The organism is Xanthomonas sp. LF02-5, assembly GCF_034105325.1.
In the GTDB taxonomy this organism is placed as follows: Bacteria; Pseudomonadota; Gammaproteobacteria; order Xanthomonadales; family Xanthomonadaceae; genus Xanthomonas_A; species Xanthomonas_A sontii.
Genome location: NZ_JAXGGF010000012.1, coordinates 1 through 49,540, shown reverse-complemented (window position 1 = coordinate 49,540; position 49,540 = coordinate 1). Strand labels below are relative to the sequence as shown.

Sequence of the window (49,540 nt, the reverse complement as noted above, 5' to 3'; positions counted from 1 at the left end):
TAGCCGCATCCGCGACACCGACTACGCCAAGGAAACCGCCGAGCTGACCCGCACGCAGATCCTGCAGCAGGCCGGCACCGCGATGCTGGCTCAGGCCAAGCAGGCGCCGCAGAGCGTGCTGAGCCTGCTCCAGGGCTAAGCGCGGCAAGACGCAACGCACCACCGGGCCCCTCCGCAAGGAGGGGCTTTTTTTTGACGCATGCGGAGCCGGCACAGGATTTGCATCACCACCGGAGCCGCACTGGCGCGCGGACGACGCTCAAGAAGCGTTCCCGCACGCCGATACTCCCCTCAGCCGCTGGCGCACCGCGTGCCGGCCACCTCAAGGATCGCCACCATGTCCACCACTGGAATCGGCTCAGGCCTGGACATTCCCAGCTTCGTCGCCAAACTGGTGGCGAAGGAACGCCAGCCGCAGGAAGACCGGATCAACCGCGACGGTACCGCTTCCAGCGCGCAACTGTCGTCCTTGAGCACGATCAAGAGCGCGCTGTCCAACCTGCAGACGGCGATGAGCACGGTGTCCGACAGCGCCGACAAGGGCGCCTACAAGGCGACCATCGACGACGGCGCCGGCTATACCGCCACCGTGACCTCCAGCGCCAACGCCGGCAAATACGGCATCGAGGTGGTGAAACTGGCGCAGTCGCAGAAACTGACCTCGTCGGCCTACGCCAGCGGCGCCGTCGTCGGTGGCGGCACCCTGACCATCGCCTACGGCAGCACCACGCTCAACATCAACGTCGATGCCGGCAGCAAGCTCAGCGACGTGGCCGCCTTCATCAACAAGGCCGCCAACGGTGCCGGCGTGACCGCCAGCGTGGTCACCGCCGACGATGGCGACCATCTGGTGCTCAACGCGGTCGACACCGGCACCAAGGGCGCCCTGACCATCACCACGTCCGGTGGCGACGGCGGCCTGGCCAAGCTCACCTACCCGCCCGGCAACAACGGCGGGCTGACCCAGACCATCGCCGCCGCCGACGCGGTGGTGAAGGTGGACGGCTTCCAGCGCACCTCCAGCAGCAACACCATCGCCGATCTGGTACCCGGCGTGGCGATCAATCTCACCAAGGCCGTGGCCGGCACCAGCTTCAATCTCAACATCACCAACGACAACACCCCGCTGAAGGCCAATCTGACTGCCCTGGTCAGCGCCTACAACTCCGCCAACAGCGTGCTCAAGTCGTCCAGCGCCTACGACCCCACCAACAAGAAGGCCTCGCCGATGACCGGCGATGCGATGGTGCGCGGCCTGCAGCAGTCGCTGCGCCGGCTGGTCAGCGACAACGTGAGCGGCCTGATGGCGATGGGCGTGACCATCGACAAGGACGGGGTGATGAGCTTCGACAGCGCCAAGTTCGACACCGCGGCGGCCGCCGATCCGTCGGCGGCCAAGACCCTGCTCGGCAACAACGGCAGTTTCGGTACCGGCATGAGCACGCTGCTGAAGAGCAACCTGGACAGCACCAGCGGCACCCTGACCCAGCGCACCAACTCGCTCAACAAGCACATCTCCGACCTGACCGACCAGCTCAGCGATCTCGACAAGCGCATGCAGACCCTGACCGATCAGTACACCGCACGCTTCACCGCAATGAACCAGTTGGTCACCCAGATGCAGGGCGTGAGCGACAGCCTGACCAAGCAGTTCAGCTGACGCGCGCGCGGCCGCGCGACTCAAGTCGAGACGCGTGGCGGCCGATAGAAAGAGTATCGACAGTCATTACGGATTGGCCGCAGCAACCGCAGCGTCGCCGCTCACCGGCGCGGCGCGGAGGCCAGCCGATCCACCCGAGGAGTTTTCCATGTACGGTTCCAGCCGCCAGTACGCCGAGCAATATCGCAAGATGGGCATTTCCACCAGCGTCACCGATGCCGATCCGCACAAGCTGGTCGCCATGCTGTTCGCCGGCGCCTGCCAGCGCATCCGTCAGGCCCAGGCCTGTCTCGCGCAGGGCGACCAGGCACGCAAGGGCAAGGCGATCGGCGAGGCCTGCGCCATCGTCGGCCATCTCAACGGCTCGCTCGACCACGAGGCCGGCGGCGAGATCGCCGGCAATCTGTCGGCGCTCTACGACTACGTGATGCACCGGCTGACCGAAGCCAACCTGCACAACGACGACGCCGCGCTGACCGAAGCGCTGGAACTGCTCAGCGAGATCGACGCGGCCTGGGCCGCCATTCCCGCGCAGCAGCGCGAACTGGCCACGGCGAACGCGTCGTGAACATCCAGCTCGCCGACCTGCACAACGACCTGCACGAGTTGCGCGAGGTCCTGCGTGGCGACGACTACGCGCTGGCCCAGGCCATGGTCGCCGACCACGAGCGGCACCTGCAGGCGTATCTGCAGCAGGACGGCGCCGACCGCTCGCGCGAGGCATTGAAGCCGTTGCTGGCCCTGCAGCAGGCGGTGACCGCGCAGATGCGCATGGAGCGCGACCATGCCGCGGCCTGGCTGCGCAGCAGCCGCCAGTCCAGCCACGCCGCGCGGCTCTACTCGCAGGCCGGACTGCTGGGATGAACACCGGCTCGGACGGCGCGGCGCAGCACCCGGCCGACGCCGAGCTGTTCCACGACACCCTCAGTTGCGAACTGGCGCTGCCGGCGGATTTCCGCCTGGGCAACGGCGCCGGCCGGCTCGCTGCCGGCGAAGCGCTGTTGCGCAGCCTGGCGCAGATCGAGGATCTGCGTGGCGAGGACGGCAGCGACGACCGCAGCGAGTCAACCGCGCAGACCCAGCGGATGGAGGCCAAGCTCGACCTGATGCTGGTGCTGCTGGGCCGGCTGGCCCGCCAGCACGAGGATGCCCTGCCGCTGCGGCCGCTGTGCTGGTCGCGCCGGGGCGTACGGCTGGAGTTGGGCGCGCGCTCGGGCGCCACGGCCGGCGCCGCCGGCCTACTGCGCCTGCAGCCCTCGGACTGGCTCCCGGACCACCTAGAACTGCCGGTGCGGGTGCTGGCCGAGGCCGCCACCGCGGGCGTCGTGCAACTTTGGCTACGGTTCGAGACACAGCCGCCAGGCCTGGAAGAGGCCGTGGAACGCCACCTGTTCCGGCTGCACCGCCGGCAGATCGCCGACAGCCGGCGCGCGCGCTGAGCCGGCACACCGCCCCCCGGACCGTCGCGGCGAGGTTGGCGGCGGCGGGCGGCTCGGCTAATGTGCGGCTCTGAATAGAAGGACCTGCACCGTGCGAGTCATCATCGTCGACGATCACACCCTGGTACGCGCCGGCCTGAGCCGGCTGCTGCAGACGTTTGCGGACGTCGACGTGGTCGCCGAGGCCAGCAACGCGCAACAGGCCGTGGACCTGGCCACCCTGCACCGCCCCGACCTGGTGCTGATGGACCTGTCCCTGCCGGGGCGCAGCGGCCTGGACGCGCTCACCGACGTGCTGCACAGCTCGCCCAAGACCCGGGTGGTGATGATGTCGATGCACGACGACCCGGTGCATGTGCGCGATGCGCTGGACCGCGGCGCCACCGGCTTCGTGGTCAAGGACGCCGCCCCGCTGGAGCTGGAGCTGGCGTTGCGCGCGGCCAGCGCCAACCAGGTGTTCCTGAGCCCGCAGATCTCCTCCAAGATGATCGCGCCGATGCTCGGCCGCGAGCGCCCGGTCGGCATCGCCGCACTGTCGCCGCGACAGCGCGAGATCCTGCGCCAGATCGGCCGCGGCCAGAGCAACAAGGAAATCGCCTCGGACCTGGGCATCAGCGTCAAGACCGTCGAGACCCACCGCGCGCGGATGATGGAATCGCTGGGCTGCCGCCGCGCCAACGATCTGGTCCTGCTGGCCGCACGCCATCAGGGCGAGCTGAGCTGAACTGGGGACGGCATCCCGACACGGGACATTGGCATGGCGCTTGCCTTAATCGGTCAGCAGGCGTGACGCTTCCGCCGGACCCCGTTGCATCGGGCATTTCGCCGTCGACTGTCCGGCGCCCACGCGCCGCACGTCGGGAAATCCCTGACACCCTGTCGGGAATTTGACTACCCTACTCAGGAACCCCCCGATTCTGTTACCGTCGGGCGACAAGCACTATGCGTTCCACGGGCGCCAGAGGGTTGGCGCCGAACCGAGGAAGTCCGCATGAAGCCGACCGTTTCCGCCCAACTGGGCCAGCAACTGCATCTGACCCCGCAACTGCTGCAGTCGATCCGGCTGCTGCAGCTCGATGGCATGCAACTGGAACTGGAAATCCGCCGCGCGCTGGAGACCAATCCGCTGCTCGAGCTGGAAGAGCCCGAGGGCGTGATCGAGCCGGTGGTCAAGCATGAGGACGCCGCGCTGGAAACCGCGGCATTCGACGAACTGCCCGAATCCTCGATGTGGGACATCCCGGCCGCCGGCTGGAACGACGGCGAAGACGACCGCATGCAGCGCATCGCCGCGGGCGAGTCCACCGATCCGCACCTGCGCGTGCTGCAGCGACTGGCCCTGGAACTGCCGGCGGCGGAACTGGCGGCGGCCGCGTTCTGGCTGGAACACTGCGACGATGCCGGCTACCTGGACGGCCCGCTCGACACCCTGCAGCAACTGGCCAGCGCCCGGCTGGGCCTGTCAGTGGCGCAGGCCGAAGCCGTCCGCCAGCGCCTGCTGCATGGCGACCCGGGTGGCCTCGGCGCCTGCGACCTGCGTGAGTGCCTGCAGGCGCAGCTGAGCGACCTGCCCGGCCGCGTGCCCGGCCGCCACCTGGCCGGGCGCATCCTCGCCGGCGACCTCGACCTGCTCGCCAGCCACGACTACGCCCTGCTCGGTCGCCAGCTCGACGCCGAGACCGAAGACGTGCGCGAGGCGGTGCGGCTGATCCTGTCACTGCAGCCGCGCCCCGGCGACAGCCTGCAGCCGCAGGATCTGGGCCATGTCCTGCCGGACGTGGTCGCGTGGCACGCCGACGGCACCTGGCGTGTCGCGCTGAACCCGGCCACCACCCACCGCGTCACCGTCAACCCGATGCACGAGCGCGCCCTGGCCGAGGCCGGCGACGCCGCGCAACCGCTGCGCGAGATGCTGCAGGAAGCGCGCTGGCTGACCCGCGGCCTGTCGATGCGCTACGAGACCCTGCTGCGCACCACCCGCGCCATCGTCGAGCGCCAGTCGGCGTTCCTGGTCAAGGGCGAGGAAGCGATGGCGCCGCTGACTCTCAAGGAAGTGGCCGAGGCGATCGGCATGCACGAGTCGACCATTTCCCGCATCACCACCGGCAAATACCTGCAGACCCCGCGCGGCACCTTCGAGCTGAAGCACTTCTTCGCCGTGCGCCTGGAAGGCGCGGCGGTGTCCGGCCAGGCGGTGCGCGCCATGGTCCGGCGCCTGATCGAATCCGAGCCGGCGGGGCGGCCGCTGGCCGACGAGGCCATCGCCGGGCTGCTGTCGCGACAGGGCGTGAACGTGGCAAGGCGCACTGTCGCCAAGTATCGTGAACAATTGGACATCGCTCCCGCACGCGAACGCCGCCGCGGCAGCAAACCGCTGCTGGCCCGTGCGGGCTAAGGAAAAACGACGCATATGAACAAACTGTCCGTGCTTCTGGTCGACGACCACGAAGGTTTCATCAACGCCGCCATGCGCCACTTCCGCAAGCTCGACTGGATGGAAGTGATCGGCAGCGCCGCCAATGGCCTGGAGGCCATCGAGCGGTCCGAGTCGTTGCGCCCGCAGGTGGTGCTGATGGACCTGGCCATGCCCGAGATGGGCGGTCTGCAGGCCACGCGCCTGATCAAGACCCAGGATCAGGCGCCCTACATCGTGATCGCCAGCCATTTCGACGATGCCGAGCACCGCGAGCATGCCATGCGTGCCGGTGCCGACAACTTCGTCAGCAAGCTGTCCTACATCCAGGAAGTGATGCCGATCCTGGAGGGGCTTCGGACCGAAGGAGTGCCGGCATGAGCGAATCGCGGATCCTGGTGATCGATGACGACGCGGTGCGCGCCGAGCGGACCGTCAGCCTGCTCGAATTCATGGACCTCAACCCGCGTTGGGTCACCGACGTGGCCGACGTCCAGCCCGGCCGGCATCGGCAGACCGAGTGGATGGCGATTCTGGTCGGCGGGCTCGACGACCAGGACCAGGCCGATGCCTTCTTCGGCTGGGTGGCGCGCAGTTCGCTGCCGCCGCCGGTGCTGCTGCTCAACGGCGATGCGCAGGCCTTCGCGCAGCGCCATGGCCTGCACGAAGCCAACGTGTGGCAGCTGGAAGCGCCGCTGCGCCACGCGCAGTTGGAAACCCTGCTGCGCCGCGCCAGCCTCAAGCGCCTGGACGCCGAGCACCAGGCCGGTGCCGCGCAGGACAACGGCCCGACCGGTACCAGCGCGGCGGTGACCCGCCTGCGCCGGCTGATCGACCAGGTCGCCGCCTTCGACACCACCGTGCTGGTATTGGGCGAGTCCGGCACCGGCAAGGAAGTGGTGGCGCGGGCGATCCATCAGCAGTCGCCGCGCCGCGACGGTCCGTTCGTGGCGATCAACTGCGGCGCAATTCCGCCGGATCTGCTGGAAAGCGAACTGTTCGGCCACGAAAAGGGATCGTTCACCGGCGCGCTGAGCGCGCGCAAGGGCCGTTTCGAGATGGCCGAGGGGGGCACCCTGCTGCTCGACGAGATCGGCGACATGAGCCTGCCGATGCAGGTCAAGTTGTTGCGCGTCCTGCAGGAGCGCAGCTTCGAGCGGGTCGGCGGCAACGTCACCATCCGCTGCAACGTGCGGGTGATCGCCGCGACCCACCGCAACCTTGAAGAACGCATCGCCGGCAACCAGTTCCGCGAGGACCTGTTCTACCGGCTCAACGTGTTCCCGATCGAGATGCCGGCGCTGCGCGAACGCAGCGACGACCTGCCGGCGCTGGTGCACACCATCGCCGCGCAACTGGCGCGGACCGGGCGCGGCGAAGTGCGCTTCTCCGAAGAGGCCTTGCAGGCGCTGCGCAGCTACGAGTGGCCGGGCAACGTGCGCGAGCTGACCAATCTGGTCGAGCGCCTGGCGGTGCTGCACCCGGGCGGCCTGGTGCGGGTGCAGGACCTGCCTGCACGCTACCGCGGCGACTTCGCCTCGTCCATCGACGTCTCGGCCCCGCCGGCGCCGATCGCAACGGATCCGCGGCGGGTGCCCAACGTGGTCGACCTGCACGTCGGCGGCAAGCCGGGGACGGACGCGGATGCGCCGGCCCAGGCCGCGGCGACGCTGCCGGAAAGCGGCCTGGACCTGCGCGGGCACATGGCCAACATCGAGCTGGCGCTGATCAACGAGGCGCTGGAGCGCACCCAGGGCGTGGTTGCGCATGCGGCGCAGCTGCTGGGCCTGCGGCGCACCACCCTGGTCGAGAAGCTGCGCAAGTACGGCATCGACCGCGACCAGACCGAACTGGCGAGCTGAGCCGGCGCACGGTGTCGGGTGCGGCCGCACCCGACGCGCCCCTTGTCCCTCGGAACGCCACGCCCTCTTCCCTTTCCTCGCCACCTACCGGCCCGACGCGGGCGCTGTCGCAGCGCGCGCTCGCGGCAAGCCAGGTTTCGCCTGCACCACATCCCGATCGGCACCGCCGACAGTGGACAGGCACCTTTGGCATGTGGCTTGCTTCACGTTTCCACAGCACCGGGCGGCACGTTCCGCACCGGGGACTTCCACCCGTCGCCAGGCAGGTCCCATGTCCATCCCCGTCACCAGTCCGCTGCTGCCGCCCCTGGAGGCTTTCGTCCCCTACCTGGAGCAGATCTGGCGCAGCCGCATCCTGACCAACGGCGGCGACATGCACCGCGCACTGGAAAAGGCGCTGGCCGAATATCTGGGGGTCAACCACCTGGCGCTGCTGACCAACGGCACCCTGGCGCTGCTGACCGCGCTGCAGGCGCTGCGCATCACCGGCGAGGTGATCACCACGCCATACTCGTTCGTCGCCACTGCGCATTCGCTGCTGTGGCGCGGCATCAAGCCGGTGTTCGTGGACATCGATCCGCAGACCATGAACCTGGATCCGCTCAAGATCGAGGCGGCGATCACCCCGCACACCACCGCGATCATGCCGGTGCACTGCTACGGCACGCCTTGCGACACCACCGCGATCGAGCGCATCGCCGATACCTACAACCTCAAGGTCATCTACGACGCCGCGCATGCGTTCGGGGTCAAGGACGCCGGCGGCTCGATCCTGCGCCACGGCGACCTCAGCGTGCTCAGCTTCCACGCCACCAAGGTGTTCAACACCTTCGAGGGCGGCGCCATCGTCTGCCCGGACGCCAAGACCTACCAGCGCATCAGCCGCCTGAAGAACTTCGGCTTCGTCGACGAGACCACGGTGGTGGCCACCGGCATCAACGGCAAGATGAGCGAGATCAACGCCGCCTTCGGGCTGCTGCAACTGCAGCACATCGACGACGCACTGGCGCAGCGCGGGGCGATCGACGCGCAGTACCGTCGGCGCCTGGCGCAGGTGCCGGGGATCCGCTGCCTGGCGCCGCGGGAACCGGGACTGTCCAACTACGCCTCGTTCCCGATCCTGGTCGAGGACGCCTTCCCGCTGGTGCGCGATGAACTGCACCGGCTGCTGCGCGGCCACGACATTCTGGTGCGCCGCTATTTCTATCCATTGATCAGCGACTTCCCGATGTACCGCGGCCTGCCCTCCTCCGCGCCGGCCGGCCTGCCGGTGGCCCGGCAGATGGCCGAGCGCGTGCTGTGCCTGCCGATCTTTCCCGGACTGGCGGTCGAGCAGGTGGACGCCATCGTCGACCTGATCGCCGCGGCGGGCGGCGTCATGCCCGCGTCCGATTCCCGTCGCACCCTGGTCCCTCCCTCCTTCGCCCAACCCGTGGAACCCGCAGCATGAGCCAAGAGACGTTTATCGAGAATTTCCTGTCGGCCACGGATTTCCAGAATCCGGTCGAGGTGACCATGGACACGGTGTTGCGCGAGCTGCCCGAATGGGATTCGCTGGCCGCGCTGGGCGTGATCGTGATGTTCGACATGGAGTACGGCAAGACCATCACCGGCGAGCACCTGGCCGCCGTGGTCACCCTGGGCGATCTCTATCAGCTGACCGAGGCATAGCATGCCGACCTCCACGTTGCACAACGTGCGCTTCGCCGGCATGGCGACCTGCGTGCCCAGGCGCGTCGTCTCCAACCTCACCGATTGCCGGCCGCAGATCCGCTCCGAGCGCGAGCGGCTGGTGCGCAACATCGGCATCCACACCCGGCGCATGGCCGCGGACTGGCAGTGCTTTTCCGATCTGGCCTTCGACGCGGCGCAGGTGCTGCTGGAGCGCCTGCAGTGGCAGCGCGAGGAGGTCGATGCGCTGATCGTGGTCACCCAGTCGCCGGACTATCCGATCCCGGCCACGGCGATCATCCTGCAGGACCGCCTGGGCCTGTCGCACGCCACGGTGGCGTTCGACGTCAACCTGGGCTGCTCGGCCTACCCGTTCGGCATCAACCTGCTCGGCTCGATGATCGCCGCCGGCGGGGTCAAGAAAGGCCTGCTGCTGGTGGGCGACCGCAGCGCCACCTTCGACGATCCGATCTTCTCCGATTCCGGCACCGCCACCGCGCTGGAGTTCAGTGCCGACGCGGCGCCGATGCATTTCGACCTCAACAGCGACGGCAGCGGCTATCGCGCGATCATCCTGCCGGTCGGCGGCCATCGCGAGCCGGTCGGGGTGCAGCACCTGATCCCGTATCGCGCCGACGAGAACGACCACTGGCACCGTGGCGTGGACCTGCAGCTGGACGGCGTGGCGGTGCTGAGCTTCTCCACCCAGCGGGTGCCGCCGGCGGTGCAGAAGCTGCTCGACTACAGCGGCGTGTCCAAGGACGAGATCGACTACTTCGTGTTCCACCAGGCCAACCGGATGATCAACGAGACCATCCGCAAGAAGCTCGGCCTGCCGCCGGAAAAGGTGCCCTCCACCCTGCACGATTTCGGCAACACCAGCGGCGCCTCGCTGCCGGTGACCATGACCGCGCGGATCAACAAGCAACTGGAAGAGAGCCGCAAGCGCGTGCTGCTGTGCGGCTTCGGCATCGGCCTGTCCTGGGGCACCTGTCTGGTCGATATCGACGGCGCGGTGTTCCCCGACCTGATCGAGTCCTGACGATGGCGCCTGTTGCAACGACCGATGCCTTCGGGCTGCAGGGCAAGACCATCCTGGTGACCGGTGCCTCTTCTGGCATCGGCGCCGCCGTGGCCGCGCTGTGCGCGCAGTTGGGCGCGACGCTGGTGGTGACCGGACGCAATGCCGAGCGTCTACAGGCGCTCGCGGACACGCTCCACGGCGCCGGGCATGTGCAGGTCGCTGGCGATCTAACCGATGCGCACGTGCGGCAATCCCTACTGGACGCGGCAGGCGGCTACGACGGGCTGGCTTCGTGCGCCGGCGCCACGGCGATGGTGCCATTCCGGATGGCGACCGAGAAGCACCTGCAACAGATGCTGGCGATCAATTACCTGGCGCCGATCACGCTGACCCAGCAACTACTGTACAAGCGGCGCCTGCGTGAACATGCCTCACTTGTGTTCGTGTCCGCCCTGGCCTCGCGCGCGGCGCCGCAGGCGGCAACAGGCTACTCCGCCGCGAAAGCCGCGCTGGAAGCAGCAGTGCGTACACTTGCATTGGAACATGGGCGACAAGGCATCCGTGCCAACTGCATCGCACCGGGCTATGTTGAAACGCCGATGCTCGACGGATTGCGCCAGACAGCGAACATCGACAACAACATTGGTCTGACACCACTGGGAACTGTCGCTGCGGGGGATATCGCACAAGCCGCCGTGTACCTACTGTCCTCAGCCAGCCGCTGGGTTACGCGCAGCGCCCTCACCATCGATGGCGGGATTTCCCTGATGATGCGCCTATGACAATCGAGACCAACGCTTCCTCTGCCGGCACTTCTGCGCTGCTGCAACAAATGTTCGGGTTGAACGGGAAAACCATCTTGGTGACCGGTGCATCAAACGGCATCGGCATGGCCGTTGCTCAGACCTGCGCGGCGTCCGGCGCCCAAGTCATCGTCACTGGCCGCAACGCCGCGCGCCTTGCCGCCACGCTGGAGTCGCTGCAGGGCGACGGGCATCGCCAGTTCATCGGCGATCTCTTGCAAACAGAAACAGTGCAGAAACTGGCTGCTGAGTGCGGCCCGGTCGACGGCCTGGTCCACAGCGCAGGCGTTCGTGGTCTGGCACCGATGAAGCTGGTGAGCGAATCCTTCCTAAAGGAAGTGATGGAGATTAACTACATCGCCCCTGTGATGCTGACCCGGCACCTGCTCGCACGTCAGGCCATCCGGCCCGGTGGTTCGGTAGTCTTTCTCTCGTCCATTGCAGCGTTCACCGGCACCGTTGGCGTCGGCCCCTATTCCGGCTCCAAAGCGGCGCTGATCGGGACAATGCGTCCGCTGGCCCTGGAGCTGGCACGGCGCAAGATCCGGGTGAATGCGCTCTGTCCCGGACTGGTCGAAACCTCGCTCATCACCGAAGACAAAGCATGGTTCGAGGAGATGGCCAAGCGCTATCCACTGGGAATCGGCCAGCCACAGGACATCGCGCTGGCCTGCCTGTACTTCCTTTCCGAGGCCAGCGGCAAAATCACCGGCCAGGCGGTACACATGGACGGAGGCATCGAGTTCGTGTGAGCAGTTCCATGAAAACGCCACGCCGACATGTCTTGATCGTCGGTGCCGGCGGCTTCGGCCGCGGCGTCGCGGCGATGGCGTACAACGACGATCCGGGCTACGGCCAGGCCTGGGACATCAAGGGTTTCCTGGACAGCCGCAGCGCGCTCGGCGCAGACCTGCGCTGGCCGCTGCTGGGCGACCCCGACACCTACCAGCCGGTGCCCGGCGACCTGTTCGTCTGCGCGCTCGGCGATCCGGCCGCGCGCCGCCGCTACAGCCAGCCGCTGCTGGAACGCGGCGCCGACTTCATGGTGCTGCGGCCACGCCTGCGCGAGGCCTCGGAGACGCCGATCGGGCGCGGCAGCCTGTTCGAGGTCGGCGTGTCGATCGGCGCCGACAGCCGCATCGGCGAATTCGTCACCATTCTCGCCACCACCATCGTCGGCCACGACGTGGTGATCGGCGACTATGTGCAGATCGGCAACTTCGTGTTCGTCGGCGGCGGCGCGCGCATCGGCCACGATGTGGTCATCCACCCGCATGCCACCATCCTGCCCGGCATCGCGATCGGCGACGGCGCGGTGATCGGCGCCGGCAGCGTGGTGGTCAAGGACGTGCCGCCCAACGTCACCGTCGCCGGAAATCCGGCACGGACCATCTTCAGCCGTTGACCCCGCACCCAGGACGCCGTTCCGCATGACCCGCCACGCCCTCGACGCCGAGCACTACATCAGCCCGCACAGCCTGCGCCTGGAACAACAGCGCCTGTTCGGCACACTGTGGATCTTCGCCGGCTTCGCCTCGATGGTGCGCGAGCGCAATCAGTTCTTCGCCAGGCAGATTGCCGGGGTGCCGGTGCTGGTGCAGCGCACCGAGGCCGGCATCCGCGCCTTCCTCAACCAGTGTCCGCACCGGCAATCGGCAATCCAGACCGAATCGCACGGCAAGCGCCCGCTGGTGTGCCCGTACCACGCCTGGTCGTTCGGCGCCGAGGGCGAGCTGCGCGGGCTGCCCAACTCCGGTCTGTACCAGTTCACTGCCGAGGAGAAGGCCGGCATCTGCCTGACCAGGCTGCATCTGCAGCAGGTCGGCGAACTGCTGTTCGTGAACATGGCCGAGCAGCCGCTGCCGCTGGAGGAGCAATTTGCACCGGCGTTCCTGGAGACGATCGCGACAGCCTCCTCGCATCTGGACTCGCAGATCGCCTATAGCTGCCACCGGGTGCGCTACAACTGGAAGCTCAACATGGAGAATGTGAAGGACTACAACCATGTTCCTTTCGTCCATCCGAAGACGTTCGGCCCGCTGATGACGGAGGCGGAAAGAACCCCCGCCAACATCGAACGCGCTGCCGATGTTCCTTCCAATGTCGAGCAACTCCTGAGTACCCAGGCGCCTCCGCACTTGCATCGCTTGAGCTTTCCAGCCAAAGGAGCGCTTGTGCCCCAGGACAACTGGTTCCGGAGCCATTGCGAGCGTTATGGCGAGGAATCGGCCTACTACAACTGGTTCATCTATCCGAATGTGAATTTCTGCTGCGTGCGCGGGGACCACTTCCTGTTGCAGCAGTACGATCCTGTAGCCCCAGGAGAAACCGACTATCACTTGTGGGTCATGACCGCCCGCCGCAAGGACGCACGTACCGACTTCACTGCGTTGCTGAGCAGCTTGATCAAGGCCGAGCGTCTGGTGATCGCGGAAGACACGGCCCTGCTGGAGCGCATGCAGGCCGGGATCGGTCCGCACTCGCCGCCGTTCACGCACGGCGACTACGAGACCGAACTGGTGCGCCAGCACCTCTGGTATCGGGCCAACGTGCTAGAGCAACCAGCATGAAAACGTTGGTGCTGATCGGCCAGGGCCATGCGCTGGAGCAGGCACAACGCACCGCGCAGGCCTGCGGCCTGGCGCACGTGGGCATCGCCCTGGAATCGCCCGATCGCTACAACTTCGACCTGAACGCGCTGCAGGCAAGCTATCCGCCTGCGGCGACCGACGTGTTCGTCGCCATGGACGAACGCGCGGTCAACCAGTCGCGACACAAGCTGCTGGCCGACGTGCGCCTGGCCGGCTACGGCAGCGTCGATCTGGTGTGGCCGCAGGCGCACATCGATGAGGGCGTGCGCCTGCTCGGCAACGTGCATGTCGGCCCCGGCTGCAACCTGGCGGCCGGCAGCAGCATCGGACCTGGTGCCTGGCTGGAACGGCAGGTGATCGTCGAACAGGACGTGCGCGTCGGCGCCTGCGTCACGCTGCATGCCGGCGTGCACCTTGGCCGCGACACCCAGATTGGTCAGGGCAGCACCCTGGGCGGCGGCAGCATGACGCGCAGCGGCGCCAGGATCGGTCGGCATTGCGAATGGCTGCTGCCCGGCACGGTGCCGGACGTGCTGCCGGACCGCTGTTTCTACGATGCACTGATGCCAGACGGCGCCCGCATCCTGCGTTGAACATAGCGCCGCGCAAGCGGCGCGGCACTTCCCACGATCACACTTTCTGGTGCATCGCACAAGCGGTGTGCCAGCGTCCTGCCCTGTCCGATTCAGTGCGTGGGGGGCAGCTGTGTTCCACGGTGCAATGCTGGGATACATGCACGGTGCGCGCATCGCGCGCTCCGCTAGGATCAGGCCGCTGCAGTGATCGCCGCGCGCCCCACCGCGCTACCAAGCGACGCGCAGATCCACCCTAAGTTTTCCAGCATCGCGCGCCTGCAAGGCGCGCCCTTTTGAGTGAACCCATGACCGACCCTGTGGCCGCGCTTCAGCGCGAAGCGAAACTGATCGATGCGTGCACGCGCGCTGGCGGCGCGATCTTCCTCGCTCCCAGTTCCACGCTCGGCGGCCTCTACGCAGCCCGGGCTGCAACCTTGCTGTCCGAGCGTGTCCCTGGCATCCGCATCGTCGCGCTGGACGATCTATTTCACGAACGCCGCATCGCCGATACCGGCTTCGACGATGTGCGCCCGACGGCGACCTTCCTGCTCGACTCGGACCTGGCCGGGTTGCCCACGATCAACTGTGCATTCATGCCGACCGCATGGCTGCATTTCGATCAACTTCAGCGCTTGGGTAGCGGTCTTCGCATCGATCTGCCGCAGTTGATGTACGCATTGGACATGCACCTGGTCTATCAGACCGGGACCGCGACACGGGAGCAGACGCTCGCGCACGCTGCAGAGTTCGACGCCCTACGCGGCCGATTCGCCGATACATTGAGTCTGCGCACCATGGACGCAGTGCTGCAAATGCGCATGGATGGCGACCGACGGCCGCTGCTGGATGTCCTTTGTCCGATGGAACAGGAGTATTACTCGGTGTATTCGGCTCTAGAGCATCCGCTACGGATCGGTGCAGGCGAACACTACGTGGATATCGGCGCCTATCGCGGCGACACGGTCAAGAAGTTCCGCGCGGCATCGCGCCACGACTATGCCGCCATCCATGCCTTCGAACCGGATCCAGCGAACTTCGCGGCCCTGCAGCATGGTCTGGCGGAGGACGGCGGACGCACCACCCTGTACAACGCGGCGGTGGCCGATGTCGCCGGGACCCTGGCGTTCGATGCCCAGGGCACCATGGGCAGCCGGCTCGATGGCAATGGCTCAGCACGCGTGGATTGCCTGCGGCTGGACGATGTGGTCGAGCACGTCACTTTGCTGAAGATGGACGTGGAGGGGGCCGAGCCAAAAGTGCTGCGTGGCGCCACCGAGCTGATTCGGCGCTGCCGTCCACGCATGGCGATCACCTGCTACCACCACGCGCTCGACCTGCTGGACATCGTTGCCGAGTTGGATCGCATCCTGCCGGATGCCAAGCTGCGCCTGCGCCATTACGCCATGTACTTCTTTGATAGCGTGCTTTATGTGGAGTAGCCCGCGGATGTCTTGTCTTTAAAGGCGTCCGACGTCTTCGTGCTGGCAATGTCGCGATGCCACCATACGATCTGCCGGAGCTAGCGCTGCCTACCCGTGCATCAGCAAAGCGCGGCGGCGAATACGTCGAGTTCGCCGCCGCGCCACTAGCGCAAAAGAAATCAATTCGATTGGTCCAGAAAATCAAAATGGCCAACTCAAACTACGACATGCCCATCAATTCACATACCAGCGCATCGCATAGACATACTTCGATTTCGCAATGACCTCGCCGCTACCGAGCCGCATGTCGGCCTCGGCGTACTCCCCGGACGTGTTGATGAGGAAATGCGCCGAGAACGGTGGATTGCTGGGTTCGCCGAACTGGCTGCCCATGCCGATATTCATCGCATAATCGTCATGACCGACGCACACCAATGCCTGCGAAGAGTCGAGTTTCATGGAGGTATTCGTGCAAAGAACGCCCCAGGTGTGCTGGGTATTCTGATTCGGCGCCGTCACCAGCACTTTGAGATCCGCGCCATTGTCCACGGCGGTGCGCAGCGACTGGAGAGAGCCAGCCGAGACGTTTCCGTTGGCATCCGTGGCGTAGACCAATGTCCAAGCCTGTGAGGACCCCGCTGCCATAGCGAGCGCACTGAAAACCAAAACTTTAAGCTTGATCATAGTTCCCCTGTGAGTTGAGATGACGCGCATTCACGCTATCACCAAGGCGTGACGTTAGGATTTCCGCCCGCCGCCTCGCATCACTCGGTGCCCTGGCCGCAGGCAAGACGGATGCGAACAGGCAACAACGGAACGCGCATTATGATCTTCCTGCCGACATGGCGAATGACACGTCTGGGCAAAGCCGCTGACCCGCTTCAGCGGTGTCGAAAGTGCGGTACAGCCAGGCAGGCCGCGACCCGCCCTTCATCGGCGACCAAGACCATGTCAATTTCAGCCAGCGCGTGCCGCCATGGGCTGCTACCGCGGCGACCTTGATGTCTGCAAGCTCAGGGTAGCGCCGTGGCCGGCGACCCGAGCATGCCGGTGGATATCGCGCGCGTCTGCGTGCAGCTTGCTTTACGCGATTCGCAGGCGCAGCGCACGGTCACGCCTGCGCAACGCGACCTGCTCAACATGCCTTTACTATCCCAATGAGCATCACGCTCAGCAAGGCCATGTACGGCCTTCACTACTTCCCCAGCCGCTTATCAACCAGGAGAAGGTCATATAAATAATCACTAAAACCAAAACCACATTCAAGATAAAACCCATCATCGCATGCATGATCATCTAACGAGGCGGTCCTAATGGAAATATCCGGAAAAGGAAGCATTGCCCCCATAGGAGCTAAATTCGCGAACATTGGAATTGCGGCGAATATAGTCACACAAGTTGTAGCACCTGCTGATAACCAATACGGCCTCGTAGTTCGCACTTGCAGTTTGAGCGGCGCATCGAGTGTGATAGGGCTGGCTGTCTATGCAGATACGTCGGCGCCTTCGGGCTATGGGGATGGAACCAAGAAAGTGATATTTTTAGGCGTTGCCCCACCATCAGACCACTTCCCTTATCAAGTCTATATTCCACCAGGCAATGGGATATGGCTCGTCACAAACGGAAACGGAAGTATAAATATCACTTATGATCTTCTGGACCGCTTGCCTACAGGCGTGTAGTTCATCCTGGCATGCTGCTCATTAACGAGCAGCATGCTTATTATCGACAGAGTGTCGCCTCGAAAGCACGTCCAATGGACGTCCGTCGCCCACCTAGTCGACGTACCATTGCATGGCAAAAACATAGGCAGAGCGTGAAACAAGTGTGCCGCCTCCCATGTCGATATTGGCCTGAACGTATTGGCCAGAAGTATTCAGCAAGAAATGCACAGATTGAGGCGGATTGCTCACGCCGCCAAATTGGCTCCCCATCGAAATGTTCATGCCGAGCCCCTGATTACTCACGCAGACGACTGCTTGAGACGCATCCAGTTTGACTGAGGTATTCGTACATGGCACGGCCCAAACGTGGTCGTTGGGAGCGGTAACGAGAACTTTCACGTTCGCGCCGCTATTCAGCGCTGTACGAAGTGTCTGGAGAGAGCCAGACACTACACTTCCATTAGCGTCGGTTGCATAGACGAGTGTCGATGCTTGCGAATTGAATGAAAGGATCCCAAGAGCCACGGCCGCGAAAACATTTTTTAAGATCATTTTTCACCTATCCGGGTCGGTCATGTGCCAGCCAGAAGTACCACGCTTCTGGGTCAGATGCCAATAAAGACCCCGCCTCAATGTAACCTGCTATGCGACGCTGTCGCACGCCGCTGGTTTGCTGCCGAGGCCACGCGGCTGCGCGAGGCGACATTCATCGAATGCATCGCCTATGAATCGGATTTCTTCGACAGAAAAAGACACTTTCCGTTCCTTTCGGCGCTTCAGGGGAGTGTTCGCTACGCCGCCCTCCACGCATTCGTGGCTCGTCACCGAGCTCAGGACAGCCAGCGACCGGACTCCGGCGCTGCGCCCTTCCGCACCCTGCGGGACTGGTCGGCGAGGATGCCCGACAGTGTACGGAGCTGATTGCGGCGCGACATATCGCGCCATATCGCAGGATCGACAAGCACCAGACAGCGGCCTTTACACAGGCGCTGAACCGTACTGATGCAGCGCGCGAACGGCGGCGGCGACCGCCGGCATGCTTGTTGCATGCACAATGGAGATCTAGCGCCTGCCGGCGCTCCGCTCCTTTCCTAAACGGTCCATCGTTCATGCCCCACCCGCACCTGGTCAGCGTGGTCATGCCGGCCTACAAGCTCCGCTACTTCGAGCAGGCGCTCGACAGCGTGCTGGCCCAGACCTATCCGGCGCTGGAACTGGTCATCTGCGACGACAACCCCGACGGCACGATCGCCGTGGTGGTGGAGCGAAAGCGTGGCTTGGCGCGGTTCCCGATCCGCTACGAACGCAACCCCAGCCGCCTGGGCGAACTCGGCAGCACCGCGCGCGGCATCGCCCTGGCCCAGGGCGAGTACGTGAAGTTCCTGCACGACGACGACGTGCTGGCGCCGGACTGCGTCGCCGCGCTGGTCGCGGCGATGCAGAGTGCACCGGACGTCCTGCTGGCGTCCTCGCGCCGCCAGCGCATCGACAGCCACGGCGCGCCGCTGGAGGACATCCCGGCCACCGCCTTCCCGTTCGCCGGCGACGTGCTGCTGGACGGGCCGGAGCTGCTGTCGTTCCTGGCCGACCACACCATCAACTTCGTCGGCGAGCCCAGCTGCGTGCTGTGCCGGCGCAGCGACCTGCTGGAGATCGGCGACGAGCTGATGACGCTGGCCGGCAAGGTCATCAACTGGGTCGGCGATCTGGCGCTGTACGCCAAGCTGCTGCACCGCGGCCACCTGGCGCTGCTGGCAAAGCCCTTGACCCGGTTCCGGGTATCGGAAGAGCAATACAGCCAGGCAGGCCGCGACCAGCCTGGCATCGGCGACCAGGGGCATGCCAACTTCCGCCAGGGCGTGCGCGCCATGGGCTGGTACCGCGGCGATGGCGACGTCCGCCAGGTCACGGTGACGCCGCTGGGCGGCGGCCCCGGCACGCCGGTGGACCTGCTGCAGGCGATCCAGGACGCCTACGCGCGGGTCTGCGTACAGGCGACGCTGCGCGACTGGCAGGCGCGGCGGACGGTGACGCCAGCGCAACGCGACCTCCTCGACGCGCGCCTGGACGCCCTCGGCGGCGCGCCGCGGCTCGCCGTGCTGGTCGACGCACGCGGCGCCGACCGTGCCGCGCTGGACGCCACGCTGGACAGCCTGCTGCTGGAGGGCACGCCGTTCGCGCAGGTGCAGGCGCTGGTGCTGGGCGATGCCCCCCTTCCCGCGTGGCCCGACCCGCGGGTCCGGATCCTGCCAGCGCTGCCGGCCGCGGCCGATGCGGCGGCGCTGTCCGCCGCACTGGATGCCTCTCCGGGCAGCGACTGGTGCCTGCGCGTGGTCGCGGGCACCCGGTTCTACGCCGGCGGCCTGCTGCGGCTGCAGCTGGAACTGGCACAGCAACCGCAGTGCAACGCACTGTATGCGGACGAATGGCTGGCCGTGGACGCGGACACCCTGGCGCCGCTGCTGCGACCCGACCCGGACCTGGACCTGCTGCTGGGCAATCCGCTGGCCACGGCCGGGCACTGGGTGTTCCGCCGCACGGCGGTGCAGGCGCTGGGCGGTTTCGATCCTGCCCACGACGGCGCCAGCGAACTGGACCTGATCCTGCGCCTGTTCCTGCGCGACGGCGGCGACGGCATCGCACACCTGCCCGAGCCGCTGCTGGTCGCCACGCCGGCCAGCGCCGAGGCCGGCGGCCCGGCGCGCCAGCGCGCGATCGCCGCGCACCTGCAGGCCCGCGGCTATCCGCAGGCCACGGTCGAACCGCTGCCGGGCGGCCTGTTCCGCATCGACTACGGCCATGCCGCGCAGCCACCGGTCTCGATCGTGCTGTTGGCGCAGGACAATCTGCCGGCGCTGCAGCGCGCGGTGGTCAGCCTGCTCGAACAGACCGCCTACCCCGCCTACGAACTGCTGCTGGTGGACAACGCCAGCCACGCCCCGGAGATCACCGCGTGGATGCAGGCCGTGGCCGAGCTGGGCAACGGCCGCATCCGCGTGTTCGCGCTGGAACAGCGGGTCTGCCAGGCCGAGGCGCACAACCTCGCCGCCACCCAGGCGCAGGGCGAGTACCTGCTGTTCCTCGACGCCGACAGCGCCGCGGTGCAGGACGGCTGGCTGCATGCGCTGATGAACCACGCGCAGCGGCCCGAAGTCGGCATCGTCGGCGCCAAGGGCGTGTCCGCCGACGGCCGCATCACCCATGCCGGCCTACTGCCGGGCCTGCTGGCCGGCGCCGGCCACGCCTTCGCCGGCGAGGCGATGGCGCAGCCGGGCTACATGGGCCGGCTGCAGGTGGCACACCGCTACAGCGCGGTGTCGGCGCATTGCCTGCTGGTGCGGCGGGCGCTGTTCGAACACCTGTCCGGCTTCGACGCGGCCGGCTTCGCCGCCGGCGGCGCCGACGTGGACCTGTGCCTGCGCGCCGCGGCGACGGGCGCCTGGACCGTGTGGACGCCGCAGGCGCTGCTGCTGCAACCAGCCTCGGCCACGCGCAGCGAGGTGGCCGACGAGGCGCTGCTGCAGCGCTGGCTGCCGGCGCTGGCGCTGGCGCAGGATCCGGCGTATTCGCCCAGCCTGGGCCTGGACCAGCCCGGCGGTTTCCAGTTGACCGAGTCCGAATTCTCCTGGCAGCCGCTGGCCTGGAAACCGCTGCCGCGGGTGCTGGCCCATCCCGGCGACACCTTCGGCAGCGGCCAGTACCGGGTGATCCAGCCATTCCAGGCGCTGGCCGCGGCCGCGCAGATCGACGGCCTGTACTACGCGCGCCTGCTCGATCCGGTGGAGCTGCAGCGCATCGGCGCCGACGTGGTGGTGCTGCAGCGCCGGGTCGGCGACGCGGAACTGGCGCGGATGGAGCGCATGCGCCGGTTCGGCACTGCCTTCATGGTCTACGAGTTGGACGACTACCTGCCGAACCTGCCGTTGAAGAGCGCGCATCGCGAGCACATGCCCAAGGACGTGCTGCGTTCGCTGCGGCGCGCCGCCACGCTGGTGGACCGGGTCACCGTCTCCACGCCGGACCTGGCCGAGGCGCTGGCCGGCCTGCACGGCGACATCCGCGTGGTGCGCAACCGGCTGGAGCCGCAGCTGTGGGGCGCGCTGGCGCCGCCGGCGGCATCCGCCTCGGCCAAGCCACGGGTCGGCTGGGCCGGTGGGCTCAGCCACACCGGCGACCTGGAACTGATCGCCGACGTGGTGCAGGCGCTGGCCGGCGAGGTGCACTGGGTGTTCATGGGCCTGTGCCCGGAGCGGCTGCGCCGGCATGTGCACGAGGTGCACGCGGGCGTGGACTTCGCCCGCTATCCGCAGGCGCTGGCCGCACTGGACCTGGACCTGGCGCTGGCGCCGCTGGAAGACAACCTGTTCAACCGCTGCAAGAGCAACCTGCGCCTGCTCGAGTACGGCGCCTGCGGCTATCCGGTGGTGGCCAGCGACCTGCCGCCCTACCGCGACGGCGGGTTGCCGGTCAGCCTGGTCAAGAACCGCTTTCGCGACTGGGTCAATGCGATCCGCGCGCACCTGGCCGATGCCGACGCGCGGGCCGCGGCCGGCACTGCCCTGCGCGCGACGGTGCAGCGCGACTGGTTGCTGCAGGGCGCCAATCTGCAGGAGTGGCGGGCGGCCTGGCTGCCGGACTGAGTCGGTCCCCTCGCCGGCCTTGAGGTCGCCGCGCGGCGCCCGCGTCCGACCGTGACGCGGCGCACGGCGTCAACCTGCCGACACCTTGTCGGCGCGCGGTCCGTGCCGGCCGTGCCGCCGGCGCCAGGAACCCGTCACCGGGTGCCGGCCTTCCCCGCGCACGCCTGTCCGGAGGCTGCGCAACACGTGAGTGCCGTTTCGGCACACCGCTTGCATTGCATACGGGCAAGCCGTCTCCCGGCAGGGACTTCACCGTATGAGCGACTCCATCAGCTCCATTCTTTCGCAGATCCGCAGCTACCAGGGCCAGGTCGGCCAGGCGGCGCAGACGCGGGTGGGCGATGTCGGCCGCAGCAATGCGATCGAAGGCCTGGGCGGCAGCCAGGGCGTGCAGGGCCCGAGCTTCACCGAGACCCTGCGCAACGCGATCGGCGGCGTGAACGAGGCCCAGCAGAAGTCCGGCGACCTCGCCAAGGCCTTCGAACTGGGCGACCCCAGCGCCGACCTGGCCAAGGTGATGCTGGCCGCGCAACAGTCCCAGGTGGCGTTTCGCGCTACCGTGGAAGTCCGCAACCGACTCGTCCAGGCGTACCAGGACGTGATGAACATGCCGCTGTAAGGGTAGAAGACGATGGCGCTTGCGATCAGCAAAGACACATTCAACAGCGAAAAGGCCGGGGCCTGGTTCGACCGCCTGCAGAGCCTGCAGCTCACCCGGCGCATCGGCCTGATGGCGATGATCGCGGTGGCCGTGGCCGCCGGCCTGTTCGTGTTCTTCTGGTCGCAGAAGCCGGCCTACACTCCCCTGTACACCGGCCTGGACGAGAAGGGCACGGCCGAGGCCACCGACCTGCTGCGCACCGCGCAGATCCCGTTCAAGCTCGACCAGGCCACCGGTGCGATCACCGTGCCGGAGGACAAGCTGTACGACGCGCGGCTGAAGCTGGCCGGCGCCGGCCTGACCGACAACGGCAACATGGGCTTCGAAGTGATGGAAAAGGATCCCGGCTTCGGGGTCAGCCAGTTCGTGGAGAACGCGCGCTACCAGCACGCCCTGGAAACCGAACTGGCGCGCACCATCGCCAGCCTGCGCCCGGTGCGCGAGGCGCGGGTGCATCTGGCCATCCCCAAGCCGAGCGCGTTCACTCGCCAGCGCGAGGCCGCCAGCGCCTCGGTGGTGCTGGAACTGCGCGGCGGCACCACCCTGGAACGCAACCAGGTCGATGCGATCGTCAACATGGTCGCCTCCAGCATCCCCGACCTGGCGCCGGACCGCGTTACCGTGGTCGACCAGAGCGGGCGCATGCTGACCATCGCCGACCCCAACAGCGACGCCGCGCTCAACGCCGCCCAGTTCGATCAGGTGCGCCGCCAGGAAAGCGCCTACAACCAGCGCATCCGCGAACTGCTGGAGCCGATGACCGGCCCGGGCCGGGTCAACCCGGAAGTGAACGTGGACATGGACTTCTCGGTGGTCGAGGAAGCGCGCGAGCTGTACAACGGCGACCCGCCGAAGCTGCGCAGCGAGCAGGTCAGCGACAGCAGCACCAGCACCAGCGGCCCGCAGGGCGCGCCCGGCGCGACCAGCAACTCGCCGGGCAGCGCGCCGGGCCAGCCGGGCGCCACCGGTGCCCCGCCCGTCGCCGGCACCGGCACCCAGCAGGCCGCCGCCGCGCCCCCGACCGAAAGCTCCAAGAGCGCCACCCGCAACTACGAGCTGGACCGCACCCTGCAGCACACCCGGCAGCCGGCCGGACGCATCAAGCGCGTCTCGGTGGCGGTGCTGGTGGACCACGTGATGCGGCCGGGCGCCAAGGGCAAGATGACCGAGCAGGCGCTCAGCGCCGCCGAGCTGACCCGCATCGAAGGCCTGGTCAAGCAGGCGGTGGGCTTCAACGCCGAACGCGGCGACACCGTCTCGGTGATGAACGCCCCGTTCGTCCGCCAGGCCCCGGAAGCGGCCGACAAGCCCGGTTGGTGGGAAGATCCGCGGGTGATGAACGTCGCGCGCCTGGTGCTGGGTGCGGCGGTGGTGCTGGCGCTGCTGTTCGGCGTGCTGCGCCCGGCGCTGCGCCAGATCGCCGGTCCCGCGCCGGCCGCGTCGGTGGGCCACGACCGCGACGGCAACGAGCCGCGCGACGCCAAGCTGTCGATGCTCGACGACGACAACCCGCTGCTGCCGTCGCTGGGCGAGGACACCGCCAGCCTCAGCGGCGGCGCTGGCGGCAACCCCGCCATCGCCCTGCCCGACGCCTACGAGGAACGGTTGCGTCAGGCCCGCGAAGCGGTCAAACAGGATTCCAAGCGCGTGGCGCAGGTCGTGAAGGGATGGGTCGCCAGTGAAGCCTGATGCGAACGCAATGAATGGCACCCAGCGCGCCGCCGTGCTGCTGCTGTCGCTCGGCGAGGCCGACGCGGCCGAGGTGCTCAAGCACATGGACCCCAAGGAGGTGCAGAAGATCGGCATCGCCATGGCGACGCTGAGCGGCATCTCGCGCGACCAGGTCGAGAAGGTCATGGAGGAGTTCAACGCCGAGCTGGGCAGCAAGACCTCGCTGGGCGTGGGCGCCGACGACTACATCCGCAACGTGCTGGTGCAGGCGCTGGGCGCCGACAAGGCCGGCAGCCTGATCGACCGCATCCTGCTGGGCCGCAACACCACCGGCCTGGACACCCTGAAGTGGATGGACCCGCGCTCCATCGCCGACCTGGTGCGCAACGAGCATCCGCAGATCATCGCCATCGTGATGGCGCACCTGGACAGCGACCAGGCCGCCGAGGCGCTGAAGCTGCTGCCCGAGCGCACCCGCGCCGACGTGCTGATGCGCATCGCCACCCTCGACGGCATCCCGCCGCACGCGCTCAACGAGCTCAACGAGATCATGGAGCGGCAGTTCTCCGGCAACCAGAACCTGAAGTCGTCCAACGTGGGCGGGGTCAAGGTCGCCGCCAACATCCTCAACTTCCTGGACAGCGGCTCGGACCAGGGCGTGCTGTCGGCGATCAGCAAGATCGACGCCGACCTGGGCAGCCGCATCCAGGACCTGATGTTCGTGTTCGACAACCTGGTGGAGCTGGACGACCGCGGCCTGCAGACCATGCTGCGCGAAGTCAGCGGCGACCGTCTCGGCCTGGCCCTGCGCGGCGCCGACATCAAGGTGCGCGACAAGATCACCAAGAACATGTCCCAGCGCGCCGCCGAGATCCTGCTGGAAGACATGGAAGCGCGCGGCCCGGTGCGCCTGGCCGACGTGGAGGCCGCGCAGAAGGAGATCCTGGCGATCGTGCGGCGCCTGGCCGACGAGGGCGTGATCAGCCTGGGCGGTAGCGGTGCGGAGGCCATGGTATGAACGGCAACGTGGTGCGCTGGCTGGCGCCGGAACTCGATGCCCCGCCCGCGCTGGCGGCGCTGCCCTACGAAGACGCGCTGCCGGACGAGCCGGTGCTGCGTCCGCCGAGCCTGGAGGAGATCCAGGCGATCGAGGCCGCGGCACAGCATGAAGGCTTCGAACGCGGCCACGCCGAGGGCCTGGCCCAGGGCCAGGCCGAGATCCGCCGCCTCACCGCACAGATCGAAGGCATCCTGGACAACTTCTCGCGGCCGCTGGCGCGGCTGGAGAACGAGGTGGTCGGCGCGCTCGGCGAGCTGGCCGTGCGCATCGCCGGCAGCCTGGTCGGCCGCGCCTACCAGGCCGACCCGGTGCTGCTGTCGGAACTGGTCGCCGAGGCGCTGGACGCGGTCGGCGGCGCGCGCCGCGACGTCGAGGTGCGCCTGCACCCGGACGACATCGCCGCGCTGACCCCGCTGCTGACGCTGATGGATCAGGGCATCCGGCTGGTGCCGGACCTGAGCCTGAGCCGCGGCGACCTGCGCGTGCATGCCGAATCGGTGCGCATCGACGGCACCCTCGAGGCGCGCCTGCGCGCGGCCCTGGAAACGGTGATGCGCAAGTCCGGAGCGGGCCTGTGAGCGCGCTGTCCGGCACCCACCCCGCCGACTGGCTGGATGCGCGCAACCTGCGCCTGGCCGGCCGCCTCGGCAAGCTCGATCTGGACGTGGCCGCCGGCCGCGGCCTGATCCGCGAAGGCATCCTGCGCCGCGCGGTCGGCCTGACCCTGGAAGCGGTCGGTTGCGAGGCGCCGATGGGCGCCACCTGCAAGGTCGAGGTCGACGGCGGCTGGGTCGACGCGGAAGTGGTCGGCTTCTCCGGCGACCGCACCTCGCTGATGCCCAGCGCCGAAACCCACGGCCTGCTACCCAACGCGCGGGTGGTGCCGCTGCACCGCCGCGGCGGCGTCGAAGTGGGCGAAGGCCTGCTCGGCCGGGTGATCGACTCGGACGGCGTGCCGCTGGACGGCAAGGGCCCGATCCGCGCCGAAGGCTCGGTGGGCATGGCCGGCGTGTCGATCAACCCGCTGGCGCGCGAACCGATCACCACCCCGCTGGACGTGGGCGTGCGCGCGATCAACGCGCTGCTGCCGATCGGCCGCGGCCAGCGCGTGGGCCTGTTCGCCGGCTCCGGCGTCGGCAAGTCCACCCTGCTGGGCATGATGACCCGCTACACCGCCGCCGACGTGATCGTGGTCGGGCTGATCGGCGAACGCGGCCGCGAAGTGCGCGATTTCGTCGAGACCACCCTGGGCGAGGAAGGCCTGCGCCGCGCCGTGGTGGTCGCCGCCCCGGCCGACCGCCCGCCACTGGCGCGCCTGCACGGCGCCTACCGCGCCACCGCCATCGCCGAGTGGTTCCGCGACCAGGGCCTGAACGTGCTGCTGCTGATGGACTCGCTGACCCGCTTCGCCCAGGCCCAGCGCGAGATCGGCCTGTCGGTGGGCGAGCCGCCGACCACCCGCGGCTATCCGCCGTCGGTGTTCGCCAAGCTGCCGGCGCTGGTCGAACGCGCCGGCAACGGCGCCAAGGGCCGCGGCTCGATCACCGCCTTCTACACCGTGCTCACCGAAGGCGACGATCCGCAGGACCCGATCGCCGATGCCGCGCGCGCCATCCTCGACGGCCACATCCTGCTGTCGCGGCGCGTCGCCGACAGCGGCCTGTACCCGGCCATCGACGTCGAGTCCTCGGTCAGCCGCGTGGTCCAGGACATCGCCGACGAGCCGTGGCGCCTGCGCATCCGCTCGCTGAAGCGGCTGGTGTCGGCGTACTCGGCCAACCGCGACCTGATCACCATCGGCGCCTATCAGCGCGGCAACGATCCGGCCGTGGACGAAGCGCTGGAGCGCTGGCCGGAGATCATGGAATTCCTCGGACAGGACGTCGCCAAAGCCGCAGATCTGCCCCACAGCCAGGCCGCCCTCAAGCGCCTGGTCGACCGCGAGAACTAAGCCATGATGCAATCGCAACGTCTCGATCCCCTGCTCCGCCGCGCCCAGCAGCACGAAGACGAGGTCGCGCGCGATCTCGCCGAGCGCCAGCGCGCCCTGGCCACCCACGAGTCGCGGCTGGAGGAACTGCGCCGCTACGCCGAGGAGTACGCCAACAGCCAGATGGCCGCGACCAGCCTGGCGCAACTGGCCAACCGCCGCGCCTTCCTGGACCGGCTGGAGAGCGCGGTGCAGCAGCAGTGCCAGACCGTGGACCGCAACCGCGAAAAGGTGGAGATGGAGCGCAGCCGGCTGCTGCTGGCCAGCCGCGACAAGCAGGTGCTGGAACAGCTCGCGGCCAGCTACCGCGCGCAGGAACGCAAGGTCGACGACCGCCGCAGCCAGCGCGAGATGGACGACCTGGGCGCGCGCCGCGCGCGCCTGGCGGCCACCGCCGACGAACACGATGACGGAGACGGACGATGAACAACGCGCTTTCCGCGCTGGGCGGCAGTGGCCGCGCCAGCCAGATCGGCGGCGGCAACGACACGCAGGGCACCGACCGCGCCGGCGGCAAGGACAAGGACTTCGCCAAGCTGCTCGGCGGCGGCGGCTCGGCGCGTACCACCGCGCCCAAGCCCGCCGCCCGCGAGACGCCCAAGCCGGCGCAGAACGCCGGCAAGGACCAGGCGGACAAGCGTCCGGCCGCCGCGGACGACACCGCCAGCGACCCCGCGCGCACCGCGCAGGCCGGCGACAAGGTCGCCCAGGACGCCGAGAAGAGCAGCACCGAGACCAAGGCCTCGGGCAGCGACAAGAGCAAGGCCAAGACCGAAGACAAGCACGAGGACGCCAAGTCCGACGACAGCGCCTGGCCGCCGGCCGGGCTGGCCGGCATCGGCCTGGGCCTGCTGCCGGCGATCGGCGCGGCAGTGCTGCCGGCGGCCACCGCGACCCCGCTGGGCGCAGCGGCCGGGCTGGCGGTCGGCGTCGCCGGCGCCGTGGCCAACGGCGTGGGCGCCCTGCTCGGCGGCGACGCCGCGGCCCAGACCGCGGCCGGCGCCACCGATCCGACTGCCGCAACGGCCAGCACCGCCCCGGCCTCTGCGGCCGGCGGCTTCGGCGCGATGCTGTTGGCGCAGGCCGGGTCCGCCGACAAGGCGAGCGGCGCCGACACCGCGGCGCCGTTGGCGGCGCTGGCCGCCATCGCCGCCGCGGCCGGCGGCAAGAGTGGCGAGAGCGGCGACGCCGCGCCCGCCGCCGATCCCAGCGCGATCGTGCCGACCGCGGCGGCGGCCCCGCTGCACGCCACGGCGCGGCTGGCCGATCCGCAGCCGTTCACCGGCTCGCCCACGCCGACCCCGAACCTGCACGGCAACCAGTTCGACGAGGAACTGGGCGCGCGCATCAGCTGGCTGGCCGACCAGAAGATCGGCCACGCCCACATCAAGCTCAATCCGGCCGAGCTCGGCCCGGTCGAAGTGCGCCTGCACATGACCGGCGACCAGGTCAACGCCAGCTTCAGCAGCAACCAGGCCGACGTGCGCCAGGCCCTCGAGAACAGCCTGCCGCGCCTGCGCGACATGCTCGGCCAGCACGGCTTCCAGCTCGGCCAGGCCGACGTCGGCCAGCAGCAGCCGCAGCAACAGCAGGCCAATGCGCAGGGCACGCCGCAGGGCGGCGGCCGCAGCGGCGGCGAGCTCGCCGACGACCTGTCCGGCAGCGTCGGGATTCCGGCAGTGGTGTTGCGCCAGCGCGGTCTGCTCGACGCCTACGCCTGACGATCCGGGGCGCGCCGCCGCCCCTTCACGGCGATCGAGGGAGTGGGACGGGTCTCGGCCTCGACGTTCGTCGGAAGGATACGTCGGGGTTGAGGCCCCTCCGCTGGGCCCGACCCCCTCTCCCACAACGGTCTCGGCCCGCGCCGGCATGGCGCGCGGCGGCGCCGTCAAACACCCGGCGCGCCAGGCGCCCGGTTTCGGCACGGCGATTGCATCCTCAGGGGCAGACCCCCCTCAGGAGCCCGCTCAGTGTCAGCCGCCGACAAATCCAAGAAAGACGCCAAGGACGCCCCGGAAGGCGGCAAGTCGAAGAAGAAGCTGCTGATCATCGTCGTCGCGGCGGTACTGGTGCTGGGCGGCGGCGGTGCCGGCGCGTTCTTCTTCCTGAAGAAGCCCGAGGGCGGCCACGCCAAGGCCGAGGAAAAGACCGCCGAGATCCCCAAGCCGGCGCAGTACTTCGCGATGGACCCGGCGTTCGTGGTCAATCTCAACGGCGGCGCGGAAGACGGCCCGCATTACCTGCAGCTGGAAGTGCAGTTGATGACCCGCGACCCGGAAGAACTGAAGCTGATCACCGAGAACGCCCCGGCGATCCGTGCGCACCTGCTGATGCTGTTCTCGCAGGTGCAGGCGCAGGACATCGCCAACATCGATGGGCGCAAGAAGCTGCAGGCCGCGGCGCTGGCCGACGCGCAGAAGCTGATGACCGCCGAGACCGGCAAGAAGTGCGTGGAAGAACTCCTGTTCACCAGCTTCGTCACCCAGTAAAGGCGCTGCCGCGATGACCGACCTGCTCTCCCAAGACGAGATCGATGCCCTGCTGCACGGCGTCGACGCGGGCGTGGTGGACACCGAGCCGGCGCCGGCCGAGCCGGGCGAGGCGCGCAACTACGACTTCTCCAGCCAGGACCGGATCATCCGTGGGCGCATGCCGACCCTGGAGATGGTCAACGAGCGCTTCGCGCGCCTGTGGCGGATCGGCCTGTTCAACCTGATCCGGCGCTCGGCCGACCTGTCGGTGCGCGGCATCGACCTGATCAAGTTCAACGACTACATGCACTCGCTGTACGTGCCGAGCAACCTGAACCTGATCAAGTTCAAGCCGCTGCGCGGCACCGGCCTGATCGTGTTCGAGCCGACCCTGGTGTTCACCGTGGTCGACAACTTCTTCGGCGGCGACGGCCGTTACCCCACCCGCATCGAGGGCCGCGAGTTCACCCCCACCGAGATGCGGGTGATCCAGCTGATGCTCAAGCAGACCTTCGCCGACCTGGCCGAAGCCTGGGCGCCGGTGATGGAAGTGGAGTTCGAGTACCTCAATTCCGAGGTCAACCCGCACTTCGCCAACATCGTCACCCCGCGCGAGTACGTGGTGGTCAGCCGCTTCCACGTGGAGCTGGAAGGCGGCGGCGGCGAGATCCACGTGACCCTGCCGTACTCGATGCTGGAGCCGATCCGCGAACTGCTCGACGCCGGCATCCAGAGCGACCGCGTGGACCGCGACGAGAGCTGGAACATCATGCTGCGCGAGCAGCTGTTCGGCTCGGAGGTCACCATCTCCAGCGTGCTGGCGCAGAAGCAGATGAGCCTGCGCGAGTTGACCCGCTTGAAGATCGGCGACGTGCTGCCGATCGACCTGCCCAAGCAGGTGCCGCTGTGCGTGGAGAACATCCCGGTGTTCACCGGCGAGTTCGGCATCTCGCACGGCCAGAACGCGGTGAAGATCACCGCCACCCATCCCCCCGGCGCGCTGCGCCGCCGCCCCGCTCCCCAGGAAGACCTGCCATGACCCAGACCGATCCCACCCAGCCGGCGCCGGCCCAGTTCGACAGCCTGCAGCCGGACGCCATGGCCGAGTCCAACGACCTGAACCTGGACGTGATCCTGGACGTGCCGGTGACGCTGTCGCTGGAAGTCGGCCGCAGCCGCATTCCGATCCGCAACCTGCTGCAGCTCAACCAGGGTTCGGTGGTGGAACTGGAGCGCGGCGCCGGCGAACCGCTGGACGTCTACGTCAACGGCACCCTGATCGCGCACGGCGAGGTGGTGACCATCAACGACCGCTTCGGCGTGCGCCTGACCGACGTGGTCAGCCCCAGCGAGCGCATCCGGAGACTGCGGTGAGCCTGCTGCTCGCCGTCGCCACGCAGACCGCCAAGCACGGCTCGGGCGTCGGCAACGCGGCACCGTCGGCGCCCAGCCTGCTCGGCGCGGTGTTCGCGCTGCTGCTGGTGCTGGGCCTGATCCTGGCCATGGCCTGGGTGCTCAAGCGCCTGCCCGGCAGCGGCTTCCGCCCGGCGCAAGGCCTGCGCGTGGTCGCCAGCCTGGCGGTCGGCGCCAAGGAGCGGGTGGTGGTGGTCGAGGTCAACGGCGAACAGCTGCTGCTCGGCGTCTCGCCCGGCGGGGTACGCACCTTGCATCAGCTGCCCGAGCCGCTGCCGCAGGCGCCCGCGCCGACCCTGCCCTCGATCAAGCCGTTCAAGCAGCTTCCCGATTTCGCCCAGCTTCTGGCGCAGAAGCTGCGCAAGGACAAATGACCATGCCGTTTTTCTGGAACCGCAACGCCCGCCGGCTGCGCCTGCTGCTGATCCTGCTGACGCTGAGCCTGCTGCCCGCCTTTGCCTGGGCGCAGGCCGCGCAGGCGCCCGCCGCCACGCCGACCGCGCAGAATCCGCAGAACGCCGCGCCCACCCTGCCCTCGCTGCCGGAGGTCAACGTCGGCAAGATCGGCGCGCAGCCGGTGAGCCTGCCGCTGCAGACGCTGCTGCTGATGACGGCCATCACCCTGCTGCCGTCGCTGCTGCTGGTGCTGACCGCCTTCACCCGCATCACCATCGTGCTCGGCCTGCTGCGGCAGGCGCTGGGCACCGGGCAGACGCCGTCCAACCAGGTGCTGATGGGCCTGGCGCTGTTCCTGACCGCGTTGGTGATGATGCCGGTGTGGGAAAAGGCCTGGGGCCAGGGCATGAGCCCGTATCTCAACGGCCAGATCGATTTCCAGACGGCGTGGACGCTGACCACGCAGCCGCTGCGCGCGTTCATGCTGGCACAGGTGCGCGAGACCGACCTGATGACCTTCGCCGGCATGGCCGGCAACGGCACCTACAGCGGCCCGGATGCGGTGCCGTTCCAGGTGCTGGTGGCCTCGTTCGTGACCAGCGAGCTGAAGACGGCGTTCGAGATCGGCTTTCTGATCTTCATCCCGTTCGTGATCATCGATCTGGTGGTGGCCAGCGTGCTGATGTCGATGGGCATGATGATGATGTCGCCGATGCTGATCTCGGCGCCGTTCAAGATTCTGCTGTTCGTGCTGGTCGATGGCTGGGTGCTGACGGTCGGCACGCTGGCCGCCAGTTTCAACGGGGTCTGAGGCCATGAGTCCGGAACTGGCGCTGACGGAGTTGCGTGGCGGGTTGATCACGGTGTTGTGGGTGGCGGGGCCGTTGTTGCTGGCGATGTTGGCGGTAGGTGTGGTGATCGGTGTGTTCCAGGCGGCGACGCAGCTCAATGAGCCGACCATTGCGTTCATCGCGAAGGTGGTGGCGTTGACGGCGATGTTGTTTGCGACGGGGAGTATGTTGCTGGCGCATCTGGTGGAGTACACGACGATGCTGTTTCAGCGTATTCCGCATTTGATTGGGTAGCGGGGATGGCTGCGCCTGCTGCCCTGATCGCTCCCTGTGTAGTGGATGCCTCTTCTGCTCGCTTTTCTAGGTTTGGAGAGCAACAGCAAGAGCTTTCGCCTGGCGGCGAGTCACTTTTCTTTGCTTGTGCAAAGAAAAGTAACCAAAAGAAAGCACACCCCGCCGCAGCGCCCGCTGCGCGGGTCCGCTCCGCTAACGGGATTTTCGGACGGGGCATCCTGCCCCGGCCGAAAACGGCGCACATCCTTGTGCGCCGCCCCCCTTCGGGGGGTTTTGCCCGCCAGCTCCGCCGCTGCGGAGGGGACCCGGTGGATCAAGAGCAAAGCAGCAGCAAAAACAACAGCAACGGCAACGGCAACGGCAAAAGCTATAGCTGTGGCCATGGGAGCGTTGTCTTGTGTGCCCGTACTGTTTCCGTTGTTGTTCGCGAATGCGCTCGTCCGTCTTTGGCTGCAGACCGCTCGCGTTGCGCGGTCGGGGCTGGCCGTTCCTTCCTGCTGTCTGCCGGGGTCTCGGGCTGATGGATGCCGCCACGCAAATGGTCGTCGATGGGTCGCGGGCGTTCGCGATGATCGGGGCGGTGCTGTGGACGATGCTGCGGATCGGGGCGATGTTGACGGTGATGCCGATGGTCGGGAGCAAGGCGGTGCCGGGGCGGGTGCGGGTGATCCTGGCCGGGACGCTGGCGATTGCGCTGGCGCCGATCCTGCCGCCGGTGCCGGACTGGGACGGGTTCAATGCCGCGGTGGTGCTCAGCGTGGCGCGGGAGCTGGCGGTGGGGGCCAGCATGGGCTTCATGCTGCGGATGATCTTCGAGGCCGGGGCGATGGCCGGGGAACTGGTCTCGCAGAGCACCGGCCTGGGCTTCGCGCAGATGGCCGATCCGCTGCGCGGGGTCAACTCGCCGGTGATCGGCCAGTGGTTCTACCTGGCCTTCGGCATGATGTTCTTCACCGCCAACGGGCATCTGGCGGTGATGTCGCTGCTGGTGGACAGCTACAAGGCGCTGCCGATCGGTACCGCGCTGCCCGATGCGCAGGCCATGGCCTCGGTGGCGCCGAACTTCTTCATGAGCATCATGCGCGGGGCGGTGACCCTGGCGCTGCCGGTCATGGTGGCGATGATGGCGGTGAACCTGGCCTTCGGCGCGCTGGCCAAGGCGGCCCCATCGCTGAACCCGATCCAGCTCGGCCTGCCGGTGGCGGTGGTGCTGGGCCTGGCGCTGCTGGCGGTGCTGGTCGGCGAGATGGGGGCGCCGGTGCAGCGGCTGTTCGATGCCGCCTTCAACGCCGCGCGCGCGCTGACCGCCTAGCCGGCGCTCAAGCTGCGCCGCGACGCGGCCGATACCGACGGCAGGCTACCGTTGGCGGGCCAGGATGGGCGGCGGCAGCGCCGACCGTCCCGGATCCCGTCGATCGCCGCGGTCCGTCCTTCCTTCCATCGCTCGCCGTACGCCATGCCCTATCGCCCGCCAGAGCCCGCTCGTGCCTGCCATCGCCGTGTCCCACGGCGGTGCAGCGGCGGCTGAGCGCGCATGCGCACGGTCATGGGTCGACGCCTGTGGGGGCCGCTGTGGCTGCTGCTGTCGGCACTGACATGCACCGGGGCGACACAGGCCCAGGTGATCCCGTTGCGGCACTATGCGCAGGACCAGGGCCTGCTCGGCCTGGCCGGCACCTGTCTGCTGCAGCGTCGCGACGGCAGCCTGCTGGTCTGCAGCGAAAGCGGCCTGTATGCCTTCGACGGCGACCAGTTCCAGCAAGTGAAGCTGCAGGGCCACGGCGGCCATTACATCTCCGATGCCGCCGAGGACGCCCAGCGGCGGCTGTGGGTAGCCACCTTCGATGCGATCTACGTGGACGACGGCGCGCCGGCACGGTGGCTCCCGCTGGACCACAACAGCCTGCCGTCGCATCGCCAGCTGAACCGCCCGCGCCTGGCCGCACCGGCCTGGGGCACGGTGGTGCTGGACGACCACCGCCTGCTGCGCGCGGTGCGCAAGGCCGATGCGAAGGGATGGGAACTGCAGCCCCTGTTCGATGCGGCGACGCTGGCGCGGCAACCGGAGCTGGCCGACATCCACGACCTGTTCGTCGTCGACGACACACTGTGGCTGGGCTGCGCCAAGGCCTTGTGCCGGATCGATGCCGACGGTCGCGCCACCCGCTACGACCAGACCCAGGGCCTGCCCGCCGAATTCTGGCGCAATGCGGTGCGCGACCGCGACGGGAACCTGTGGGTCGTCGGCAGCCGCAAGGTGATGCGGCTGCAGGCCGGCGCGACGCGCTTCCAGGAGCAGACACCCCCCGGGCTGGACGGACCGGCCCTGGTGACCTGGCGCACGCCGATCCTGCTGGACCCGCAGCACCGGGTGCTGGTGCGGACCAACCAGGGCCTGGCGCGCTGGGAACAGGGGCGCTGGCGCAGTTTCGACCGTCGCAACGGCCTGCCCGAGGGCAGCATCGTCGCCATGCACTTCGACCAGGCCGGCGACCTGTGGCTGAGCATGGATGGCGAAGGCGTGCTGCGCTGGAACGGCTACGGCTGGATCGAGAACTGGGATGTGTCGCAGGGCATCAGTCGGGCGCCGACCTGGAGCATCCAGCGCACCCAGCGCGGCGACCTGCTGGTCGGTAACGAGGGCGGCGTCGACCGCCTGCGCGAGGATGGCCGCTTCCAGCGCTGGCCCAGCGACCACGGCACGCAGATGATCGGCCTGCAACGCGCCGCGGACGGCACGCTGTGGAGCATCGGCTCGGTCGGTGCGCTGCGCCGATACGACGCGCAGGGCCGGCTGCTGCGCGCCTACCCGCCGCTGAACGGCATCGCCAAACAGCTGTTCGTGGATGCGAGCGGCCGGGTGTGGATCCTCAGCAACCGCGGGGTGTATCTGCTGGCGGCGGCCGACGCCGACGCGGTGCCGCAGAAGGTGCAGGCGCTGCCCGGTGGCGAGTATTCGGACATCCAGCAGCGTGGCGACGGCAGCGTGCTGGCGGTGGGCATGACCGGCGTGTTCCGACTGCGTGGCGAGACCTGGACGCCGATCCGGCTGGTCGTGGATGGTGCGCCGGCGCAACCCGTGCTCAGCAAACTGCTGGTCCTGGACGATGGCCAGGCCTGGGCCAGCCTGTATGGCCCCGGTGCCTGGCAAGGGCGGCTCGACGGCGACACCCTGTACCTGCAGCCGGCCGATGCGCAGTTGAGCGGCCTGCAGTTGTACAGCCTGCGCCGCACCCGCAACGGATGGATCTGGATCAGCCACAACCAGGGCGTGGACGTCTACGACGGACGCGCCTGGTCGCGGCTGACGCAGGCACAGGGGCTGCTCTGGAACGACATGTCCGAATCGGCCTTCCTGGAAGACCACGACGGCTCGGTATGGCTGGGCAGCAGCCGTGGCGTCACCCATCTGCTGGATCCGGCGCGGCTGTTCCCGGCGCAGGCGCCAAGGCTGGCGCTCAAGGAGTTCAGCCGTGCCGGCGCAGCCATCGCCGCGGGCGCGCGCCTGCACTGGAGCGAGGATCCGCTGCATATCGCGGTCGGCTCGCCGGACCTGTACGACGAGCGCAACCGCATCAGCTTCCGCTATCGCTTCGAGGGCGCACACACCCGCTGGCTGCACACGCCCAACTTCGAGTTCGAGCAACCGCCGCTGGCGCCGGGTCACTACGTGCTGGAGGTGCAGTTGCTGGACGCCTACCGGCGCAGCGCCTCGGCGCCGCTGCGGGTGGCGTTCTCGGTGGCGCCGGTGTGGTGGCGCAGCCAGCCGATGATCGCGCTGTACCTGGTGCTCGGCGGCGGCCTGGCGGTGGCCCTGCTGCACTGGCGCGAACGCCGCCTGCACCAGCGCCAGCGCGAACTGGCCGAGCTGGTGGCGCGGCGCACCGAGGAGCTGGAACACGACAAGCGCGAACTGGAGATCGCCCGCGCCGCACTGGCGGTGAAGGCCTCGCACGACGCCCTCACCGGCCTGCTCAACCGCGCCGGCATCCTCGAGGCGCTGGCGGCGCAGATGCGCCGCAGCGACGCCGAGCAGACCCCGCTGGCAGTGGCGATGATCGACCTCGACCACTTCAAGCGGATCAACGACGAACACGGCCACCTGGTGGGCGACGCGGTGCTGATCGAGGTGGCGCGGCGCCTGGGCGCCAACCTGCGCGACGCCGACCTGGTCGGCCGCTACGGCGGCGAGGAACTGCTGGCCGTGCTGCCCGGCTTGCCGCCGAGCTGCGGCGAGCGGCTGCAGGCCCTGCGCGCCACCATCGCCGGGCAGCCGCTGCGCATCGGCGAGCGGCAGTTGGCGATCACCGCCTCGATCGGCGTGGCCTGGTATCGACCGGGCGAACCGCTGCAGCACCTGCTGGCGCGCGCCGACGCGGCGCTGTACCAGGCCAAGCGGCTGGGCCGCGACCGGGTCGAGCTGCAACTCGCCTAGCCACCGCCGCGGCCGAGAGGCGCGGCGGCAGCGCCCGGAATCCGGGCCAGGGACCGGCACGGTCCTTGCAGTGCGCAGGGTCGATCCTGGCCGAGCGCACCCCCGATGTCCGAGAGCGAAGAAGGCGCAGAGCGCACAGAACAGCCAACAGACAAACGTCTGCGCGAAGCCCGCGAACAGGGCAATATCCCGCATTCGCGCGAACTGGCGACCGCCGCGGTGTTCAGCGCCGGCGTCTTCGCCCTGATGGGCCTGTCCACCTCCATGGCCGCCGGTGCGGTGGCCTGGCTGAAACAGGCGCTGCGCCCGGACCTGTCGCTGCGCGAGCATCCGCAGGCGATGTTCGGCCATTTCGGCGACTTGCTGCTGAACCTGCTCTGGGTGGTGCTGCCGCTGGTCGGCATCTGCCTGGCGGCCAGCTTCGCCGCGCCGGTGCTGATGGGCACCCTGCGCTTCTCCGGCCAGGCGCTGATCCCCAAGTTCGACCGGCTCAACCCGATGAATGGGCTGAGCCGCATGTACGGCGCCGAGACCATCGTCGAACTGCTCAAGTCGATCCTGCGCATGGGCTTCGTCGGCGGCGCCGCGATGCTGTGCCTGTGGGGCAGCACCGACTTCCTGCGTGGCCTGCTGCTGCAGCCGCTGGAGCAGGCCATCGGCCACGGCCTGGGCTTCACGCTGAAGCTGCTGCTGTACACCGCCGGCGCGCTGGCGCTGCTGGCGGCGATCGACGCGCCCTATCAGAAGTGGAATTACATCCGCAAATTGAAGATGACCCGCGAGGAAGTGCGCCGGGAAATGAAGGAAAGCGACGGCAGCCCCGAGGTGAAGGGCCGCATCCGCCAGATGCAGATGCAGATGTCGCAGCGGCGGATGATGGAAGCCGTGCCCAAGGCCGACGTGGTGGTGGTCAACCCCACCCACTATGCGGTGGCGCTGAAGTACGAAAGCGGGCGCATGCGCGCCCCCACCGTGGTCGCCAAGGGCGTGGACGAGATCGCCTTCCGCATCCGCGAGGTCGGCGAGCAGCACCGCGTGGCGGTGATCTCGGCGCCGCCTTTGGCACGCGCCTTGTATAGGGAAGGCCAACTCGGCAAGGAAATTCCCGTGAGACTGTATTCCGCGGTGGCGCAGGTCCTCTCGTACGTCTACACGCTGCGCGCCTGGCGCAGCGGGCCGATGCCGCCGTTGCCGCCGCTGGAAGTGGATGAATTCGCCCCGGGGAGCCAGCCATGAGTCAGCCTGCCGCGCAGATGAACACGCGCAAAGTCATGGACATGATCAAGCACGGGCTCGGCGCCCCGGTGATCGTGTTGCTGATGCTGGCGATGGTGGTGGTGCCGCTGGCCGCACCGGTGCTGGACGCCCTGTTCACCTTCAACATCGCCATCTCGCTGATGGTGCTGCTGGCGGTGGTGTACGTGAAGCGGCCGCTGGAGTTCAGCATCTTCCCGATCGTGCTGCTGATGACCACGATGCTGCGCCTGGCGCTGAACGTGGCCTCCACCCGCGTGATCCTGATCAACGGCCAGGGCGGCCACGGCGCCGCCGGCAAGGTGATCGAGGCCTTCGGCGAATTCGTGATCGGCGGCAACTATGCGGTCGGCATCGTGGTGTTCGCGATCCTGACCATCATCAACTTCGTGGTCATCACCAAGGGCGCCGGGCGCGTGTCGGAAGTGACCGCGCGCTTCATCCTCGACGCCATGCCCGGCAAGCAGATGGCGATCGACGCCGACCTCAACGCCGGTCTGCTGACCCGCGAGGAAGCCAAGGCCCGCCGCGAGGAAGTGCGCGAGGAAGCGGACTTCTACGGCTCGATGGACGGCGCCAGCAAGTTCATCCGCGGCGACGCCATCGCCGGCATCCTGATCCTGTTCATCAACCTGATCGGCGGCATGGCGGTCGGCGTGCTGCAGCACGGCATGCCGGTGGCGCAGGCCGCCTCCACCTACACCCTGCTGTCGATCGGCGACGGCCTGGTCGCGCAGCTGCCGGCGCTGCTGGTGTCCTCGGCGGTGGCGATGCTGGTCACCCGCGCCTCGCGCTCGCAGGACATGGGCGCCTCGATGATGGGCCAGGTGTTCGGCCAGCATAAGGCGCTGGCGGTGGCCGCGGCGATCCTGGGCCTGGTCGGCCTGATCCCGGGCATGCCCAACGTCGCTTTCTTGACGCTGGCGCTGATCCTGGGCCTGCTGGCCTGGAAGATGTGGAAGCGCAGCCTGCTGCCGCCGCCGGCCGCGGCCGAGGCGGCGCCGCAGGCCGCGGCCGCCGCTCAGGCCAATGCCGAACTGGGCTGGGACGAACTGCGTCCGATCGACCCGCTGGGCCTGGAGGTCGGCTACCGGCTGATCCCGCTGGTGGACAAGACCCAGGGCGGCGAGTTGATGGCGCGGATCAAGGGCGTGCGCCGCAAGCTGACCCAGGACATCGGTTTCCTGGTGCCGCCGGTGCACATCCGCGACAACCTGGAACTGCCGGCCAACGCCTACCGCCTGCTGGTGCACGGCGTGCCGGTGGCCACCGCCGACATCCACCCGGACCGCGAGCTGGCGCTGGACCCGGGCGGCGCGCTCGGCAAGATCGACGGCATCCCCGGCAAGGACCCGGCGTTCGGCCTGGATGCGATCTGGATCCAGCCGCACCTGCGCGCCCAGGCCGAGACCATGGGCTACACCGTGGTCGACCCGGCCACGGTGATCGCCACCCACCTCTCGCACCTGATCCGCGAGCACGCCCCGGAACTGCTCGGCCACGAGGAAGTGCAGCAGTTGCTGGCGACCCTGGCCAAGAGCGCGCCCAAGCTGGTCGAGGACCTCACCCCCAAGGCGCTGCCGCTGTCGGTGGTGGTGCGGGTGCTGCAGAACCTGCTCATCGAGAAGATCCCGGTGCGGCAGTTGCGCAAGATCGTCGAGGCCCTGGTCGAGCACGCCCCGCAGAGTCAGGAACCCGGCGCGCTCACCGCCGCGGTGCGCAACGCCCTGGGCCGGTTCATCGTCCAGGAGATCGCCGGCATGGCCCCGGAACTGCCGGTGTTCACCCTGGCCCCGCAATTGGAACGCGTCTTGCAGGACTCTACCCAGGGCAACGGCGCGGCGCTGGAACCCGGACTGGCCGAACGCTTGCACCAAAGTCTGGCGGACTGCGTGAGCAAGCAGGAGGCGCGCAACGAACCGGCGGTGGTGCTGGTGCCGGCGCAGGTCCGCGCCGCCCTCGCCCGCCTGGTCCGCCACAGCGTCCCCGCGCTGTCGGTCCTGTCCTACAGCGAAGTGCCGGAGGACAAGCGGCTGAAGCTGGTGGGCACGATCAGTTGAGATGACGGGAAACGGGAACAGGGAATGGGGAATCGCACCCTTGCCCCGGCAGCGGAGAGAGCAATGAACACGATCACGAAAAACCGGACACGACACCGCGGCCCGCCACGTATCGGCACCGATCACGCATCCATTCCCCATTCCCCACTCCCCATTCCCGGCTCCCACCCATGAAGATCAAACGCTTTGTCGCCCCCGACATGCGCACCGCCTTCCGGATGGTGCGCGACGAGCACGGGCCGGATGCGGTGATCCTGTCCAACCGGCGCACCGACGAGGGCATCGAGATCGTGGCCGCCAGCAACTACGACGAGGCCCTGGTGCAGCGGGCGCTGGATGCGGTGCGCCCGGACGAGGCGCCGCGCGCCGCCGCGGCGAGCCAGGCGCCGGCCGCTGCGGCCCCGCGTGCCGCACGCGGCGACGCCGCCGCCAGCCCGGCGATGGCGATGATGGCCGCGATCAGCGAGCGCCGCGGCAGTGCCGCGCCGGCCGCCCCGGCCGCTTCCCCGGCACGGCCGCTGACCCAGCCGGCGGCGCTGGCCGCCTCGGCGATGCCCGCCGCGGCCGCCCCGGCTGCCGCCGCACGCCAGGCCGCCCCGGCCAAGGCCGCAGCGCCGGTCACCGGCCGCGCCGAGTTCAGCATCCCCGAGGACGTGTTCCGCAACGCCCCGATCAGCGTGCCCATGCCCAGTCCGTTCGCCGCCGCCACCGCGGCGCCGGCCGCCGAGGCCGTGCCGGCCTGGCGCGACGACGTGCCCGCGGTGGCGCTGACCCCGGTGGCGAGCCCGGCCCCGGCCGCGCCCATCGCGACCGCCGATGCGCCGGCCGCTGCCGGGATCCCGGCGGCCGCGGCGCTGGCGGCAGTGCCGACCTTCCCCGCCCCGCAGAACGACGAACAATTGACGCAGCTGCGCGACGAACTGTCGCTGATGCGGCAGATGATCGAGCGCGAGATGAACCGCCTCACCGACGAGCGCCTGCGCGGCTCGCCGGTCCGCGCCCAGGCGCTGGAGCTGATGGACGACTACGGCTTCGACAGCGGCATCACCCGCGACGTGGTCATGCAGATCCCCGCCGACCTGGAGTTGCACCGCGGCCGCGGACTGATGCTGGGCCTGCTGTCCAAGCGCCTGCCGATCGCCGCGCTGGACCCGCTCGAGGAAGGCGGCGTGATCGCCCTGATCGGCCCGACCGGCGCCGGCAAGACCACCACCATCGCCAAGCTGGCCTCGCGCTTCCTGGAGCGCCATGCCGCCCGCGACGTGGCCCTGGTCACCACCGACACCATCCGCGTCGGCGGCCGCGAACAGCTGCACAGCTACGGCCGCCAGCTCGGCATCGCCGTGCACGAGGCCGACAGCGACGCCGCGCTGCAACAGCTGCTGGAGCGCCTGGCCGACTACAAGCTGGTGCTGATCGACACCGCCGGCATGGGCCAGCGCGACCGCGCCCTGGCCGCCCAGCTGCACTGGCTGCGCGCCTCGCGGGTGGTCCGATCCTTGCTGGTCCTCCCCGCCAACGCCCATTTCTCCGACCTGGACGAGGTGGTGCGCCGGTTCGCCGGCGCCGACCCACAGGGAGTCATCCTGACCAAGTTGGACGAGACCGGGCGGTTCGGCAGTGCCTTGTCGGTGGTCGTGGACCACCGCCTCCCCATCACCTGGGTGACCGATGGACAGCGTGTGCCGGACGACCTGCACCGCGCCAACGCCGCCAGCCTGGTATTGCGCCTTGAAGATTTGCGGCGCGCTGCCGATAAGCCCTGTACTCCGGAGCAGACCCATGCCGTCGCGTGACTACGTCAATCTGACCAATGCCTTCCCCCTGTCGGCGACGCGCAGCGAACCGCTGGGTCCGGTGCGCACCATCGCCGTGACCGGCGGCAAGGGCGGCGTGGGCAAGACCAACATCTCGGTGAACCTGTCCATGGCGCTGGCCGACATGGGCAAGCGCACCCTGCTGCTGGACGCCGACCTGGGCCTGGCCAACGTCGACGTGCTGCTCGGGCTGACCCCCAAGTTCACCGTGGCCGACCTGGTCGCCGGGCGCTGCACCCTGGAAGAGGTGCTGATCGACATGCCCAACGGGCTCATGGTGGTGCCCGCCGCCTCCGGCCGCCGCTACATGGCCGAGCTGCCGCCGGCCCAGCACGTGGGCCTGGTCAACGTGTTCTCCGAGCTGCAGCGCGAGCTGGACGTGATGATCGTCGACACCGCCGCCGGCATCACCGACAGCGTGCTGACCTTCTGCCAGGCCGCGCAGGACGCGGTGGTGGTGGTCTGCGACGAGCCGGCCTCGATCACCGACGCCTACGCCCTGATCAAGGTCCTCTCGCGCGAGCGCGGCGTGGACCGGGTGCAGATCGTCGCCAACATGGTCCGCGACCTCAACGAAGGCCGCCTGCTGTACGACAAGCTCAGCCGGGTCTGCGAGAAGTTCCTCGGCGACGTGTCGCTGAACTACCTGGGCTGCGTGCCGCAGGACGACTGGCTGCGCCTGTCGGTGCAGCGCCAGCAGCCGGTGGTCAAGGCCTACCCGTCCAGCCCGTCGGCGCAGGCGATCAGCGAGATCGCCCGGCGCACCGCACGCTGGCAGGCGCCGACCGCCCCGCGCGGCAACGTCGAGTTCTTCGTCGAGCGCATCATCCAGCGCGGGGTGGCCGCATGAACGCCGCCGCCCACTACCGCGCCGTCCAGCGCAACAGCGCCAACGACTACATCACCCAGCACTCGGACCTGGTCCGGCGCATCGCCCACCACCTGGCGGCGCGGCTGCCGGCCAGCGTCGAGATCGACGACCTGATCCAGGCCGGCATGATCGGCCTGATCGAGGCCTCGCGCAGCTACGACGCCGAACAGGGCGCCTCGTTCGAGACCTACGCCTCGATCCGCATCCGCGGCGCGATGATCGACGAGATCCGCCGCGGCGACTGGGTGCCGCGCTCGGTGCACCGCCGCGCCCGCGACGCCGCCTCGGCGATCCGCAAGATCGAACAGAGCACCGGCCGCGCCGCCGCCGCCAACGAAGTGGCCGCGGCGATGGACATGCCGCTTCCCGAATACCTGCGTTTGATGGAAGATGCCGCCCGCGGCCAGGTGCTGAGCCTGGAGTCGCGCATCGAGGACCATGGCGAGCTGGATACCATCGCCAAGGGCGGACCCAATCCGCAGCAGATGCTCGAGCGCAGCGAATTCGGCCGCGAGCTGGGCAAGGCCATCGCGCAGTTGCCCGAACGCGAGCAGTTGGTGCTGTCGCTGTACTACGAGCAGGAATTGAACCTCAAGGAAATCGGCGCGGTGCTCGGGGTCAGCGAGTCGCGCGTGTGTCAGATCCATGGCCAGGCCACGGTACGGTTGCGCGGACGCCTGAAGGCGTTCGAGGTCGCCGATGCCGGTCTGGAAGACGAAGAATAGGAACCCTTAGGAGTCAGTGGTGAACAAGAACATGCGGATTTTGATCGTGGACGATTTCTCGACGATGCGACGCATCGTCAAGAATCTGCTCGGCGATCTGGGCTTCACCAACACCGCCGAGGCCGAAGACGGCAACAGCGCCCTGGCCGCGCTGCGCTCGGCGCCGTTCGAGTTCGTGGTCACCGACTGGAACATGCCGGGCATGACCGGCATCGATCTGCTGCGCAACATCCGCGCCGACGACAAGCTCAAGCACCTGCCGGTGCTGATGGTCACCGCCGAGGCCAAGCGCGAGCAGATCATCGAGGCCGCGCAGTGCGGCGTGAACGGCTACATCATCAAGCCGTTCACCGCGCAGACGCTGCAGGAGAAGCTGGGCAAGATCTTCGAACGCCTGGGAGCGACCGCCTAAATGGAAGCCACCGCCGAACGTACCGCCCTGATCGAACGCCTGCAAGGCGCGCTGGACGCGCTGGAGAACGGCGACGAGGCCGGCTGGCGCAGGGAGATCGACACCCTCGCCGCCTGGCGCACGCGGCCGATGATGCAGGGCCTGAGCCGGCTCGCGCGCGATCTGGGGCAGGCGCTCGGCGAATTGCCGGTGGTGCCCAGCGAGGCCGGCGAGCTGGACGACGCCTGCTCGCGCCTGGACCACGTGGTGGAAATGACCGAACAGGCCAGCCACCGCACCCTGGACCTGGCCGAGGAATGCCGTGCGCTGGCCGACCAGCTCGCCGCCGGCGGCCTCAGCGGCGACCAGAGCGAGATCCTCGACAAGATCCGCCACAACCTCACCGAAATGGCCCTGGCGCAGAGCTTCCAGGACCTGACCGGGCAGATCATCCGTCGCGTCGCCGGCATCGTGCGCCGCGTGCACGAAGGCTTCGGCGCGCTGGGTCTGCCGCCGAAGGAAGAAAACAAGAAGGCCGACGGCAGCCTGGCCGGCCCGGCCCTGCCCGGCCTGGACCGCCACGGCGTGTCGCAGCACGACGCCGACGACCTGCTCTCGGGCCTGGGACTGTAACGCTATGAGCGCCGTACCCGACGACATCGCTGCCGACTTCATCATCGAGGCCCAGGAGATCCTGGACCGGCTCGGCGAGCAGTTGGTGTCGCTGGAGCAGGCGCCCGAGGACAGCGGCCAGCTCAACGCCGTGTTCCGCGGCTTCCACACGCTCAAGGGCGGTGCCGGCTTCCTGGCGATCAACGCCATGGTCGAGCTGTGCCACGCGGCGGAGGAAACCCTGGGCATGGCCCGCGCCGGCCAGGCGACCCTGCAGGCGCGGCACTTCGACGCCGCGCAGCAGTCGCTGGACTACCTGCAGTCGATGCTCGATGCCTTCGGCAGCGGCCAGGAGCCGCCGCGCGCGCCGCCGGAGCTGATCGCGCAGTTCGACGCGCACGGCGACGACGCACCGGCGCCGGCACCCGCGAAGAGCGCCGCGCCGGCGCCCGCCGCCAAGGCGCCCGCGGCCGCTGCGGGCGATGCGGACCTGATCAGCGACGACGAATTCGAGGCGCTGCTGGACCAGTTGCACGGCGATGCGCCGCCGGCGGCCACGCCGCAGGCGCTGCAGCCGGCGCCGCGTGCGCCCAGCGCTGCGCCCAAGGCCGCGGCCGCTCCGGCCAAGGCCACCGAACCCGAACACACCGTGCGCGTGGACACCAAGCGCCTGGACGCGATCGTCAACCTGATCGGCGAACTGGTGCTCTCGCGCAACCGCCTCAAGACCCTGCGCGTGCGCCTGCGCGACGAGGAGCTGGACCGCGCGGTCAGCAGCCTGGACATCGCCACCGCACGTCTGCAGTCGGCGGTGATGCGCACGCGCATGCAGCCGGTCGGCAAGGTGTTCTCGCGCTTCCCCAAGGTGGCGCGCGACGTCGCCCGCTCGCTCAACAAGGAAGTGGAACTGGAACTGATCGGCGCCGACACCGAGCTCGATCGCAACCTGGTCGAGGCGCTGGCCGATCCGCTGGTGCACCTGGTGCGCAACGCGATCGACCACGGCATCGAGGCCCCGGCGCTGCGCGAAGCCACCGGCAAGCCGCGCGGCGGCCATGTGCGCCTGTCGGCGCAGCAGGAAGGCGACTACGTCAGCATCGAGGTGCAGGACGACGGCGCCGGCATCGACCCGGAACGGCTGCGCGCCAAGGCCCGCGAGAAGGGCCTGATCGACCCCGAGGCCGCCGCCCGCCTGACCACCGAGGAATGCCTGCACCTGGTGTTCCTGCCTGGTTTCTCGACCAAATCCGAAGTCACCGACATCTCCGGCCGCGGCGTCGGCATGGACGTGGTGCAGTCGCGCATCCGCGAACTCAGCGGGCAGATCCAGATCCAGTCGGAACTGGGCCGCGGCAGCCGCTTCCTGATCCGCGTGCCGCTGACCCTGGCGATCCTGCCGACCCTGCTGGTGCAGGCCGGCGATACCGTCTACGCGCTGCCGCTGGCGCGCGTGGTGGAAGTGCTGCACGCCCCGCGCCGCTCGCTGGGCTGGTTCGACGGCCGCGCCGTGCTCGACCGGCAGTCGCACACCCTGCCGCTGGTGGACCTGCGCCAGTGGCTCAACATCGACGCCCCGCAACTGCCGCTGCTCACCGTGGTGGTGCTGCAGGCCGGCGAATCGCGCATGGGCCTGGTCGTGGACCAGGTCCGCGGCCGCGAGGAAGTGGTGATCAAGCCGCTGCCGCGCTCGCTGCGCGGCCTGCCCGGCTACGCCGGCGCCACCCTCATCGGCGATGGCCGCCTGGCGCTGATCCTGGATGTGGATGGCTTGAAGGCCTGAAGGCCGGGATTGGGGAATGGGGATTGGGGAATCGCAGGAGCGGGTTCCCTGGCGCTTCGTTTTTCCCTGATTCCGCCGTAGAAGCGGCTTCAGCCGCGACACGGTGAGGCTGGGAATCGGGATTCGGGAATCGCAACAGCAGCTCACCTGCACCTCACTCCCCAATGTGGGAGCGGCTTCAGCCGCAACGCGATAGAGCCGGGATGAACGGTTGGCGTGCGCGCGCTTTTGCGATTCCCGAATCCCGATTCCCGAATCCCGGCTTCATCGATTCCCCATTCCCCATTCCCCATTCCCCATTCCCCATTCCCCATTCCCGGCCCCCAACCCATCAAGTCCCCCGCCCCCTGGCCGATACCTCCTGCATGGACAAGCTCAGTCTCATCGGCCTGCTGTTGGCGATTCTGTCGCTCATCGGCGGCAGCATCCTCAAGGGCGCCGGCATTTCGGCGCTGTGGTCGCCGGCTGCGTTCGTGATCGTGATCGTCGGCACCGTCGCCGCGATCCTGGTGCACACCCCGCCCTCCGTGTTCCGCCGTGCGTTCCAGATCGCCAAGTGGATCCTGTGGCCGCCGCCGAGCGATCGCCAGGCGTTGCTCAAGCAGATCGTGGAATGGAGCAACATCGCGCGCCGCCAGGGCCTGCTCGGGCTGGAGAACCAGGTGCCGCAGCAGCAGGATCCGTTCGTGCGCAAGGGCCTGCAGATGCTGGTGGACGGCGTGGAGCCGGAAGCCATCCGGCACATGCTGGAGATCGACCTGGAGGGCCAGGAGCATTGCGACCTGGCCGCGGCCAAGGTGTTCGAGGGCATGGGCATCTACGCGCCCACCTTGGGCATCATCGGCGCGGTGCTGGGCCTGATCGCGGTGATGAAGAACCTGGCCGACCCGAGCAAGCTCGGCCACGGCATCGCCGCCGCGTTCACCGCCACCATCTACGGCATCGCCTCGGCCAACCTGCTGTTCCTGCCGATGGCCGCCAAGCTCAAGAGCGTGATCAAGCACAGCTGCGGCGAGCGCGAAATGATCATCGAAGGGTTGATCGCCATCGCCCAGGGCGAGAACCCGCGCAACATCGAATCGAAACTGGCCGGATTCTTGCATTGAGTTGCCAATGGCCCGCAAGCACTCCCACGACGAGCACGCCAACCACGAGGCATGGGCCATCCCCTATGCCGACCTGATGACGTTGCTGCTCGCCTTCTTCGTGGTGATGTACGCGCTGTCCACGATCAACGAAGCCAAGTACCGGGTCATGGCCGACGCGATGAGCGCCGCGTTCGGCGGCACCCCGACGACCCTGCGTCCGGTGCAGGTCGGCGACCACGCGCTGCAGGGCCAGGGCGGCGAGCGGCCGACCCCGATCAAGTCCAGCCCGGCGCTGACCCTGCCCGATCCCAACCGCCTGCCCTCGGGCAACGCGCAGCGCGGCGACGACCTGCGCGACGCGCAGCAGCTGCGACGCGCGCAGCGCCAGCTCGACAGCATCGCCGATCGCCTCGGCGCCGCGCTGGCGCCGCTGATCCAGAAGAAGCTGATCACCGTGCGCCGCGCCGGGCTGTGGATCGAAGTGGAGATCAACAGCGACATCCTGTTCGGCTCCGGCTCGGCCGCGCTCGACCAGAGCGCGCGCGCCACCCTGTCCGAACTGGCGCAGGTGCTGTCCGGCGTGCCCAACGGGGTGCGCGTGGAGGGCTACACCGACAACACCCCGATCGCCACCGCGCAGTTCCCCTCGAACTGGGAACTGTCGGCGGCGCGCGCGGCCAGCGTGGTCCACCTGTTCGCCGACCAGGGCCTGCAGCCCTCGCGGCTGTCGATGATCGGCTACGGCCAGTTCCGCCCGCGCGCCAGCAACGACACGCCGGCCGGCCGCAACGCCAACCGCCGCGTGGTGTTGGTGATCCTGGCCGACTCCGGCGACAGCGGCGATGCGACGCCGTCGGCCTCCGATCGTTTGAGCGCCGGCGCCGCGCCGGCCACCCCGACACCCCCCGCCGCGGCGGCCCCCGGCAACGCCGGCGGCCCCCGCGCAGTACCTGCCATTGAAGGAGTCAACTGATGCGCATCTGGGCGATCGCCAACCAGAAAGGTGGCGTGGGCAAGACCACCACCACGCTGGCCCTGGGCCGTGGGCTGGCCATGCTCGGGCACCGCGTGCTGATGCTCGATCTCGATCCGCACGCCTCGCTGACCCGGGCCTTCGACGTGCCGCAGGAACCGCAGCCGCCGGGCGTGCTCGACCTGTTCGCGACCCCGCCGGGCGAACTCGCCGCGCTGGCCCGCGACACCGCGGTCGAGCGTCTGAGCTTCGTCTGCGGGCAGACCGCGCTGGCCACGCTGGAACGGCGCAGCGCCAACCAGCCCGGCCTGGGCCTGGCGCTGCAGCAGGCCATGGCCCGCCACGCCGGCCAGCACGACTACATCCTGCTCGACTGCCCGCCGACCCTGGGTCTGCTGATGATCAACGCGCTGGCGGCGGCCGATCGCGTGATCATCCCGACCCAGGCCGAGCCGCTGGCCCTGCACGGCCTGGCCAGCATGGTCCGCACCGTGGACATGGTCGAGCGCTCGCGGCGCCGGCCGCTGCCCGCCTCGATCCTGCCGACCCTGTTCGACAAGCGCACCCGCGCCGGCAACGAGACCCTGCGACAGATGCAGGACAGCTACGGCGAGCGGGTGTGGGAAGACGCCATCCCGGTCGACACCAAGATCTGCAACGTCAAGGCGCTGACGGTGGCCGGCGTGCCGGGCGACTACCCGGGCCGCGGCCTGGCCGCCTACCGCCGCGCGCTGGAATGGCTGATCGCCAGCGACGCCACGCCGATGGAGCAAGCCGCATGAGCACTCCCGGGATCATCGACGATTATCTGGAAGGCCTGCTCCACGACGTGATCGCCGAGGAGCAGAAGGCCGTGCCGCCGAGCCCCGCGCCGGTCGCGGTCGCCGACGTGCGAGCGGACGCCGCGACGACGGCGCCCGCCCCGGCCGCTGCCGGACCGACGCCGGAGCAGATCGCTGCCGCGGTCCTGGCCGAAGCCGATGCCGATCCGGCCCTCGCCGGCATCATGTCGCAGCAGGCGCTG

46 protein-coding genes and 2 pseudogenes are annotated in these 49,540 nt (G+C 68.6%); 46 read left to right on the top strand and 2 right to left on the bottom strand.

Annotation, left to right across the window (positions count from 1 at the left end):
• The 18 genes from SLW52_RS20910 to SLW52_RS20825 form a co-directional block, all read left to right on the top strand.
• Positions 1 to 139, top strand: a 139-nt coding sequence (locus SLW52_RS20910; protein WP_267123781.1) for a flagellin, incomplete at its 5' end; no start/stop codon positions are given.
• A gap of 189 nt (positions 140 to 328) precedes the next feature.
• A complete protein-coding gene (fliD, locus tag SLW52_RS20905; RefSeq protein ID WP_320741217.1) occupies positions 329 to 1,660 on the top strand; it encodes a flagellar filament capping protein FliD in 1,332 nt (443 codons plus the stop codon).
• Between the two features lie 148 nt (positions 1,661 to 1,808).
• Positions 1,809 to 2,228 carry a flagellar export chaperone FliS gene (gene fliS / locus SLW52_RS20900; protein WP_010341674.1) on the top strand — a complete coding sequence of 140 codons (420 nt, stop codon included), beginning with the start codon at positions 1,809 to 1,811 and terminating at the stop codon, positions 2,226 to 2,228.
• On the top strand, positions 2,225 to 2,524 hold the full coding sequence (locus SLW52_RS20895) for a hypothetical protein (RefSeq protein ID WP_017916433.1): 300 nt from the start codon (positions 2,225 to 2,227) through the stop codon (positions 2,522 to 2,524). The genes fliS and SLW52_RS20895 overlap by 4 nt, the downstream gene beginning before the upstream one ends.
• Positions 2,521 to 3,099, top strand: a complete 579-nt coding sequence (locus SLW52_RS20890; RefSeq protein WP_267085291.1) for a PilZ domain-containing protein — start codon at positions 2,521 to 2,523, stop codon at positions 3,097 to 3,099. The genes SLW52_RS20895 and SLW52_RS20890 overlap by 4 nt, the downstream gene beginning before the upstream one ends.
• Positions 3,100 to 3,190: 91 nt before the next feature.
• Positions 3,191 to 3,823 carry a response regulator transcription factor gene (locus SLW52_RS20885; protein ID WP_017908534.1) on the top strand — a complete coding sequence of 211 codons (633 nt, stop codon included), beginning with the start codon at positions 3,191 to 3,193 and terminating at the stop codon, positions 3,821 to 3,823.
• Between the two features lie 267 nt (positions 3,824 to 4,090).
• The gene (gene rpoN / locus SLW52_RS20880) at positions 4,091 to 5,494 is read left to right on the top strand and encodes an RNA polymerase factor sigma-54 (RefSeq protein ID WP_320741213.1); all 1,404 of its coding nucleotides are present in this window, start codon (positions 4,091 to 4,093) and stop codon (positions 5,492 to 5,494) included.
• Positions 5,495 to 5,509: 15 nt separating this feature from the next.
• A complete protein-coding gene (locus SLW52_RS20875; RefSeq protein ID WP_010341669.1) occupies positions 5,510 to 5,893 on the top strand; it encodes a response regulator transcription factor in 384 nt (127 codons plus the stop codon).
• Complete coding sequence (locus SLW52_RS20870; protein ID WP_017908532.1) at positions 5,890 to 7,374, top strand: sigma-54 dependent transcriptional regulator; 1,485 nt, start codon at positions 5,890 to 5,892, stop codon at positions 7,372 to 7,374. Before SLW52_RS20875 ends, SLW52_RS20870 begins: the two co-directional genes overlap by 4 nt.
• A 271-nt stretch (positions 7,375 to 7,645) precedes the next feature.
• Entirely contained in the window at positions 7,646 to 8,824 is a 1,179-nt protein-coding gene (locus SLW52_RS20865; RefSeq protein WP_152236984.1) for a DegT/DnrJ/EryC1/StrS family aminotransferase, read from the top strand.
• A complete protein-coding gene (locus SLW52_RS20860; protein WP_017908530.1) occupies positions 8,821 to 9,045 on the top strand; it encodes an acyl carrier protein in 225 nt (74 codons plus the stop codon). The genes SLW52_RS20865 and SLW52_RS20860 overlap by 4 nt, the downstream gene beginning before the upstream one ends.
• Before the next feature lies 1 nt (position 9,046).
• A complete protein-coding gene (locus SLW52_RS20855) occupies positions 9,047 to 10,087 on the top strand; it encodes a ketoacyl-ACP synthase III (protein ID WP_152246134.1) in 1,041 nt (346 codons plus the stop codon).
• 2 nt (positions 10,088 to 10,089) lie between these two features.
• Positions 10,090 to 10,851, top strand: coding sequence for an SDR family oxidoreductase (locus SLW52_RS20850; RefSeq protein ID WP_150411148.1), 762 nt, complete (start codon positions 10,090 to 10,092; stop codon positions 10,849 to 10,851).
• A complete protein-coding gene (locus SLW52_RS20845; protein WP_150411147.1) occupies positions 10,848 to 11,624 on the top strand; it encodes an SDR family oxidoreductase in 777 nt (258 codons plus the stop codon). Before SLW52_RS20850 ends, SLW52_RS20845 begins: the two co-directional genes overlap by 4 nt.
• A gap of 8 nt (positions 11,625 to 11,632) precedes the next feature.
• A complete protein-coding gene (locus tag SLW52_RS20840; protein WP_320741208.1) occupies positions 11,633 to 12,277 on the top strand; it encodes an acetyltransferase in 645 nt (214 codons plus the stop codon).
• 25 nt (positions 12,278 to 12,302) lie between these two features.
• Positions 12,303 to 13,442 carry an aromatic ring-hydroxylating dioxygenase subunit alpha gene (locus SLW52_RS20835; RefSeq protein ID WP_320741207.1) on the top strand — a complete coding sequence of 380 codons (1,140 nt, stop codon included), beginning with the start codon at positions 12,303 to 12,305 and terminating at the stop codon, positions 13,440 to 13,442.
• A complete protein-coding gene (locus SLW52_RS20830) occupies positions 13,439 to 14,056 on the top strand; it encodes an acetyltransferase (protein ID WP_267117418.1) in 618 nt (205 codons plus the stop codon). The genes SLW52_RS20835 and SLW52_RS20830 overlap by 4 nt, the downstream gene beginning before the upstream one ends.
• Before the next feature lie 287 nt (positions 14,057 to 14,343).
• The gene (locus SLW52_RS20825) at positions 14,344 to 15,477 is read left to right on the top strand and encodes an FkbM family methyltransferase (protein ID WP_295936431.1); all 1,134 of its coding nucleotides are present in this window, start codon (positions 14,344 to 14,346) and stop codon (positions 15,475 to 15,477) included.
• 216 nt (positions 15,478 to 15,693) lie between these two features.
• Here the strand turns inward: SLW52_RS20825 and SLW52_RS20820 are convergent, their stop codons facing one another.
• Together SLW52_RS20820 and SLW52_RS20815 are read right to left on the bottom strand one after the other, a co-directional pair.
• Positions 15,694 to 16,143 (bottom strand): hypothetical protein, encoded by a 450-nt coding sequence (locus SLW52_RS20820; protein ID WP_320741204.1) that lies wholly within the window; start codon positions 16,141 to 16,143, stop codon positions 15,694 to 15,696.
• A 1,091-nt stretch (positions 16,144 to 17,234) separates the two neighbouring features.
• Positions 17,235 to 17,675, bottom strand: a complete 441-nt coding sequence (locus tag SLW52_RS20815) for a hypothetical protein (protein WP_320741202.1) — start codon at positions 17,673 to 17,675, stop codon at positions 17,235 to 17,237.
• A 557-nt stretch (positions 17,676 to 18,232) separates the two neighbouring features.
• On the opposite strand from SLW52_RS20815, the gene SLW52_RS20810 reads away from it, so the two are divergent.
• The 28 genes and pseudogenes from SLW52_RS20810 to SLW52_RS20675 all read left to right on the top strand — a co-directional run.
• Positions 18,233 to 21,763 (top strand): glycosyltransferase, encoded by a 3,531-nt coding sequence (locus tag SLW52_RS20810; protein ID WP_320741200.1) that lies wholly within the window; start codon positions 18,233 to 18,235, stop codon positions 21,761 to 21,763.
• Between the two features lie 256 nt (positions 21,764 to 22,019).
• On the top strand, positions 22,020 to 22,382 hold the full coding sequence (gene fliE, locus SLW52_RS20805; protein WP_010341655.1) for a flagellar hook-basal body complex protein FliE: 363 nt from the start codon (positions 22,020 to 22,022) through the stop codon (positions 22,380 to 22,382).
• 12 nt (positions 22,383 to 22,394) lie between these two features.
• Positions 22,395 to 24,113: a flagellar basal-body MS-ring/collar protein FliF gene (fliF, locus tag SLW52_RS20800; RefSeq protein WP_267085280.1), complete on the top strand. Its 1,719-nt coding sequence runs from the start codon at positions 22,395 to 22,397 to the stop codon at positions 24,111 to 24,113.
• A gap of 10 nt (positions 24,114 to 24,123) precedes the next feature.
• Positions 24,124 to 25,113 (top strand): flagellar motor switch protein FliG, encoded by a 990-nt coding sequence (fliG, locus tag SLW52_RS20795; RefSeq protein WP_295924817.1) that lies wholly within the window; start codon positions 24,124 to 24,126, stop codon positions 25,111 to 25,113.
• Positions 25,110 to 25,733 (top strand): FliH/SctL family protein, encoded by a 624-nt coding sequence (locus SLW52_RS20790; RefSeq protein WP_320741197.1) that lies wholly within the window; start codon positions 25,110 to 25,112, stop codon positions 25,731 to 25,733. The genes fliG and SLW52_RS20790 overlap by 4 nt, the downstream gene beginning before the upstream one ends.
• The gene (locus SLW52_RS20785; RefSeq protein WP_017912589.1) at positions 25,730 to 27,106 is read left to right on the top strand and encodes a FliI/YscN family ATPase; all 1,377 of its coding nucleotides are present in this window, start codon (positions 25,730 to 25,732) and stop codon (positions 27,104 to 27,106) included. The genes SLW52_RS20790 and SLW52_RS20785 overlap by 4 nt, the downstream gene beginning before the upstream one ends.
• Positions 27,107 to 27,109: 3 nt before the next feature.
• Complete coding sequence (gene fliJ, locus SLW52_RS20780; RefSeq protein ID WP_010341649.1) at positions 27,110 to 27,571, top strand: flagellar export protein FliJ; 462 nt, start codon at positions 27,110 to 27,112, stop codon at positions 27,569 to 27,571.
• Positions 27,568 to 28,866, top strand: a complete 1,299-nt coding sequence (locus SLW52_RS20775) for a flagellar hook-length control protein FliK (protein WP_295969512.1) — start codon at positions 27,568 to 27,570, stop codon at positions 28,864 to 28,866. The genes fliJ and SLW52_RS20775 overlap by 4 nt, the downstream gene beginning before the upstream one ends.
• A gap of 249 nt (positions 28,867 to 29,115) precedes the next feature.
• On the top strand, positions 29,116 to 29,634 hold the full coding sequence (locus SLW52_RS20770; protein ID WP_017909004.1) for a flagellar basal body-associated FliL family protein: 519 nt from the start codon (positions 29,116 to 29,118) through the stop codon (positions 29,632 to 29,634).
• A 13-nt stretch (positions 29,635 to 29,647) separates the two neighbouring features.
• Positions 29,648 to 30,655 carry a flagellar motor switch protein FliM gene (gene fliM, locus SLW52_RS20765; RefSeq protein WP_017911180.1) on the top strand — a complete coding sequence of 336 codons (1,008 nt, stop codon included), beginning with the start codon at positions 29,648 to 29,650 and terminating at the stop codon, positions 30,653 to 30,655.
• A 59-nt stretch (positions 30,656 to 30,714) separates the two neighbouring features.
• Positions 30,715 to 30,990, top strand: a complete 276-nt coding sequence (gene fliN, locus SLW52_RS20760) for a flagellar motor switch protein FliN (protein ID WP_223875781.1) — start codon at positions 30,715 to 30,717, stop codon at positions 30,988 to 30,990.
• The gene (fliO, locus tag SLW52_RS20755; RefSeq protein ID WP_017911181.1) at positions 30,987 to 31,403 is read left to right on the top strand and encodes a flagellar biosynthetic protein FliO; all 417 of its coding nucleotides are present in this window, start codon (positions 30,987 to 30,989) and stop codon (positions 31,401 to 31,403) included. Before fliN ends, fliO begins: the two co-directional genes overlap by 4 nt.
• Before the next feature lie 2 nt (positions 31,404 to 31,405).
• Positions 31,406 to 32,236, top strand: coding sequence for a flagellar type III secretion system pore protein FliP (gene fliP / locus SLW52_RS20750; RefSeq protein WP_026144375.1), 831 nt, complete (start codon positions 31,406 to 31,408; stop codon positions 32,234 to 32,236).
• Positions 32,237 to 32,240: 4 nt separating this feature from the next.
• Complete coding sequence (locus SLW52_RS20745; protein WP_010343869.1) at positions 32,241 to 32,510, top strand: flagellar biosynthetic protein FliQ; 270 nt, start codon at positions 32,241 to 32,243, stop codon at positions 32,508 to 32,510.
• A gap of 520 nt (positions 32,511 to 33,030) precedes the next feature.
• Positions 33,031 to 33,822 carry a flagellar biosynthetic protein FliR gene (fliR, locus tag SLW52_RS20740; protein ID WP_320741191.1) on the top strand — a complete coding sequence of 264 codons (792 nt, stop codon included), beginning with the start codon at positions 33,031 to 33,033 and terminating at the stop codon, positions 33,820 to 33,822.
• Positions 33,823 to 34,056: 234 nt separating this feature from the next.
• Positions 34,057 to 36,945 (top strand): diguanylate cyclase, encoded by a 2,889-nt coding sequence (locus tag SLW52_RS20735; RefSeq protein ID WP_320741188.1) that lies wholly within the window; start codon positions 34,057 to 34,059, stop codon positions 36,943 to 36,945.
• Between the two features lie 105 nt (positions 36,946 to 37,050).
• Complete coding sequence (flhB, locus tag SLW52_RS20730) at positions 37,051 to 38,181, top strand: flagellar biosynthesis protein FlhB (RefSeq protein ID WP_267094063.1); 1,131 nt, start codon at positions 37,051 to 37,053, stop codon at positions 38,179 to 38,181.
• Between the two features lie 17 nt (positions 38,182 to 38,198).
• On the top strand, positions 38,199 to 40,259 hold the full coding sequence (flhA, locus tag SLW52_RS20725) for a flagellar biosynthesis protein FlhA (RefSeq protein WP_026143395.1): 2,061 nt from the start codon (positions 38,199 to 38,201) through the stop codon (positions 40,257 to 40,259).
• 170 nt (positions 40,260 to 40,429) lie between these two features.
• Positions 40,430 to 42,055 (top strand): flagellar biosynthesis protein FlhF, encoded by a 1,626-nt coding sequence (gene flhF, locus SLW52_RS20720; protein WP_267120903.1) that lies wholly within the window; start codon positions 40,430 to 40,432, stop codon positions 42,053 to 42,055.
• Positions 42,042 to 42,926 (top strand): P-loop NTPase, encoded by an 885-nt coding sequence (locus tag SLW52_RS20715; protein WP_010341540.1) that lies wholly within the window; start codon positions 42,042 to 42,044, stop codon positions 42,924 to 42,926. The genes flhF and SLW52_RS20715 overlap by 14 nt, the downstream gene beginning before the upstream one ends.
• Positions 42,923 to 43,672: an RNA polymerase sigma factor FliA gene (locus tag SLW52_RS20710; RefSeq protein ID WP_010341541.1), complete on the top strand. Its 750-nt coding sequence runs from the start codon at positions 42,923 to 42,925 to the stop codon at positions 43,670 to 43,672. Before SLW52_RS20715 ends, SLW52_RS20710 begins: the two co-directional genes overlap by 4 nt.
• A gap of 19 nt (positions 43,673 to 43,691) precedes the next feature.
• Entirely contained in the window at positions 43,692 to 44,084 is a 393-nt protein-coding gene (gene cheY / locus SLW52_RS20705; protein WP_010341542.1) for a chemotaxis response regulator CheY, read from the top strand.
• Entirely contained in the window at positions 44,085 to 44,696 is a 612-nt protein-coding gene (locus tag SLW52_RS20700; RefSeq protein WP_010341543.1) for a protein phosphatase CheZ, read from the top strand. It abuts the gene before it with no gap.
• 4 nt (positions 44,697 to 44,700) lie between these two features.
• Positions 44,701 to 46,455, top strand: a complete 1,755-nt coding sequence (locus SLW52_RS20695) for a chemotaxis protein CheA (protein WP_267100627.1) — start codon at positions 44,701 to 44,703, stop codon at positions 46,453 to 46,455.
• A gap of 365 nt (positions 46,456 to 46,820) precedes the next feature.
• Complete coding sequence (locus SLW52_RS20690; RefSeq protein ID WP_010341770.1) at positions 46,821 to 47,561, top strand: flagellar motor protein; 741 nt, start codon at positions 46,821 to 46,823, stop codon at positions 47,559 to 47,561.
• Position 47,562: 1 nt separating this feature from the next.
• Positions 47,563 to 48,372, top strand: a pseudogene (gene motD / locus SLW52_RS20685) (flagellar motor protein MotD); the annotation flags it as partial.
• Between the two features lie 143 nt (positions 48,373 to 48,515).
• Positions 48,516 to 49,298, top strand: a complete 783-nt coding sequence (locus tag SLW52_RS20680) for a ParA family protein (RefSeq protein ID WP_017910758.1) — start codon at positions 48,516 to 48,518, stop codon at positions 49,296 to 49,298.
• Positions 49,295 to 49,540 (top strand): annotated as a pseudogene (locus tag SLW52_RS20675) (chemotaxis protein CheW); the annotation flags it as partial. The gene SLW52_RS20680 and the pseudogene SLW52_RS20675, both read left to right, overlap by 4 nt.

Coding starts and splice junctions, on each gene's coding strand:
- SLW52_RS20735 (WP_320741188.1), top strand. CDS start 34,057: ATGGGTCGACGCCTGTGGGGGCCGCTGTGGCTGCTGCTGTCGGCACTG.
- SLW52_RS20845 (WP_150411147.1), top strand. CDS start 10,848: ATGACAATCGAGACCAACGCTTCCTCTGCCGGCACTTCTGCGCTGCTG.
- SLW52_RS20850 (WP_150411148.1), top strand. CDS start 10,090: ATGGCGCCTGTTGCAACGACCGATGCCTTCGGGCTGCAGGGCAAGACC.
- fliM (WP_017911180.1), top strand. CDS start 29,648: ATGACCGACCTGCTCTCCCAAGACGAGATCGATGCCCTGCTGCACGGC.
- SLW52_RS20840 (WP_320741208.1), top strand. CDS start 11,633: ATGAAAACGCCACGCCGACATGTCTTGATCGTCGGTGCCGGCGGCTTC.
- SLW52_RS20890 (WP_267085291.1), top strand. CDS start 2,521: ATGAACACCGGCTCGGACGGCGCGGCGCAGCACCCGGCCGACGCCGAG.
- SLW52_RS20700 (WP_010341543.1), top strand. CDS start 44,085: ATGGAAGCCACCGCCGAACGTACCGCCCTGATCGAACGCCTGCAAGGC.
- SLW52_RS20790 (WP_320741197.1), top strand. CDS start 25,110: ATGAACGGCAACGTGGTGCGCTGGCTGGCGCCGGAACTCGATGCCCCG.
- SLW52_RS20830 (WP_267117418.1), top strand. CDS start 13,439: ATGAAAACGTTGGTGCTGATCGGCCAGGGCCATGCGCTGGAGCAGGCA.
- fliE (WP_010341655.1), top strand. CDS start 22,020: ATGAGCGACTCCATCAGCTCCATTCTTTCGCAGATCCGCAGCTACCAG.
- SLW52_RS20825 (WP_295936431.1), top strand. CDS start 14,344: ATGACCGACCCTGTGGCCGCGCTTCAGCGCGAAGCGAAACTGATCGAT.
- SLW52_RS20860 (WP_017908530.1), top strand. CDS start 8,821: ATGAGCCAAGAGACGTTTATCGAGAATTTCCTGTCGGCCACGGATTTC.
- fliS (WP_010341674.1), top strand. CDS start 1,809: ATGTACGGTTCCAGCCGCCAGTACGCCGAGCAATATCGCAAGATGGGC.
- SLW52_RS20715 (WP_010341540.1), top strand. CDS start 42,042: ATGCCGTCGCGTGACTACGTCAATCTGACCAATGCCTTCCCCCTGTCG.
- SLW52_RS20835 (WP_320741207.1), top strand. CDS start 12,303: ATGACCCGCCACGCCCTCGACGCCGAGCACTACATCAGCCCGCACAGC.
- fliG (WP_295924817.1), top strand. CDS start 24,124: ATGAATGGCACCCAGCGCGCCGCCGTGCTGCTGCTGTCGCTCGGCGAG.
- SLW52_RS20745 (WP_010343869.1), top strand. CDS start 32,241: ATGAGTCCGGAACTGGCGCTGACGGAGTTGCGTGGCGGGTTGATCACG.
- SLW52_RS20680 (WP_017910758.1), top strand. CDS start 48,516: ATGCGCATCTGGGCGATCGCCAACCAGAAAGGTGGCGTGGGCAAGACC.
- SLW52_RS20810 (WP_320741200.1), top strand. CDS start 18,233: ATGCCCCACCCGCACCTGGTCAGCGTGGTCATGCCGGCCTACAAGCTC.
- SLW52_RS20775 (WP_295969512.1), top strand. CDS start 27,568: ATGAACAACGCGCTTTCCGCGCTGGGCGGCAGTGGCCGCGCCAGCCAG.
- fliP (WP_026144375.1), top strand. CDS start 31,406: ATGCCGTTTTTCTGGAACCGCAACGCCCGCCGGCTGCGCCTGCTGCTG.
- fliJ (WP_010341649.1), top strand. CDS start 27,110: ATGATGCAATCGCAACGTCTCGATCCCCTGCTCCGCCGCGCCCAGCAG.
- SLW52_RS20855 (WP_152246134.1), top strand. CDS start 9,047: ATGCCGACCTCCACGTTGCACAACGTGCGCTTCGCCGGCATGGCGACC.
- SLW52_RS20875 (WP_010341669.1), top strand. CDS start 5,510: ATGAACAAACTGTCCGTGCTTCTGGTCGACGACCACGAAGGTTTCATC.
- SLW52_RS20695 (WP_267100627.1), top strand. CDS start 44,701: ATGAGCGCCGTACCCGACGACATCGCTGCCGACTTCATCATCGAGGCC.
- rpoN (WP_320741213.1), top strand. CDS start 4,091: ATGAAGCCGACCGTTTCCGCCCAACTGGGCCAGCAACTGCATCTGACC.
- SLW52_RS20870 (WP_017908532.1), top strand. CDS start 5,890: ATGAGCGAATCGCGGATCCTGGTGATCGATGACGACGCGGTGCGCGCC.
- fliR (WP_320741191.1), top strand. CDS start 33,031: ATGGATGCCGCCACGCAAATGGTCGTCGATGGGTCGCGGGCGTTCGCG.
- SLW52_RS20865 (WP_152236984.1), top strand. CDS start 7,646: ATGTCCATCCCCGTCACCAGTCCGCTGCTGCCGCCCCTGGAGGCTTTC.
- SLW52_RS20815 (WP_320741202.1), bottom strand. CDS start 17,675: ATGATCTTAAAAAATGTTTTCGCGGCCGTGGCTCTTGGGATCCTTTCA.
- flhA (WP_026143395.1), top strand. CDS start 38,199: ATGAACACGCGCAAAGTCATGGACATGATCAAGCACGGGCTCGGCGCC.
- fliF (WP_267085280.1), top strand. CDS start 22,395: ATGGCGCTTGCGATCAGCAAAGACACATTCAACAGCGAAAAGGCCGGG.
- SLW52_RS20710 (WP_010341541.1), top strand. CDS start 42,923: ATGAACGCCGCCGCCCACTACCGCGCCGTCCAGCGCAACAGCGCCAAC.
- SLW52_RS20820 (WP_320741204.1), bottom strand. CDS start 16,143: ATGATCAAGCTTAAAGTTTTGGTTTTCAGTGCGCTCGCTATGGCAGCG.
- fliN (WP_223875781.1), top strand. CDS start 30,715: ATGGCCGAGTCCAACGACCTGAACCTGGACGTGATCCTGGACGTGCCG.
- SLW52_RS20690 (WP_010341770.1), top strand. CDS start 46,821: ATGGACAAGCTCAGTCTCATCGGCCTGCTGTTGGCGATTCTGTCGCTC.
- flhB (WP_267094063.1), top strand. CDS start 37,051: ATGTCCGAGAGCGAAGAAGGCGCAGAGCGCACAGAACAGCCAACAGAC.
- flhF (WP_267120903.1), top strand. CDS start 40,430: ATGAAGATCAAACGCTTTGTCGCCCCCGACATGCGCACCGCCTTCCGG.